The sequence below is a fragment of the Candidatus Binataceae bacterium genome, from assembly GCA_035650475.1.
In the GTDB taxonomy this organism is placed as follows: domain Bacteria; phylum Desulfobacterota; class Binatia; order Binatales; family Binataceae; genus JAKAVN01.
Genome location: DASRHP010000004.1, coordinates 170764 through 226966 on the forward strand (window position 1 = coordinate 170764; position 56203 = coordinate 226966).

The following is a 56203-nucleotide window of genomic DNA, read 5'->3' on the forward strand; positions in this document are numbered from 1 at the left end:
ACGATTGTGCCGACGATCAGCCGCGCGCCATGCGGGCTGGTTTGCCGTTGCGCCGGCACCGAGAGAAAGGTCGCATCGGCTCCCGCCATCGTCACCACCACTATGCGCTAGCTACCGGGACGGGGGGTGGCGCAGACGCCTCTCCACGCTTCCGTCACCGCTGCGCCAAGCCAATGCCGTTCAGCAACCGTTGTGCCACAGCGCCCGAACCAAAGCTGCAATACTGATGCGGGTGCGTCGAGAGCGACGCTGGGAAACCCGTGGAACGGCTGGTAAATCGTACCGAGCAACGCGGTAATTGTTGCTTTGGGCGATCGGCGAGCCCGCCGCAAATACACGCATAAAATGGGCTAAAGCACAGTCTGTTGAACACCACGGCTGGCGCTGCGATTGCATAATCCGGACTGCCGCCGAAAAGGCTTTCACCCACGACGGTCGGGGGGGGCGGTGGCGAGGTCGTGGTGCAAGAGCGTGCGAGCAAAATCCTACTGCGGCGCAAACGTGGAGCCTGTCCGTGAGCGGCTCCGGAGGTGTTCAGGCGCCGCGCGAAGACGCGGCAGCGCGTCTGCGTTTGACGCCCCTGAGCGAGGGGATGGCGACATGGCGCAGCCTGCTCGCAGGCTGCCCCGAAGTGACGCTTTATCATCGCGAGCGTTGGATCGAGCTGCTCGGCCGTGCCCATCGTCTCGGCATGTGGTTGGCGACGCTCGAACGTGACGGTCGGGTGGCGGCAGGTGGCGTATTCGCACGCTCTCCGAACCCCTTCGTCAAGCGCTTCGTGGCCCTTCCGTTTTCGGACAGCGCCCCGCCTTTGGCGCGCAGCGCCGACGATGCGCGCGAGCTTGCAGCGGCGCTGATCGAACAGGGCGATGGCGCCGCCTATGAAATTCGCGGCCTCGATTGCGGTGAGAAGTGGGAGCGGGTGGGCTGTTTCGTTAGCTGGCGGCTCCAGCTTTGGCGCCCCTTGCAGGCGCTGGAGCGCGGACTAGGAATTAATTTTCGGCGCAACCTGCGCCGGGCCGGCGCGGTCAGAGTAGAACACGGCGCCGGCGCCGACTACCTCAGACGGTTCTATGCGCTTCAGCTCGACAGCCGCCGCCACTTCGGCGTTCCGCCGCAGCCATGGCGATTCTTCGAGCTTGTCCACGGGCTGTTTGCGCCCGCCAATCTCGACATCTGGCTCGCCAAAGAAGCGGGCAAGGATGTTGCGGCGGCGGTCTTCGTGCGTGACGGCGACGCTATTTATTTCAAGTGGGGCGCACGGCGGGCGAACTGCCGCTCCAACGCCAACCATCGCCTGCTCTGGAGCGCGGTCGAAGAGTTTGCGCCACACGCGCGGGTGCTCGAACTGGGGCGCTCTGACGTCCGCAACCAGGGTCTGATGCAATTCAAGCGCGGGCTGGGCGCAACCGCGACCGCGCTGCCCTACTCGTTTTTTCCGATGGCGCCGCGCCAGGTGAGTCCCGAAGTGCTCGGCGGTGCGCACCGGCTGCTTGCGATGGTGTGGAGACGGTTACCGATCTTTGCGACCCGGATGCTCGGCCGTGTTGCGTACCGCTTCCTGGCATGAGTTCAGATGTATGACGCTGAAGGCTGGAGCGCATGTGAGATTTCGCGGACCGAAGGGCCACCGCCGTTTCGCGGCTCAGGGGGAGATCAATAGAGGATGGTCGAGGCTAAGGCACAGGTGCTCATCTTAGACAAGCGCGCGGTAATGGCTACGGAGGTCTGCCGGGCGCTGGCGGCTCAGGGCTGCGAGGCCGACATCTTTGCTTGCGCAGGCTCGCCCGCCTTTCGCTCACGTTCTTGTCACGAGCAGTTATTGGCCCCGCCATTCGACAACGCACGTCTGTATCGCGAAGCGCTCGGGGCGGCAGTGCGAGGCAAGCCCTACGATGCGATATTCGTCTGCCATGAAGAGGTGCTTGCGCGCCTGTTGCCTTTGCGCAGGAACAGGAGTTGGCGCGGCCTGCTGCTCCCTCCTCCGGCCTCCCTGAAGATCGCGCTCAGCAAGAACGCGGCCCTGTCGCTGGCGCTATGGGCGGGCGTCGCGACTCCGCGAACGGCGATTCCGGCCGACGATGACGACCTGTCGCCGGTCGCGCGCGAGCTGGGATGGCCGGTGGTCGCAAAGAGCGACGTCGGCGAGTCCGGCGAAGGCGTCCGAATCATCCGGCGCGAAGAAGACTTGGCGGCGCAGTACCGCGAGCTCATGCGCGGCCAGGCTCGCGCGCGCAGCCGTCCGGCGCTGCAGGAATTCATCCGTGGCTCTGCCTTTTCGGTCGGCGGCCTCTTCCTCAACGGCAGGCCATTGCGCGTCGTCGCCCATCGCAAGCTCCTCCGCTATCCCCATCCGTGGGGCGGGCTGACGGTCAAGGGCGTAACCGAGGATTGTCCCGAGCTTCTGCGCGAGGCGTTCAAGGTGTTCGAGGCTATCGAGTACACCGGGCTCGGCCACGTCGAGTTCATTCGCGATGAGCGCGACGGGCGGTTCAAATTTCTCGAAATCAACCCGCGCCTGTGGGGCACGATCGGCGTCGCGCGGCTGGCCGGCGTCGATCTGTTCACCCCCTATCGCCAGCTCGTCAAGGGCATCGAGGTCGAGCCCGATTTGCGCTATCGCGTCGGGGTCCGCTTCCATCGAATCCTGCGCGAGGTGCGCCTGATGCGCCAGCGGCCGTGGCGCGTGGCCGGATTCGTCAAGGACGTGCTCGATCCGCGCGTGCGCTCCGACTTTGCGTGGAGCGATCCGGGGCCCCACCTGCCTTCCTTGTATCGACTGCGCAGGCTGCTCTGGCCGGGCAATCAGCGGCCCGCACCGATGCTGTCGCTCGGCGGCCAGCCGGATTGATACGCTGAGCGCCGGCGGCCGATAACGGCCCGTTCAGCTCGGGCGCGGCGTCGGGTAGCGCGTGCCACAGCGGGGCAGCGCCGGCCCGGCGACCACGGCCATCAGGGCGCCTTCAAGATCCTCCGTCCACCCGATCCGCCGCAGGCTGACGAAGATTTCGTCGGCATCACTTTGCGTTTTTGTGTGTCGATCGGCGACAGATTAGCACCCCGATACTGGAACCTTCGGACACAACGGAAGCGCTTCAGGTAGCGACCAGGCGCCCGCGGCGGCCCGAAATTCCGTCTTGGTCGGCTGTGGCGATGCCGGCTGGCTCCGGCATGAGACCTGCTCATAGCGTTGAACATGCAACATAAACATATCTTCAAACGGCCAGTCGTTCGTGCCTGGACCCGCGCGATTGCGGCGAGCGTCTTGGTGATGGTCGTCGGGCTCGCGGGCCTTTCGGCTTCGGGCGCGGGCGCAGACGCGAAGGTCGTCGTCAAAATGACCGACGCGCCTGCCGCCTTTGTCCCCGCCAAGGTCACCGTGAAGGCCGGCGAGGAAGTCGAATGGATCAACACCGGACAGGCGATCCATTCGATAACCCTTGCGCCGCCGGTGCCGGCCGGCGCGGAGAGCTTCGACTCGGGCTTCCTGATGCCGGGAGGGAAGTTCGAGCACAAGTTCACGGTGCCGGGAACCTACCATTATATGTGCATCCCGCATGCAAATTCGGGGATGACCGGCGAAGTGGTGGTTACGAAGTAGGCGCAGCCGCAGGGCGGCGCGTCCGGTGGTGGCGCGCGGCCTTGTCTGCGTGTGCGCGCAAAGGAAGGTCTTTCTCCGATGGATGAGTCAAACAACGGACGGCGTCGCCTGGTCGTTGCAGCCCTGATCGGGGCTGCGGCCGCCACACTCGCGTTTCTCCTGCTGCCCCGCCTGACAATCGGAGCGCATGACACGCCGCGTGCGCTGTCAAGCGACGCGGCCTCGCGCGTCTATATACCGTCGGGCAGCTACGACGAGTTCTACGGCTTCTTCTCGGGCGGCTTCAGCGGCCAGGTCGAGATCTATGGAATTCCCTCGGGCCGCCTGATGCAGATCATACCGGTCTTCGCGCAGAGCCCAGAGGATGGCTACGGCTTCTCGGAAGAAACCAGGGCGATGCTGATGACCTCGCACGGCTTCATTCCGTGGGACGACGCCCATCATCCGGAGCTCTCGCAGACCAACGGGACCACCGACGGGCGCTGGCTCTTCATCAATGCCAACAATACGCCGCGCATCGCGCGCATCGACCTGCGCCGCTTTCGGACCGACGAGATCCTGGAAATCCCGAACGTCGCCGGCCTACATTCGGCGCCCTTCACGACGCAGAACAGCGAATACCTCGTGGCCGGAACCCGCTTCAGCATTCCGATTCCCCAGAGGGATATGTCGATTGCCGATTACAAGGGCAACTTCAAGGGCACGCTGAACTTCATCAGGGTCGAGCCCAGGTCAGGAAGCATGAGTATCGCGTTCCAGATCCTGATGCCGGGCTACGACTACGACCTGGCGCATTGCGGCAAGGGTCCGTCTCACGGCTGGTGCTTCTTCAGCACCTACAACACCGAGGAGGCGCATACACTGCTCGAAGTCAACGCATCACAGGCCGACAAGGACTTCGTCACCGCCGTGAACTGGAAACGCGCCGAACAATGCGTGGCGCAGGGCAAGGCCAAACAGCTGCCCACCGATTACTTTCACAACTACATGGATTCCGCGACACATGCTGCGCGGTCCGAAGAGCTCAGGAGCGTGGCCACGCTTACGCCGCAGGCCTGCCCCGACATGGTTTACTATCTCCCGACCCCGAAGTCGCCGCACGGCGTGGACGTCGATCCCACCGGTGAATATATCGTAGCGGGCGGCAAGCTCTCTTCCACGATTCCGGTTCACTCCTTTCACAGAATGATGAGCGCAATCCAGGAGAAGCAGTTCGAAGGCGAGCGCTACGGTATCCCGGTGCTGAAGTATCAGGCAGTGGTGGCCGGCGAGGTTCCGGGCGCCTGCCTCGGCCCTCTGCACAACGAATTCGACGGCAAGGGCAACGTTTATACCTCGTGTTTCATCAGCTCCGAGATCATCAAATGGAAGCTCGGCACCTGGCAGGTCGTTGATCGGGTGCCGGTGTACTACGCGATCGGCCATTTGCTGGTCCCGGGCGGCGACTCGGCGCATCCATGGGGCAAATACGCCATCGCGCTAAACAAGATGACCAAGGACCGCTTCCTGCCCACCGGCCCCGAACTGGGTCAGTCGGCCGACCTGATCGATATCTCAGGTGACAAAATGCGGATGCTGCTCGAATTCCCGACCGTGGGCGAGCCGCATTACGCGCAGGCAATTCCGGCCAGCGTTCTGATGCCGCACAACGTCAAGTATTATTCGCTCAAGGACAACCGCAATCCCTACGTAACTCCGAGCGAGGATCACGCGAAAGTAGTGCGCCAGGGCAAAGTCGTCCATGTGTACATGACCGCTATCCGCAGCCACTTCAATCCCGACAACATCGAGGGCATCCACGTCGGCGACACGGTTTACTTCCACGTCACCAATCTGGAGCAAGACTGGGACGTCCCGCACGGCTTCGCGGTGTTCGGCGCGGGCAACTCGGATCTCCTGATCATGCCGGGCGAGACGCGGACGCTTAAATGGACGCCGGCCAAGGCGGGTGTCTATCCCTTCTACTGCACCGACTTCTGCTCAGCGCTTCACCAGGAGATGCAGGGCTACGTGCGGGTGTCGCCGGCCGGCGAACAGGTCGCGCTGTCGTGGCACGGGGGCGGCAAATGAACCTCGACTTCGGGCCCGTGTGCGCCGCCCACCGACCGCGGGCTAACGCGGCGTCCTGCGGCGGGGCGCGCGGACGCAACCTCTCGCGCGGCTTGCTCTATGCGGCGGCGCTGACCCTGGTGGGCACGTTCTTCGCGCCGCTATGGCATTACAACTTCACGGTGCCGCTCTATCCTGAATATCCGCAGGGCCTCCCGATGACAATCTATATCAACCATCTGGAAGGCAGGATCGATCTGATAAACGAGCTCAACCACTACATCGGGATGCGCAAGATACAGGACAGCGACTTCGTGGCCCTGAGGGTGATGCCCTGGCTGGTCGCGCTGCTTGTCGCCGGCGCGCTCGCGACTGCTACTTGGGGACGCGATCGCTTGTGGCCGCTGGCCACCTGGCTCGGAGTGTTTGCGGTGAGCGGCCTCGTGCTGCTCGGTGATTTCTACTGGTGGCTTTACACTTACAGCCATGACCTCAACCCGCATGCCGCCATCCGGATGCCGCCGTTCACGCCGCAGCTGTTCGGCTCGTACACGATCCTGAACACGTTCCACGTCATGACCTGGCCCGGGCTCGGCGGGATTGCGATGGCGGCGTCGTTTGCGCTCGGGTTCGCGGCTTTCGCGGCGCAGTGGCTGGGCCGGCGTGCCGTCGCGCGCGGCGGCCGGGAGCATGCCCGGGTGCTGGCGCATGGGCCTGCGAAGCCCGCTCTGCTGAGCTGGCGATGAACCTGCGGGAGCGCACCGGGCGCCGCCGGCTGCAATTGGTGCGGCCGTTGCGCTCACTTGGACTTACGCTGGGCGCGATCCTGCTCGCGGCGACGGCGGCTCGCGCGGCTGCGGCGTCAATGGAAATACTGGTGTGTCCGACCTGCCACACGTCGAGTCTGAAGGAGGCGGTGCGCGAGGCTCGGGCCGGCTCGAAGATCGTGGTGCGCGGCGGCTACTATCGCGAGGGCAACATAGTAGTGGACAAGTCGCTGCGGATAGTCGGCGAGCAATGGCCGGTGCTCGACGGCGGCGGCGAGGCCGAGGTTTTGACCGTGATCGCCAGCGACGTCGAGGTAAGCGGCCTCGTGATCGAGAATTCAGCGATCCGCTTCAGCGAGGACCCGGCGGGCATCAAGGTCAGGAACGCGCAGCGCTGCACGATTCGGGATAACCGGTTGCTCAACGATTTCTTCGCCATTTATCTCGCCGGCGCCTCGGATTGCGTGGTGAGCGGCAACCAGGTTCGCGGCCGTGCCGGGTCGGAGACGATTTCCGGCAACGCGATCCATCTGTGGAACTGCCGGCGCATTCTGGTCAAGGACAATCGCGTCAGCGGCCATCGCGACGGTCTGTACTTCGAGTTTCTGCGCGACAGCACCATCGTCGGCAACCTGAGCGAGCGCAATGTCCGCTACGGGATGCATACGATGTACTCGTCGGACAACAACTACAGCGCCAACACGCTGCGCGACAACAAGGCGGGCGAAGTGCTGATGTACTCGAAGCGGCTGGTGGTGCGCGCCAACCGCATCGAGCACAACTGGGGGCCCGCCTGCGACGGCGCGCTGCTCAAGGACCTCGACCAGAGCCGGATCGAAGGCAATCTGTTTGTGCGCAACTCGGTCGGCCTGTACGCGGAAAACTCCAATCACAACACGATCGCCAATAATCAATTCCTCAATAACGGGGTCGCCGTGCGCGTGCTCGCTGATTCGGACGACAACCTGTTTACGGCAAACGCCTTCGAGGCCAACACCTTCGACGTCGCGAGCAACAGCGTCGCGGCTTCGAACAGCACCTTTCGCCGCAACTACTGGAGCGCCTACCGCGGCTACGACTTCAATGGCGATGGTCTGGGCGACGCGCCCTACCATCCGGTCGCCCTGTTCACAGTGCTCGCGCAGAATTACCCGGCAGCCATGGTGCTTCTGCGCAGTCCGTTTGCCGAACTGCTCGACCTGGCCGAGCGCGCGATACCGGCGCTCACGCCGAAGGCCCTGGTTGACGCCCAGCCGCTGATGGAGAAGCCCGCGTGGTCGAAATCCGCGACCTTCGAAAGCGCTTCGGCGCGCTGACCGCGCTCGACGGCGTCAGCCTTACCATTCGGCCGGGCGAGATCACCTACGTGGTCGGTCCCAACGCCGCCGGCAAGAGCACGCTGCTCAAGTGCATGGTGGGTCTCGTCCATCCCGACGCGGGCCGGATCGCAATCGACGGCACGGTGGTCAACGGCGGCTGGCGCTACCGCAACAGGATCGGTTACGTCGCGCAGAGCCCGCGCTTCCCCGAAGCGGCGTCTCCCCGCGAGCTGATCACGTTCCTTGCCGATCTGCGCGGGACCTCGGCCCGCAACGGCAGTCATCTGGCCGAGCTTTTCGGGTTGGGGCCGGCGATGAACCGGCCGCTGCGCTATCTCTCGGGCGGCACGCGCCAGAAGATAAGCCTCGTCCTTGCGGCGATGTTCGATCCGGAAATCCTGGTGATGGACGAGCCAACGGTCGGACTCGATCCGCTCGCCAGCCGCCGGCACAAGCAGTGGCTGTGCGAGGAGCGCGCGCGCGGCAAGACGGTGATCGTGGCCTCGCATCTGATGGCCGAGTTGGAGGAGCTTGCGGACCGTCTCGTCTTCATGCTCGACGGGCGGATCTATTTCGACGGCCCGCCGTCACAGGCGCTGGAGGCCGGCGGCGAGCGGACGCTGGAGGCCGCGATCGCGAAAATGATGGAGGAGGGCGCTGCCGCGTGCGCCGCATGCTGACAGTCCTGCGCTTCAACCTGCGCGAACTCGCGCGTAGTCGCTGGGTTGCCGCCTACGCGGCTTTCTTTGCCGCTGTCGGCTGGGCCCTGCTTTCTTTCGGTGAGAGCTCCGACCAGGCCGCGGCCAGCCTCTTGAACCTGGTCGTGCTGGTAGTCCCGCTGGCGAGTCTGGCGACCAGCGTGCTCCAGTTCTACAACTCGCGCGAATACGTGGAACTCCTGCTGGTCCAGCCGATCTCGCGGCGCACCGCGTTCGCTGGACAGTACCTGGCGCTTTCCATTTCGCTTGCAGGCGCTTTCGCGCTGGGCCTGCTGGCTCCATTTCTCTGGTGCGGGGGCAAGGGCGAGGCGCTAACGCTGCTGTTGTTGCTGGTCGCGGGGCTGTTGCTCACCTTGATTTTCGTCGCACTCGGCTTTCTGGTCTCGGTTCGCACTGACAACCGGCTGAAAGCCTTGGGAGGCGCGCTCGCGCTGTGGCTCTTCTTCGCCGTGCTCTACGACGGGCTGTTGCTGATCGTGATCATGGCTTTTCCCACGCAGCAGCTTCCGGCGCTGCTGCTCGGGCTTTCGGTGTTAAACCCGCTCGATCTGGCGCGCCTGCTCGTTCTGTTGCGGCTGGATATAGCCGCTCTGCTCGGATTTACCGGAGCGCTGTTCAAGGAATTCCTCGGCTCCGCGCGCGGCCTGGCGGCGGCCCTGGCCGTGCTGTCGGCGTGGGCGACCGCGCTCATCTTGCTCGGGGCCAGAGCCTATACGCGTCGCGACTTCTGAGAATCCCGGCTCGCGCGCGGTTCGCGAATGGCCCGCGCCGCGCAAAGCAAGTAAACGTCTCTATGGGCGTCTATCGTCTGCCGATAGCGTAAAGCCCGAGAATGCCGAGCCCGGCGACCACGGTCCCCACGCTCGGATTCGCCGGCAGATGCGCAAGGCCCCAAATTGTCACCACGATCAGTGACAAGCGCGCAGCACCAAGCAGTGGCGACTCGCGCCACCATTGCAGCGAGATGTCGAACATGCCGCGCAGCATCTGCAGCGGCGATACCGAACCGAGCATCGAGGGTTTGCCGAAGATGGTTCGCATCATGACTTTCGCCGAAGCGTAAAGCTTTCTTCACAATACATGTTTTAGGCGGCGGGTCAAGAAAATGCTCTGCGCGCAAACGGCAGGACTCCGGATCTTCGGCGCCGCCGCGCATGCCGCGTTACCGGCGCGGCAGCGGTTGGGATTGGGTAATAAGTGAACGGCATGTAGTGGCGGTTGTAGTTCGGGGTGCGAACGAGCGCGACAAGACCAAGCGGAAATCGCCGTAGAGCCATTTCCAGCTCACGCTCGCCGCGGTCAGCAGGTCGCCGCCATGCGACTCTGACGTCTCGACATTTGTGCTCCAGTCTAGCCACGATTACTAGAGTGAGCGAACCGCGCAAAGTCTTCCCCGTTCAATTGAGTATCGCGGCTTTCGGCACTCCCGCGCGCCGATTGTATGAAACGACCTGGGACTGTCCATCGTCGATCACCGCGCATGCAAGCTATTCCGCAGGATAGCGCGAGATTGATCTGAGCTTTCGCGGCCTCGAATCGGCCGAAAGAGATGCATCAATTCGAGAAGGGAACGGGGCGCTCGAGTAGCGCCCGGTCCGACAATGCGGGCCGGTGAGAACTAAGTTCGCTTGTCTATTCGGGCAAAGGTGCGGGCTAACTGGGAAAGATCAGGACATGTCAATAATCTGACCGGGTTGCGGTCCCGGAACGATTCCTTCGAGGTCTGCGTCTTTGCCGCCCTCGCGCGCGCGCTTCTGGCGTTCAGCCGCGCGCTCCGCGCGACGCTGCTCCTTCTGCTGCTGCTTCTGTCTGCGGGAGCGTTCTCTCTGGCGTTTATCCATGCAACCTGCCTCCAGCACGATCGACGTTGTGGGCGCTGTTCAGGACCGCCGACGCGATCCCGATTGATTACGGGTCCGGATCGGTGACCAGGTCCGGCGCTCCCTCGAGCGGTGCGCCGGACCTGGCCATCAGCGTATCAAACCAAGGTGCGCTCGCGCGCCGGCGCGGCGGTTACCAGCGGTTTCGGCCTCGGCCCGCGCCGCCGCCGCTGTTGCGGTCGCGGTTGCCTCCGCCGAAGCTCGATTCGCGCGGTTTGGCCTCGTTCACCTTGATGTTCCGGCCCTTTAGTTCGGAATCGTTGAACTGGCGGATCGCATTGGCGGCTTCTTCCGAAGTCGCCATCTCGACAAAGCCGAAGCCCTTCGATTGCCCCGAGAACTTGTCGGTAATCACCGTGGCGCTTTGAACCTGGCCGGCTTGAGAGAAGAGTTCGTGGAGGTCGTCATTGGATACCGAGTAGGCCAGATTGCCTACGTATAATTTGCTGGGCATTTTGCCCCTCCGAGAGTTTATGCCGGGGTGGTTCCGAACAGAGAACCCGGGCTCATTCCCGGGTAGGTGTGAAAGGAACGTCCGAACGTTTAACACCAAGCATATACCTTCGACCGCGCTAAAGATACCCCCTGCCTCGAGGGCTGATTTTCGAGCGTGTCAGGTTCCGGTTCACCCAGGATGTACTTCCTCCGCGGCAGAGAATAAAGTGGTCTCACTTGCCTTCGGATACGGTCCGCCCCCAGACCATCAGGGTCGCCTGTTGGGACAATCCGAACCGCTTGAGATGCTCAAGGAGATCGGTGATGCCCAAGGTGTACGTCGGCAATCTGGCCAGTTCAGTTACCAGTAGAGACCTTCTGGAGCATTTCGCGCGCGCGGGAGAGGTCCTGGGAGCGCTGGCAGTTACGGATAAGGCGTCCGGACTCTGTCGCGGGTTTGGCTTCGTGGAGATGGCGGAGCTTGCAGACGCTGCGCTCGCTTTCAGCTTGTTGAACAACACCCGGCTCAACGGCCAACAGATAAAGATCGAAGCCGCGCCGTCGCTAAAAAATGGCAAGGCCCGCAATCGGGCGGTGCAATCCTAGCCCGCGGCTGTACCCGGTGCGGTTTCCAGCGAGGTCTGAATTCAAATGGTAGCAGTCAATAATTGGGAAACCCACGATTTTGCGGTCAAGATGCTCGACTGGTCGGCGGCGCGCGGCTCAAGGCTCGTATACAGATGCCGCAGATGCGGCCGCAGCTTCCATCACTTTACCGCCGCAAGCCGCGACATGTGGGCCGTCGATGGAAGCGGTCGGGCGTTGGAAAACAGCGTGAGCGATCGGTGGCTATCCGAAGGATGTCCCCGCCTCTTCCGCGAAAAGGACGACGAAGATCGCAAGCGGCTGTACAAGGCTGTCGGCGCCTGAACGCGCCGTTCGGCATGCATAATTCCGCCGGGAATAAGCCGGCAACAATTCAGACAAGCGCTAAAGACGCGCACCGCAGTAAATTTGATTTCCAGTCCTCGATCAGGCGCTCAGGCATTACGTGGGATAACCGCGACGAAAGGCTTGCGGCCCTGCGCAATGCCGTAGCCGGCAAAATTTCCGCGGCCGCCGAACTCGCAGGCGCGTGCAGCCTTGTGGTGCCCCGGCCGGGAGTCGAACCCGGACTTGAGGTTCCGGAGACCTCCGTGATGTCCTTTTCACTACCGGGGCGGCGCTGAGGCAGAGGGCAAAAATTATATCAGGCGCGCGAGCGCCACAAGCGCCCGCCGGCGGGCGCTTGCGGCGCTCGCCGCGGCGTTCGCGACTGCGAACGCCGCGGCGGTGGACGGGTGAGCCGTCCGCCGCCGCTCGATTAGACCGCGCAGGCCTGGCGCCCCGGCGCGCTAGACGCGCACCGACTCGTCGCGCTTGGGCGCGCGCTTGAGCGCTTCGAGATCGACCAGCGGATCGCGCCTGGTGCCTGCCGTGTAGGGCCGCGAGCCGGGCTTGCGCTCGAATGGATCCACGATGCCGAGCTCCTTGGCGATCTCGCGCATCGCGGGCAGCACCTCCTGGCCCATCAGCCGGATACTGGTCATGCGCTGCTCCAGCGTGAGCGGCCCCTGCGCCTGGAACAGCCCGAAGACGCCCGGATGGAGCACCTCCATGATCAGGCGCAGCCTGGGGATAACCGTCTTGGGCGTGCCGATGATGATTTGCAGGCCGTCCTGCGCCTTCTGGTAATTCGCGTAGATCTTGCGCTTGGCCTCTTCCACGCTGACCTCGCCGCGGCGCAGCCGCTCGCGCGTGTCGGCCTTGTGCGGGTCGCGGTGCTGGTCATGGTCGCTGCCGGCCTCCCTGAGCTTCTCGCTGGTGATGCCGAGGAAGCCGTAGTCGGTGGCCTGACGGGCGAGCCGGCGGGTCGCCTCCTTAGAGTTGTAGCCTGGGGGCAACGTCCATTCAGGCCGCGAGAAGTTTGCCGCGCCGCCGCCGAAGAGCGCAGCCCTGCCGAGCTCCTGCGCTTTCTCCTCGGTTTCGGCGACGAAGATCTGCTGGAGGTAGCCGAAGTTCTCGGTGCCCGCGAGGTAGCCCTCTTGCGCGGCGGTGTCGCCGTAAAGGTTCCACAGCTCGACCGTCGATTGCAGCGCGGTGCCCAGGCCGATGTACGGGTAGCGATGCTGCGCGCACCAGACCACGGTCTCGGGGCTAATCACGCCGGGAATCCAAATCGGTGGATGCGGCTTCTGGTAGGGCAGCGCCCACGGATTGATGAAGCGGTAGGTGAAATGTTTGCCCTCCCACCGGAACGGTCCCGGCCGCGTCCATGCGGCGATCACGACGTCGTGCGCCTCGTTGAAATACTCGCGGTTGTAGGCCGGGTTGGCGTTGTTGAAGATCTGCTCGCTGCCCGCGCCGCGCACCCATCCGGGCACCAGCCGCCCGCGCGAGATCAGATCGATCTCGGCCAGCTCCTCGGCCATCCGGAGCGGGTTCTTCAGCGTCGGCAGCGGGTTGCCGAGCAGCACGATGCGCACCTTCCTGGTGATGCGCGCGAGGATTGCCGCCTCCACGTTCATCACCGCGCCCATACAGAACGGCGTGCCGTGGTGCTCGTTGAGCATGATGCCGTCGAAGCCCATCTCCTCGGCATAGACGGCTTCGTCGAGATATTCGTTGTACAGGCGCGCGCCGACTTCGTGATCGAAGAAGCGGTTGGGGACGCCGAAGAAGCTGCGGTTTTTGATTACTTCTTCTTCGGGAAGTTCGCGGTAGGGGCGCTCGGTGAAATACATAATATGCATGGCTTGTCTCCTTCAGCTCACGCTATCGGCTGGGCCTCAGGCCAGGAATTCCTTGAGCAGCTTGATGAACTCAGCGGACTTTTCGATCTCGGGCCGATGGCTGCAATGGTCGAAGATCGTCACGCGGGTCTCAGTGTTGCTGAGCGCCTTGCGATAGGCCTCCGCCGCGCTCACCGGCACGAGCGCGTCCTCGCGTCCCCATACGATGTGGGTGGGCAGGCCGCTTACGCCGCCGAGGAAGTAGGGCAGGCTGGGGTTGTGCAGGATCGGTTCCCAGGCGATGCGCGCGGTCTCGGTGCGCGCGTCTTCGAAGGCCTCGAACTGCTCGGGCGTGCGCTCGCCGCCGTAGAGCTTGTTGAACTCGGGCGTCATCTCATGATCGTACACGCTGAGGTTAAGCGGCGTGCGTTGGGTGACGGCGAAAATGTCGAAGATTTCGCCCTCGGGCGGCTTGATCCCCATCGGCGCGACCAGCACCATCCGGCGGAACTGACGCGGGTTGGCGCTCGCCATCTCAGCCGCGATCCATCCGCCGAGCGAGAAACCGACGACGTCAATCGGCGCGAGTTCCATCTCGCGCAGCATCCAGGAGTAGAACAGGCCGACTTCGTGGACATTGCGGATCGCCTCGATCCGCGGCGATTTGCCGAAGCCGGGCTGGATCGGGATCAGCAGGGTGCGCTCCTTGGCCAGCGTCGAGTGCCAGTTGAGCCATCCCGGATGCCCCAGCTCCTCGTGCAGGACGAGCAGCGGCTTGCCGCGTCCGCCCCTGATCATTGCGAGGTCAGTCCCCGCGACGTGGGTGATTTCCTCGGCCCACTCTTCTGCCATCTGATGAACCCTCCGTGGTCCGCGGCGGCGGTCAGCGCCCGGCGGTCGCCTCCACGCGCGCGTTTTGAGGAACGCGAATGCGCAGCCGTGATGCCGCGCCCTGCATCGGCTGGAGCGCGAGCGGCGGCCATGCGGCGTTCCTCGCCTAACCTAGCCCATCCGCCGGTTTGAGTACCAGCGCCGGCAAAGGCGACCCTGCGCGCGAAACGTCGGTCGCCGCACAAGCGCGACCTCCCGCGGCAAGGTTGCCTATTTTCCCTAACCGCCGCATGCTGGCTGTCGGAAGGCCAGCGCGAAAGGACAAATGACGATGGACATCGCCGAACTCGCCAGGCGCATCACGATTCTCGAGGATACCGAGGCGATCAAGCAGCTCAAGGCGCGCTACTGCGCCGTGTGCGACGACGATCACAATCCGGACAAGATCACGACGCTGTTCGCCGAGGACGGGATCTGGGAGGGCGTTGATGGAATCGGGCGCCATCAGGGGCATGCCGCGATCCGCAGGTTGTTCGAAGGTTTCCGCGAGCGGATCAGCTTCTCGCAGCACAACGTGATGAATCCGATAATTGAAGTGAACGGCGATCGTGCGCACGGCTCGTGGTACTTCATGGGGCCCTTCACTTTCCGCAAGGGCAACCGGGCGCTGTGGCTGGCCGCACGCTACGAGGACGACTACGTCAAGCTCAACGGTGAATGGAAGTTCAAGCATCTGCGCGCGATCGGACGGATGGCGGCGCCGTACGAAAAGGGCTGGGCGCAGCCGTAGCCTTGCAACGCGAGCGTGTGACCTCTCCCCCGCCATGCTCTCGGACAAGGGGCGCGCAATAAGCGCTTACGCGCTGGCGCTGGTGTTGGCTGCGGGCGCCGCCGGATGCGCCGTCCGGCAGCTGGTCTCCACGCCGCCGCCGGCGCAGGCGGCGGCGCCGGCGCGACCGCTACCGTTCAGGGGCCGCCTTGCCCAGGGCGATCCCGACCAGCTTCCGCCCGACGTCGCGCTCTCGCTCTCTGCTACGTCGCCGGTCACGTTCATGTATCGCGAGGAGCTGACACACGACGAGCGCCACGACTCGATGCTCGCGACCGCACTCGCGCCGAGCACTTACGCCGGGGCACCGCTCGGCGAGTATGGAGTCACCGCGTTCGCGTCGCTTTCGATCACCGACGGCGAGAAAATTATCGGGGACTACACCGCCAAGGCACGCGTATGGCGGTCGTACAGCCTTTACGCGGCGCCGACGCACAGGGAGCTGGAGGAGGCGGCGCGCGTCGCCGTGCGGCACAAGATTGACGCGCAGCTCGAAGCCGACGCCGGCCGCCTCGCGCAGGCGATCGCCGCTCGGTCCGCGCACCCGGCTGCGCCCTCCGACCATTCGATTCAATGAGCGCCGCCCGAAGATGAATCAGGTTCCTGCGCGGCGCGATCAAAATGGCGAGCCGATGCGCGGGCGCTTCGCTGCGGCGGCCCTGACGCTGGCCTTGATCTTCGCTGGATGCGCCGCGCAAGGGCCGCCTTTCCAGCGCGCCACCGCGCCCCCCGACAACGCGACCATCTATGTGTATCGGCCCTACAGCTACGCGGGTTCGCTGCTCCGCCCGCCGGTGACGTGCGGCGGCCAGAGCGCGCGGATCGGCCCGGGCGGCTACCACGCCTTCATCCTGCCCGCCGGCCATGTCGTCTGTCACGTCCAGGGCGCGGAGAGTGCCGACGACGTCGACCTCGACGCCCAACCGCGCGTCTATTACATCCGCGAGCGGATCTCATGGGGCGTCCTGCGCGGCCATCCGCAGCTCGACCCGCAGGACACCGACAAGGCGCAGGGCGAAATTCAACAGTGCTGCGTCGAGGAACGCTGAGGCGCCGATCCGTTTGACGCGCGCGGCCTTTGCGCGACAATCATGCGCGGGCGGCGCGCGCGGCGTCCGGCGTCTTGTGGGCCACAACTCCGGGGAGGTCGTCGTCATGGATGTCACTTACGATCGAGCCGCCGAGGATCTGGGCAACGTGGTCGCGCTCGAGCACGTCAACGTCACCGTGCCCGATCAGCGCCTGGCAACGATCTTCTATGTCACCGCGCTCGGCCTGACGCGCGATCCATTTCTGATGACCGGCGCCAACAACATGTGGATCAACGTCGGGCGCTGCCAGTTTCATCTGCCGACCGCAGCCAGGGCGCAGATCCAGCGCGGCCGGGTCGGCCTTGTGATTCCCGACCGGCGCGCGCTGCTCAGACGCCTGGAGCGCGCGGCCAAGCATCTCGACGGCACGTGCTTTCAGTTCCACGAGGAGGCGGGCGTGCTCGAGGCGGTCTGTCCGTGGGGCAACCGTATCCGCTGCCACGAGCCTGACGAGCGTTTCGGGCCGATCACGCTCGGCATTCCGTACGTCGAGTTCGACGTGCCCGCCGGCAGCGCCGACGGGATCGTGCGCTTCTACCGCGAGATAATCGCAACCCCGGCGCACATCGCCGAGGACGAACCCGGCCGATGCGCGCGGGTCGGGGTCGGTCCAGGGCAGGAGCTGATATTCCGCGAAACCGACTGTCCGCTTGCGCCCTACGACGGCCATCATATCCAGGTTTACGTCGCCGACTTCTCGGGCCCGTACCGCCGCCTGCGCGAGCGCGGGCTCATCTCGGAGGAGAGCGACCAGCATCAGTACCGCTTCAAGAACATCGTCGAGCCCGGCTCGAACGAGGTGCTGTTCACCATCGAGCACGAGGTGCGCAGCATGCGCCACCCGCTCTTCATGCGCCCGCTGATCAATCGCGACGCGGCCCAGAGCAATTTGAACTACGCGCCCGGGCGCGACGCCTTTATCTGGAGCGCGCCGCGCGCGGATTAAGTCGTCGGGCCTCCGGACCACCGTTTGCGCGCGCTACCTGAGTCACTGCCTGCCTCTGCGCGCCGCTTGGTACGGTTGATGCGTCACTTCGACTGCCTCGGACCCGCGCAGCGGAGAGCGCATAATGAGCGAAAATAATTATGTAATCTGGTTCTCTGACGAAGGATCTTCCGACGTCCGGCGCTTGGGCGGGAAAAATGCCTCGCTCGGCGAGATGACCCGCAACTTGCGAAGCCAGGGTATTCCGGTGCCGCCGGGCTTCGCGGTCACGGCGCAGGCTTACTGGGCCTTTCTCGACGCCAACAATCTGCGGCCCGAAATCACCAGCGCACTCGCCGATCTAAAGGTGCGGAAGCTGGCGTTGCCCGCCGCGGCCGGGCGGATTCGTGATGCAATCGCGCGCGGCAAGTTCCCACCCGCGATGGCCGACGCCATCAGCGCCGCCTACCGCAAGCTCTGCGCGGATGCGGGAATCGAAGGGCTCGATGTCGCCGTGCGCAGCAGCGCGACCGCCGAGGATCTGCCCGAGGCGAGTTTTGCCGGCCAGCAGGAAAGCTTCCTCAATATCCGTGGCAACAGGAGCCTGCTCGACGCCGTGCGCCGATGCTTCGCCTCGCTATTCACCGACCGCGCCATCGTCTATCGCGACAACCACGGCTTCGACCATATGAAGGTCGCGCTTTCGGTCGGCGTCCAAAGAATGGTTCATTCCGACCGCGGCAGCGCGGGCGTGATGTTCTCGATCGACACCGAGACCGGGTTTCCCGCCACCGTGCTGATCAACGCCTCGTGGGGGCTGGGCGAGGCGGTTGTGCAGGGGATGGTCGAGCCGGACGAATACGTCGTGTTCAAGCCGTTGCTCGACGACCAGCGCCTTGTACCGATCATCGAGAAGAAGCTGGGGGCCAAGGCGAAAAAAATCGTTTACGGCAGCGGACGGCGCACAACCACCAAAAAGATCGCCACACCTAAGGACGAACGGTCGCGCTTTGTGCTCAGCGACAGCGACATCCTGACGCTCGCGCGATGGGCGGTGGCGATCGAAGCGCACTATGGCCGTCCGATGGATATCGAGTGGGCCAAGGACGGCGACAGCGGCGAGCTCTTCGTCGTGCAGGCGCGTCCGGAAACCGTGCAGTCGCGCAAGGAAGCCGGCTCGCTCAAGACCTTCGTCCTCAAGCGCAAGGGCGACCGCCTGCTGAGCGGACTCGCGATTGGCGACGCGATCGCGGTCGGCGCGGTGTGCAAACTCCAAAGCCCCTCCGAGATTGCTCGCTTCAAGGACGGCGCGATCCTGGTCACCCGGATGACCGATCCGGACTGGATGCCGATCATGCGGCGTGCCGCCGCGATTGTCACCGACCACGGCGGACGAACCTCGCACGCCGCGATCGTCAGCCGCGAGCTCGGCCTGCCGGCGATCGTCGGCGCCGGCAACGCGACCGCCGTACTCGAAAGCGGGCGCGAGATCACCGTGTCGTGCGCGGAGGGCGACACCGGCTACGTTTACGACGGTGCGGCCGATTTCGAGGTACGCGACCTTGCCCTTGAGGAGGTTGCTCGCACGCGCACGCGCGTGATGCTGAATATGGCCAATCCGGCGGCGGCGACGCGCTGGTGGCGGCTGCCCGCGGACGGAATCGGGCTTGCCCGCATGGAGTTTATCATCGGCAATATCATCAAGATTCATCCGATGGCCCTGGTCCGGTTCGACCAGCTCGCCGAGGCCGCCGCGCGCCGACAGATCGAACGGCTGACCCGCGGCCATGCCGACAGAACGGGCTATTTCATCGACACCCTCGCCAGCGGAATCGCGCGTATCGCGGCCTCGCGCTACCCGGCGCCGGTGATCGTCCGGATGAGCGACTTCAAGACCAACGAATACGCGCGCCTCATCGGCGGCCGCCAGTTCGAGCCGGCGGAGGAGAATCCGATGCTCGGATGGCGCGGCGCAAGCCGCTACTACAGCGAAGGCTACCGCGAAGGCTTTGCACTCGAATGCCGCGCGATTCGCCAGGTGCGCGAACGGATCGGACTGCGCAATGTGGTCGTGATGATCCCCTTCTGCCGCACGCTTGAGGAGGCCGACCGCACGCTGCAGGTGATGGCCGACAACGGGCTGCGACGCGCAGAGGACGGGCTTCAGGTTTACGTGATGTGCGAGATACCGTCGAACGTGATCCTGGCGGAGCAGTTCGCGCAGCGCTTCGACGGCTTTTCGATTGGCAGCAACGACCTGACCCAGCTCACGCTCGGCGTGGACCGTGATTCGGCGGCGCTCGCCGCGCTCTTCGACGAACGTAACGACGCCGTGACCCGGCTTATCGCCGAGGTCATCCGGGGAGCGCACAAGCTCAATCGCAAGGTCGGGCTCTGCGGGCAGGCGCCCAGCGACCATCCGGAATTCGCGCGCTTCCTCGTGCAGGCGGGGATCGACTCGATCTCGGTCAGCCCCGACAGCTTCGTGCGGGTCAAGCAGCACGTGGCCGCCGCCGAAGCAGAGCCTGCGCTGCGACTGGCCGCGAGCTGAATTGTTCGAGCCCGCGCTGATGATCGCTGGCGATAAGAAGGGGAGCGTGATCGACACGTGGGCCAAGGTTTCGCTCGTGTATCGAGCTGCTCTCGGCTGAGGCGCGGCGATCGTGTCGGTTGAGGCGGGCCGGAAGCTAAAAATGCCGGGGAGGGTCTCGCCGATGGGGCCCGAGCAAAGCTCTGGCTCCTTGTAAATCTTTCACCGCATCGTGAGCCGCCGCGCTTACGAAATTCCTTCGCGCGTTACTTGGCGGCGGCGCGTCGGCTAGCATGGGATCGGCGGCGCGATCGCGCTTGCTCGACAAGCCAGAGTTTGCGAGGACCATCATGGCGCCGAAGCTTTCGACGAAGCAGCTCGAATTGATCGACGCGTACTGGCGCGCCTGCAACTACCTGTGCGTCGGGATGCTTTACCTGCGGGACAATCCGCTGCTGAGGGAGCCGCTGCGGCCCGAGCACATCAAGCGCCGCCTGCTCGGCCATTGGGGATCCGATCCCGGCCAGAGCTTCATCTGGGTTCATCTGAATCGTTTGATCAAGGAGCACGATCTCAACGTGCTCTACGTCTCCGGACCCGGCCACGGCGCGCCGGCGGTGCTCGCCAACGCGTGGCTAGAGGGAACCTATTCGGAGGTTTACCCCGATTGCAGCCGGGACGAGGTCGGGATGCGCGAGCTCTTCCGGCGCTTCTCGTTCCCGGGCGGCGTCGGCAGCCACTGCACGCCCGAGACGCCCGGCTCAATTCACGAGGGGGGCGAGCTTGGCTACAGCCTTTCGCACGCCTTTGGCGCGGCCTTTGACAATCCCGATCTAATCGTGGCCGCGGTGGTCGGCGACGGCGAGGCGGAAACCGGGCCGCTCGCGACCTCCTGGCACTCCAACAAGTTTCTCAACCCGATCCGCGACGGCGCCGTGCTGCCGATCCTGCATCTCAACGGCTACAAGATCGCCAATCCGACGATTCTCGCGCGCATCCCGGCCGACGAGCTTGAAAGCCTGTTTGTCGGCTACGGCTACCGCCCCTGCCTGGTCGAGGGCGACGATCCGCCGACAATGCATCAGGCGATGGCCGCGGCGCTGGAGAGCTGCGTCGCCGAGATCCGTTCGATCCAGCAGGAGGCGCGGCGCAGCGGGAGCGCGCGCCGTCCGCGGTGGCCGATGGTAATCCTGCGCTCGCCCAAGGGATGGACCGCGCCGGCGGAAGTCGACGGCCACCGCGTCGAAGGTTTCTGGCGCGCACATCAGGTGCCGATCACCGAAGTGGCCGAGAATCCCGCGCATCTCAAGCTGCTCGAGCAATGGATGCTGAGCTACCGGCCGCGCGAGCTGTTCGACTCCAGGGGCGCGCCGATTGACGAGCTCAAGGCGCTCGCGCCGGCGGGCGAGCGCAGGATGAGCGCAAATCCGCACGCCAACGGCGGCCGCCTGCGCGAACCGCTGCGGATGCCTGACTTTCGCGACTACGCGGTCGCGGTGGCCCGGCCCGCGCAGGTCGAGGCGCAGAATACCTACGTGCTGGGCCAGTTCCTGCGCGACGTGATGCGCGACAACATGTCGAACTTCCGCGTCTTCGGACCCGACGAAACCGCCTCCAACCGGCTGCATGCGATCTACGAAGTCAGCGGCAAGACCTGGCTCGCCGGGCTCAGGCCCGAGGACGCCGACGGCGGCGCGCTCGCGCCCGACGGCCGCGTGATGGAGATGCTGAGCGAGCACACACTGGAGGGCTGGATGGAAGGCTACGTGCTGACCGGGCGCCACGTGCTGTTCAACACCTACGAGGCGTTCGCGCACGTGGTGGACTCGATGGTAAACCAGCACGCCAAGTGGCTGGAGAAGGCGCGCGCCGAAGTTGCCTGGCGCGCGCCGGTATCCTCGCTCAACATCCTGATCAGCTCCACGGTATGGCGCCAGGATCACAACGGCTTCACCCATCAGGATCCCGGCTTCATCGACGTCATTACCAACAAGAGCCCGCGGGTGACGCGGATCTATCTGCCGCCTGACGCCAACTGCCTGCTCAGCGTCGCCGATCACTGTCTGCGCAGCACCAATTACATCAACGTGATCGTCGCCGACAAGCAGTCTCACCTCCAGTTCCTCGACATTGAAACGGCGGCTACTCACTGCGCCAAGGGAATCGGGCTGTGGCCGTGGGCCAGCAACGACCAGGGGCACGAGCCCGACGCCGTCATCGCCAGCGCGGGCGAGGTCGCGACGATCGAGGCGCTGGCCGCGACGGCGATCCTGCGCGAGAAATTTCCCGATCTCAGGATTCGCTTCGTCAACGTGGTTGATCTGTTCACCTTGCAGCCGCACACGGAGCATCCGCACGGCCTTACCGACCGCGACTTCGACAGCCTCTTCACCGTGGACAAGCCGGTCATCTTCAACTTTCACGGCTACCCGTGGCTGATTCACAAGCTCGCCTATCGGCGGACCAACCACGCCAACATGCACGTGCGCGGCTACAAGGAATTCGGCAGCATCAACACGCCGCTGGAACTCGCGATCAACAACCAGATCGATCGCTTCAACCTCGCGATCGACGTCATCGATCGCGTTCCCCGACTCCAGGCCACCGGCGCTCACGTCAAGGATTGGCTCAAGAATCAGATCCACGAGAACCTCGAATATGCATTGAAAAACGGCGTCGACCGGGACGAGATCGCGAAATGGAAATGGCCGTACTGAGCATGCGCAAGTGGCCATTGACCAAGGGACGTCGGATGTGTCGCCCGGGTCGCGGAAGTGCAGCCGCGCAGAGCGGGAGCGGCGGCCGTGGCTGACGCGCGCGTGATTCTGTGTCACAACAGCGGCTCGTCCTCGCGCAAGCTTGCGCTGTTCAGGCTCGCCGAGGGTAGGGAGGAACTGATTGCGAAGGGCGCGGCGGAGGAGGTCGGCTCGCGCGGCGGTCGCCTATGGGTAAGCGACGGGCGCGGAAAGATGCTGTGCGACGAAGAGCGCGATCTTTCGGGCTCGCTCGATCCGCTGCTTGCGCTGTACGACGAGATCGACCGGCTGCGCCTGCCGCGTCCCGAGGCGGCCGGTCATCGGATGGTGCACGGCGGTGTCAGCCACGTCGAACCTGAACTGATCACGCAGGCACTGATGGAGGATCTACGCCGGCTCGTCCCTTTCGCGCCGCTCCATCTACCGGGCGAGATAGCCGGCGTCGAATCGACGGCCGCTCGCTACCGCGGTATGCCGCAGGTGGCGTGCTTCGATACGGCGTTCCATCGCCGGATGCCCGAGATAGCCGAGCGCTTCGCCCTGCCGCGCGCGCTATGGGACGACGGAATCCGCCGCTTCGGCTTTCACGGCATCTCGTACGAGTACGTCATGCAGGCGCTCGGCCACGCCGCCCCGCCGCGCATCATCATCGCTCATCTGGGCAACGGCGCGAGTATGGCCGCGGTGCGCGACGGGCGTCCGCTCGATACCACGATGGGATTCACGCCCACCGGCGGTTTCATGATGGGCACCCGCAGCGGCGATCTCGACCCAGGCATCCTGCTCTATCTGCTCAGGGAAAAGCGCCTTGACGCGGACGCGCTCGAGGGCCTGGTGAACCATCAGTCAGGGCTGCTCGGGGTGTCGGGGGTCGGCTCGGACATGAAGCTGCTGCTTGAGAAGCGACAGACGGACTCACATGCGGCGCAGGCGGTCGAGATGTTCTGCTACCAGGTGCGCAAAACGATCGGCGCGCTGGCGGCGGCGCTGGGCGGCCTTGATCTGCTGGTGTTCACCGCCGGCATCGGCGAGCGGGCAGCGCCGGTCAGGTTGGAGATCTGCCGAGGCCTCGAACATTTGGACATCAGCATCGACCGCGGACGTAACGATCGGCACGCCGACGTTATCAGCACGCCTGACAGCCGATGCGTGGTCCGGGTGATCCCGACCGATGAAGACTTGATGATCGCGCGGCATACCCATCGCACCGTTTTCGGCGGCGGATGACGCGGGCAGCCGGCGGCGCGGCGGATGTTTCAGGCGGCTGGGCCGGGTTGCGGCACCCGATGTGCGATACGCTCATGGTCTTCGGCAGCCAGCAGGCTGCGGAACTGCACGAAGCGCGCGATTCCCGAGCGCGTGATCATTCCGACCAGGCGACCGTTATCAGTCACCAGCAGACGGCCGACGTCGCGCTCGGCCATCCGGCGCAGCGCGTCGGCGGCGCTCGCTGAGGCGGCAATGCTCAGGCTTTCGTCCAGCGGCTGCATCAGGTCGGCAACGCGGCGCTGCGTGCGTTCGGGCGCCGGACATGCGCTTACCTCGGACAATGAGAGCAGGCCAAGCGGACGGCCGTCGCTCACCACCGGGAATCCGGCGTAGCCGTAGCGCAGGAAGCTTTGCTCGACGGCCTCGGCGATCGTGAGCTCGGGGCTGAGCGTCGCCGGTTCGCGGATCATGATGTCGCTGACGCGCGTGTGGCCGAGCGTCTGCTGGACCACGACGTGCTGATAGCTGCCGACCGCCGCCGCTTTCAGGAACAGGCCGATGAAGATGAGCCAGAGTCCGCCGGCGAGCGAACCGCCGAAGATCTCCAGCGCGCCTAACAGGATCAGGCCGTAGCCGATTCCCTGTCCCCAGTTCGCCGCCCTCTCGCTCGCCCGCCGCAGGTCGCCGCTCCACCACCATGCGATCGCCCGGAACAGCCGCCCGCCGTCGAGCGGAAATCCGGGCAGCAGGTTGAAGACCGCAAGCGCAACGTTGACGAATGACAAATAGTCGAAGACCGCCCTCCACAATGGCGCATCGATGCCCAGGACGTGTGGGATAAGCCAAAAGACGCCGGCGAGGAGGGCGCTCGTCAGGGGGCCGACCGCAGCGATCCGCATTTCGTCGAAGGGGTTGCGCGGCTCACCGCTCAGATGCGCCAACCCGCCGAAGACGAACAGGGTGATGCGGTCCACCTGTTCGCCCAGCCGGTTCGCCACCGCCGCGTGGGCAAGCTCGTGGATCAGTACCGAGGCAAAGAACAGAATAGTGGCCGCGAGGCCGACTATCCAGTAGCTGGCTCGTCCGTAGCCCGGGTAGGCGTAAGGGAAATAGCCCGCCGCCAGGCTCCAGAGAACCACCGCGAACAGGATCGCCCACGAATAATCGAGGGCCACCTGCACACCGGCAACCTTGAAAATCTCTATCTCGTGTTGGGCCCGACGCTGCATCGTTGCTCCTGTTCAGTGTTGCGTTGCCTCCGCCAAACCCCTTGCCGCCTCTGTGCTCTCGATGCTGCAAGCAACCTGCCAACGGCGAATGCTTCCGACGGATACATCGGCCCGCCGGGCGTGACTCCTTTCGACGCACGATAGGGTGCGCGCCTGGGCCGTCGGCGGCGACTTTCAGGCACGCGCGTTGCTCTGCTCTGACCCGATGGCTCGCACCGGCTTGACCGAGATCCGCATTCACGGCCGCGGCGGCCAAGGCAACGTGGTTGCGGCCTATCTCCTCGCGACCGCGGCTTTCGAAGCAGGACGCTTTGGCCAGGCTTTCCCCAGCTTTGGTCCCGAGCGGCGCGGCGCGCCCGTGGCCGCCTTCGTCCGCATCGCGGACCGTCCGGTGAGGCTCCGTTCGCAGGTCCACAACCCGCGCTTTCTGATCATTCAGGACGAGAAGCTGCTTCACGTCAGTGGGATCACCGGCGGGTTGCTGCCGGGCGGAGGGGTTCTGGTCAATTCGCGCCGGTCTGCCGAGCAGCTTCGGGTCCCGGGTGCCGCACGTACGGTTACGATTCCCGCGACCGCGCTGGCGATCGAGATTCTCGGCCTGCCGGTGCCGAATACGGCGCTTGTGGCGGCATTCCTCGCGCTTACGGAACTCCTCCCGTTGGCCGCGCTGGAGAAGGCGCTTGCGCGCCGCTTCCAAGGCGAGATGCTCGACCGCAACCGTCGCCTCGTCGGCGCAGCGGCAGCGCGCGTGCAGGCGGCTGTGTGGCAGGAAGAGGCTGAACGTGCAGCAACCGCTTGAAGGTTCCGAGGCGATCGCACGTGCGGTTGCGCTGTGCCGCCCGCAGGTGGTCGCCGCCTATCCGATCACGCCGCAGACGCACATCGTCGAGAACCTCGCCCGACTCATCGCTGATGGCGAATTGGAATGCGAGTTGGTCAGCGTCGAGAGCGAGTTTTCGGCGGCCTCGGTGGCGCTTGGCGCGGCCGCCGCAGGCTCGCGCGCCTACACGGCGAGCAGCGCACAGGGAATCCTGCTGATGACGGAGGTGCTCTACAACATTGCGGGCCTGCGGATTCCGTTGGTGATGACGTGCGCGAACCGCGCCGTGGGCGCGCCGGTTTCGGCGTGGAACGACCATCAGGACTCGATGTCGGTGCGCGACGCCGGCTGGATTCAACTCTACTGCGCTGACAACCAGGAGGCCGTTGACACCACCGTCACCGCCTTTCGCATCGCCGAGCAGACCGAGCTGCCGGTGATGGTCTGCGTTGATGGCTTCGTCCTGACGCACACGTTGGAGCCGTTGGAGCTTCCGACCCACGAGCAGGTCGATCGCTTCCTGCCCCCGTACCGGTTCGCGCGCGCGCTCGATCCGCGCAATCCGATCAGTATCGGCACGCTGGTATCGCCCGACTTTTATCCCGAGGCGCGCCACGCCCATCATCAGGCGGTTCTTCGCGCTCAGGACGCGATCCTCGATGCCGAGCGCGAATGGCGCGCGCTGACCGGGCGCTCCGCGGGCGGCCTGCTTGCGCTCGAGGGTCCTGCCGACGCGCGCGTTGGGATTCTCTGTCTCGGTTCGGTGTTCGGCACGCTGGCGGACGCGGCCGCACAATACCCGTCGGCTGAACCGGTCAAGCTGATAAAGCTGCGCACATTTCGCCCCTTTCCGTTCGACGCCTTGCAGCAAGCCTGCCGCGGCATGTCCGACCTGATCGTGCTCGACCGCGCATTGTCGATCGGCGCCGGTGGAATCCTGGGCAACGAAGTGCGGGCCGCGCTGAGCGAGCTTCCCACTGCGCCGCGCATTTACAACTTTGCGGTTGGTCTCGGCGGGCGCGACGTCGCGCCCAGCCTCTATCCTCAGTTGCTCGAAGCGGTGAAGGCCGCGCGGCCCGCGCGCTTTGCGGTCTTCGACCTCGAGCCGGACAAGCTCGCCCACCAGGATCGCTAGCCGACGCGAGGTAAGAGATGGCCGAAGCAAAGACGCCGCCTGCGGCCGCCGATTTGAGACGCCGCCAACCCTCGTTTCGCGGCCTCGACTCAGGACATTTCGCTTGCCCCGGATGCGGCCAGGCGCTCGCCGCGCGGTTGGTGACCGAGGCAGCGGGCCCCGACATTCTGGTGGCCAACGCGACCGGCTGCCTGGAAGTCTTCACCACCGCCTGGCCGTTTACCGCCTGGCGCGTGCCGTGGATGCACTCGCTGTTCGAGAACGCGCCGGCAATCGCCTCTGGAATGGAGGCTGCGCTCAAGGCGCAAGGGCGTTCGACCAAAGTGATCGCGATGGGCGGCGACGGCGGCACTTTTGACATCGGCTTTCAGGCGCTGTCGGGGATGCTCGAGCGCAACCATAACGTTCTCTACGTCTGCCACGACAACGAGGCTTACATGAACACCGGCGTCCAGCGCTCGAGCTCGACGCCGCACGCCGCGACGACCACCACGTCGCCCGCGGGCATGCATCGGAAGGGCAAGCGCCACCTCAAGAAGGATCTCTTATCGATCATCGCCGCACACCATATCCCCTATGCCGCGACCGCGTCGGTCGCCTATCCCTCCGATATCCGACAGAAGGTGCGGCGCGGGCTCGAGATTGAAGGCGCAGCCTTCATCCAGATTCACTCGCCGTGTCCGCTTGGATGGGGCCACGACGGCGCACTGAGCATCGAGGTTGCGCGACTTGCCGTGCAAAGCGGGCTCTTTCCGCTGATCGAGATGGAGCGCGGCGAAGTGGTCGCGGTAATGCGACTTCGCAACGTACGCCCGGTCGCCGACTATCTCCGGTTGCAGGAGCGCTTTGTGCATCTGTTCGCCGACGATCCGTTGGCGCACGAGGAGCTCGAACATCTCCAGGCGCTCGCCGACCACAATATCGAAACTTACAAACTGCGCGCGGACACGCCCGGACCGCGCGACAGTGAGGGCGCCGACACCGTCCGCCGCGGCGGGCTGCGATGGGCATGAGCAGAGGCAAACGGCGGCGATGACCATCCTGACACGCGGCGCGATTGCTCTGGCGGGAAGCTCGTTAACGCTCAAGACCGGCGAGTGGCGCTTGCAGCGCCCGGCGCATCGCTACCGCAGCGCACCCTGCCACGTCGCCTGTCCGGCCGGCGAGGACGTGCAGGCCTACCTTGCGCGGCTTGCCGAGGGCGATCCGAAGGCGGCCTGGGAGACCCTGGTGCGGGCGAATCCGCTGCCTGCGGTGAGTGGCCGCGTGTGCCCTCATCCGTGCGAGTCAGCCTGCAATCGCAGGCAGTTCGATGAGCCGATTGCGATCCACTGCGTGGAACGCTTCCTGGGCGACGAGGCGATAAGGCAGGGATGGAACTACGCGGTAGCCAAGCCGCGCCCGGCAGCAGCACCGGTCGCGGTCGTCGGCGCGGGACCCGCGGGCCTTTCCACTGCCTACCATCTCGTCCGCCGCGGCCACGAAGTGGCTCTTTTCGAGGGCGAGCCGTTGGCCGGCGGGCTTCTGCGCTCGGCGTTGCCGCCGTATCGGCTTCCGCGCGCGGTGCTGGACGCGGAAGTGGAGCGGTTACTTGCGATCGGGATCAAATTCAATCCCTGCCGACGGCTCGGCCGCGATTTCACAATCGAGGAGTTGCAGGCGTCGCATGCGGCTGTATTTCTCGCGCCGGGAGCCCAGCGCGGCCGCGAATGGAGCACCGACGGGGTGGTTCCGCGCGACGCGCGCGCCGCCCTCGACATTCTCAAGGAATGGGTATCGATCGGCGCGCTCCCCGCATGGCGGCGCATCGCAATTATCGGCGGCGGCAACACCGCGATCGATCTGGCGCGCGTGTTCCGCCTGGCCGGCGCCGCCGAAGTGCATGTGATCACCTTTCAGGCGCTGCCCGGTCGCGATGTCGCGCCGGGCGACGCGATGAGCGCCACCGAGCGCGAAATCCGCCAGGCAATCGAGGAGGGGGTGATCATTCACGAGCGCCGCGGCCTGCGCCGCCTCATAATCCGCGGCGAGCGTGTGGTTGGCGCCGAAATGGTGCACATGAAGGAAATTGAGCGGCCCGACGGCAGCCGCCGGCCGGTCGCTTTCGAGGGCACCGAGACGATTCTCCACGTTGACCAGGTCATCCCGGCGATTGGCCAGGAGGTCGACCCTGCGGGGTTGGAAGAGCTGCTCGCCGGGCGCCCGTTTTTCGCCCCGGACTTCTGGGGGCGGCTCGAAAATGCGCAAGGCGTTTTCGTAGGCGGCGACGCGCGCGCTTCGGGCACGGTAAGCCGCGCGATTGGCGACGGGCGTCGTGCGGCAAAAGCCATCGACGCCTATCTGCGCGGCACAGCGCTCGAGCAGCCGACGGAGATGGCCATCGGGATCGCTGAGTTGAATCTGAACTACTTCGAGCATGCGCCGCGTGCGCAGGCACGAATCCGCGCCGCGTCCGAGCGCACGGCCGAGGCCGAGATCGAAGCCGGGCTGTCGCATGCGCAGGCCACGGATGAGAGCCATCGATGTTTTTCCTGCGGCCAATGCCTGGCCTGCGACAACTGCTGGACGCTGTGCCCCGACAACGCAGTGCTCAAGACCGTTGAGGCGGCCGGCGACGGCAGCCATTACGTATTCGATTACGACTACTGCAAAGGATGCGGCTTGTGCGCGCATGAGTGCCCGCCGGGATATATCGTGATGGAGGAGGAGCCGTAACGGAAAGCTGACTTTGGCTGTCCACGGGTGTGCGGGCGCTACTTTGCGATGGAGTTCCTGTAATGGATCAACGAATTCTTCAAAAATGGACCGATTACACCGACGAGGTCTCCAAACGCATGTCGCCAACCGAGGAGCGTGAGGATGTCGCGCCACTGGTCGCGGCGATTCTGACTCTGGCCGACGAGATCTTCTGCGCCAGGGGCGCGCGATCCGTCGTCATCGGGCGCAGGCAGCGCACGGCCGCGGCGCGTGGCGAAACCGAAAGCGCGCAGGAGCGCGACGAGCCGAGGGGCGTGTGATGGAATTCGACTTCAGCGCCGACGAGAGGTTTGCCCGGCGGATGCTGCGTTGGCTCAAGCAGCTTCCAGGTGACTTTCAGGGGCTGGAAGTCACGGTCTCTGCGCCGGGTGACGGCAACATGATCGGCCATCGCGTCTGGAAGGCCTCGAAGAACGCCGATCTATCGACGGTGGCCCGCGAGATCGTCGAGTACTCGCACGGTTTTCCGCCCGGTACGAAGGGAAGGATGAAGCCGGTGTGCTGAGCGCGCTCAGAAGTAGCGCGTTACGAACTTCTCGCCGCCGTTACAGCCCACACAGAGGCCGCGGAAGCGGTCGAAATGCGGCAGGTCGCCGACCGCCTCGATATCCTCCAACCTGACATGCAGTTCGGCCTGCAGGCAGCGGTCGCAGATCCCTTTGCCCTTGGGCAGGCTGCCCATGTGGTCGCGTAGATGCTCCTCTACGCGTCTTTGGCCATCGGCGGACATTTCATTGCACCCTGAGGTTTGGTTGATCAGGCCCTCCGATAAACTCAGCGCCCGGGAACAGACGACGTGCGATTAACATGCCATTTGGTGAATGCGAGCCGCGACAGCTCTAAACAAAGTAAACCATCGCGCAGTTGATACGCGCGTGCGTCTGGAACGCTCGACCGCCGTCAGAGGTGGCGCCGAATGGAACACTAACGCAGGCGAGCCGGAGGTCGAATCCGCACGCGCAAGTCGACGAAGATCAAGTGTGAGCCGCGACCCCGCCCTCCGGCGTATGGGCGGCACGGCGAGACTGCTCGATTTCTTTGAGCTTCGCTTCCTTCCATCGGCGCAGCCCCGCCCGCAAGTATTCGGGATCGATATCGAGGAATTGGCAGATATTCTCGAACGAGAACGGCCACTTCGGGTCGTGCTGATTAATCCACTCCTCGGCTTCCCGAAACAGGCGTTGTCCGCGGCGTCTTTGCGCATTGACGTACTTCATGAAGGTATTGACCGCGTCTTCCAGCACGGCGAACATAAGAAGCTTCTCGCCTTCCATCAGATGCTTGCGGCGCATCGCCTCGTAATACTGGCTCGGCAGTAGCACCTCGGGCTGAAAGACCGCGGGCATCCGATCCTCCGCTGCGGGGCTCTCCTCAGTGGCCGGCTTGAACACAGCGCTCGCGGCAAGCAACGCGCGTCGGGCGAAAACCCGCGTCGCGACCCGCGCAACTCTTACCATGTCCTTGAATCGTGCCATCGCTCCCTCCGCCTGGTTGCAATTCGATGCAATCGGCGCACCACCCCGCGCCAACCACAGCCTGGCGTAGGATCGCGCGCGATCTAGGCGCGGTTGGTTCTTATCTCGGCGCAGTGGAGCGAACAGGGAACAAACGGCGTATCTGACGCCTTACTTCTCCACTGTGGCGCGTTCGATCGCGAGCAGCTCGTCGAGTCCGATCGTTTGATGAATCGCGTCCATCTCGCGCCCCAGGCCCTCCGGTGCCAGCAGCGCCGCGCTATCCCAGTCGGCGATCGCGCGGTAGCACCGCCTGAGCACCTTGTGAAAGACGGCGACCGGTGTGATCGCGTCAACCAGCAGCCTGAATCCGAGCGACGCTAGGTCGGCCCTGGTCAGTCCCAGCTTGCGAAGCTGGCCGTCGCTGCTGAGCGTCACCAGCGGCGGCGCCAGTCGCGCGCCGAGCATGCGGAAATGCTCGACCGTACTCGCGATCACCAGCAGCATGTCGGCGCCGGCGGCGCGGTAGGCCTCGGCGCGCCGCAACGCCTCGTCCATCGTGCTCGAGCGCAGGGCGTTGGTGCGGCCGATAATCAAAAAATCCGGATTGCGCCGCGCGCGCACGGCCTCGCGAATCTTCGCGCACATCAGATCGGCCGAGATCATGTGCTCCACGCCCACGTGATGGTGCGCGCGCTTGGGCAGCAGCTGGTCTTCGATCTCGATCGCCGCGAAGCCGGCCGCCTCGACCATCGCGATCGTCCGACGCAGATGCATCGGGTCGCCCCAGCCGCACGCGCCGTCGAGGATGAGCGGGAGCGGACACACGGTGCGGATGTCAATCCCGATGCGCACCATCTCGGTGAGCGTGAGGTTTGCCTCGGTGACGCACTGGACGTAGCCGAGGCCGCCGCCGCCGAGGTACAGCGCGGGAAAGCCCGCCGCTTCGGCGAGCTTCGCGCTCAGCGGATTGAAGACGACCGGCGCCTGGACCAGGACGCCGCCGGCGATCATCTCGCGCAGACTGGCCATGGTGTTCTCCCTTGGCGAGTTCCTCCGAATCGCGCCAAAGCCGGTTCGGCTCGGACGGATTTTATGGCCGCCGCGCCAGGGCGAGCACGGAAGTCCGCCTCGCCGGCATCGCCCGCTACTGGCGCTCGCGGCGTTCGAACGACGGGCCCGAGAAGCCCGAACCGAAATTGATCCGCACGTTGCCGGTGTTGAGGCCGCCATCAACCGCCATCGCGGTGCCCGTGATCCATTCCGACTCGTCGCTGGCGAGGAACAGCGCCATCGCGGCGATATCCTCCGGACGCCCGGGCCGCGGTATCGGCTGCATGCGAGCCAAATTACGCGCGGCCGCTTCCTCGCCGCCGGGCATGCCGCGATAGACCAGCGGGGTCAGGATGCCCCCGGGGCAGATGCAATTAACGCGAATGCGGTCGCGCCCCAGCTCGATCGCGGCGCTTTCGGTCAGGTTGACGACCGCCGCCTTGGCCGCGCTGTAGGCGTGGATGCCGGCGACGCCGCGCAGTCCGGCGAGCGAGGAAGTTGAAATGATCGAGCCGCCGCCGCCCCTGCGCATCGGCGGGATCGAATGCTTGATGCCGAAGAACACCGCCCGCGTCAGCACCGCAAACGTTTTGTCCCAGTCCTCGCCCTTGATGTCTTCCAGACGGCCGGTCGCGCCGCCGATGCCGGCGTTGTTGAAAGTGATGTCGAGGCGGCCGAACTCCTTGACCGCGCGTTCGATCATCGCCTGGATCGCGTCCTCACTGACAACGTCGGTGCGCTGAAAGACCGCGCGCCCGCCGCCGGCGGCGATTTCAGAGGTTACGGCCTCGGCGCCCTGCGAGTTGAGGTCGGCGACCACCACCGCTGCGCCCTCGCGCGCAAAGCGCAGCGCGGTCGCTCGCCCCATCCCGCTCGCCGCGCCGGTGATGACCGCGACTTTGCCATCAAGTCTGCCCATCGTGATCGCTCCTTGGCTCAGGGTCGAGCGCAAGCTTGGTACGAGTCGGCCGTCCGATCAAGCCGAAGGCGCGCCTAGGGCAGGATCGCAAAGGCGCGCGCCGGAAACCCAAGGCCGTGGCGCACCTTGGGCCAGCTCACCACGATCAGTGCGCCGGTGGGCGGCACTCGGTCGAGATGCGCCATCGCCTCGATCTGCCAGTGGCCGTGTTTGAGCAGCCAGGCCTCGGATGCGAGCTCCTCGGTGGTGTCGGTGTCGAGCGATTCGTGGCCGTTGGCGACGATCCCACGCTCCTCGTATAGGAACTTGAGCGCGGCCAGCGACCAGGACGGGAACGGATGGCGCTTGAAGCGCCGCGGATCGGTGTTCCAGTCCCTGTACATGTCGGTGCGCAGAGCGGCGAACGATCCTGCCGGCACGCGCCCGTGCTCGCGTTCCCAGGCCTTGATGTCCTCGACGCTCAGTGCGTGGTTGGGATCCTTCTCAAGCATTGGCGTGATGTCGAAGACCACCAGCGGCAGCATCATCTGTTTCAGCGGAATCTCGTCCATGGTTTTGCCATTCGGGTCGAAGTGCGCGGGCGGATCGATGTGCGTGCCGTACTGTCCGACCATTGAGTAGAAAAATGCGCGGAAGCGATCTCTCGCGATTGTGTATGGCCTGCCGGTTTCGGGATCCGCCGCGCGCGAGAAGGTCGCCTGCCCGAACCCCTTCCATACCGGCGTCAACGGACTGAACGAATGCGTGAGATCGACGAACTGCTTCGACGCGATAATCCTGTAGGCCTGCGCAAGCGATCCGCCCTGCGCGAGCGCGATGCGCGGGGCAACGCTCACGAGGGCTATACTCAACAGCATCGTCAAAGTGCATGAGCGCGACATCGACGGCTTCATTTCTGACCGGCACCTCCTGAGGGTTCGATCTTTCACGATCCCGCCGCCGCGTCACGCCTCGGGCACGTTGGCCGCGTATGCCTTTTTGACCCCCGCCGAGGGCGCTAGAATGACGCGGCGATGAAGCTCTCCAGGCTCCGAAATGCGGCGGCGGCTTCGCTGCTTGTCGGATGGTATCTGCTGGCGCCACCCTTCGCGCCCGGCGATCCGCCCGGCCCGCTTCAAGTGCGCGCGCCGCTCAGCCGCTGGATCCATCTGGATTCGACCCGCACTGCCGCCGGCTGCCAAGAGCAGCGCGACAACATGATGCGGATGTATCGAAGCGCGGATATCACTTCCACCGCGATTCAGTTCAAGCTGCTGCTTTATACCGACGCGGTGTGCGTCTCCGCCAACGACCCGCGCCTTCAGCCGAATCGCAAGCGCTGAAGGCGCGTTCGCTGTATCCGTCGGTTGCAGCCGATGACTCCTTTCGAGCCGCCCCACGACGGGCGCGCCGCCCGCATAAGAAGAATCGGTCTCCGGCTGCGGTGGCCCTGATATTGCTCAAATCTCAATTGGACCAAGGGAAGCGCGCGAGGCGCGCCGCTCCGAAAGGAGTGCGAAAGGTGAAAATCGATTTTCAGATGGCCGACGAGCGCGAAGTCGTAATCTTCACGCCGCTCACAGAGCGTGCGCATCGATGGCTCAGCGCCAATGTTGCGGAGGACCGCCTGTGGTTCGGCCCTTCGCTGATGATCGATCCCGAGTTCGCCGACGTGCTGGTCAACGAGATGCTCACCGACGGTCTGACCTTCGTGGCCGGACCGAAAGATTATCCCCAGTAGGCGCCGCCGGGCGAAGGCCACTGGCTAAAAGCGCCGATAGCTCATCGCCGCACTGACGCGTCGACGAGCGAGGTCCAAAGCCGCCTGGCGCGGCGCGACTTTCCGCTCTCGCGCCGCTTCCAGCACCGCGCGCGTATTTTCGCGAATCTTGCGTTCGATGATGTCGAAGGCGAGCGACTCCGTCCCGCCCTTGTATTCGACTGCCGCGCAAATCACGCCGCCGGCGTTGGCGATAAAGTCAGGCACCGACAGGATGGCGCGCTTGTGCATCCGGGCCTCGGCCTCGGCGGAGGCGGGGATGTTGGCTCCCTGGAGCACGAGCTTTGCTCGCAGCGAATCTACGTTGGCCGTCGTGATCGCGTCGGGGCGCGCGGCCGGGATCCAGATGTCGCAATCGATCGCGACAATCGCCTCGCGCTCCTTCCTGGTCCCGTGTGGATAGTCGGTTACGCTGCGCCCCTGCTCCTTGAGCGCGGTTAGCGCGCGCACGTCCAGGCCCTTGTCGTTGGCGATCGTCCCGGCGGTGTCGCAAGCCGCGACCAGCGTCGCCCCACGCTCAGCGAGAAAGCGCGCGGCGTGTTTGCCGACGGCGCCGAAACCCTGGATCGCAACGCGCGCGCCTGCCAACCTGACGTCGCAGAAGTCCTGCGCCACCTCGGCCGCGATCGCTAGTCCGAAGCCGGTAGCGCCGATTTCGTCCAGCGGGATTCCACCGAGTTCGCGCGGCAGCCCCACGGCGCGGCCGATCTCGTCGTGCACCCACGCCATCGCACGCTCGTCCAGCCCCATGTCGGGCCCCATGATGTAGTCGCGGACGTCGCGGATCGCGTGCGCCATCGCGCGGACGATCGTCTCCTTGCGCTCCGCGGGCATCTTCGGATCACCCACGATCACCGACTTGGCGCCGCCGTGCGCGAGGCCCGCTGCCGCGTTCTTCAGCGTCATCGCGCGCGCCAGCCGCGCGCACTCTTCCAGTGTGACGTCGGGCGCCATCCGGCATCCGCCGGCCGCCGGGCCGGCCGCGGTGTTGTCGATCACCAGGATCGCGCGCAGTCCCAGCCGCGGCTCATGGATGCCGATTACCTTTTCCGGCCCGAGATCGTCGGCGAATTGAAACAGCCCATCCATCGTTGCTGCTCCGGTTGCCAGCGGACGGCTCAGTTTATCGCGAACCGTGGCGGGTGCGGAAACGAAACCAGCGCGCTTGGGCGTGGCTGCGGCTTTTCGATATGCTCTGCGGCGCAGCGCACACGTTCAAGAGGAGGGCGCTCAAAATGCCCGCGCCGCACTTTTTCGCGCAACGGCCCGAGGACATCGGCCTTAATCCGGACAAGGTCCGGGTGCTGTTCGATCGCGCGGAACGTGAAATCAAGGAAGGGCTGCTCCCCGCCTGTCAGCTTGCGATCGCGCGCAACGGCAAGATAGGCGCGATGGGCACGTTTGGCCGCGCGCGCCAGGGCGGGGTCGAGCGGCCGGCGACCGCGGCGACCCTATTCGACATCATGTCGTGCACCAAGGCGATCACGTCGGCAGCGGCATGGCTGTTGGTCCAGGAGGGCAAGCTCAGCCCTGCCGATCGCGTGGTGAAGTTCGTCCCCGAGTTCGGCACCAACGGCAAGGACGCGGTAACGCTGGAGCATCTGCTCACTCACACTTCGGCGATTCCCACCGCGCCGGGCGCGCAGAAGGAATGGTCCAACAGGGAGCGGCGGCTCGCGCGCTTCGCGCAGTGGCGGCTCGAGCATCCGCCGGGCGAGCGTTTCACCTATCATATCCAGGCCAACTTCTGGCCGCTCGCCGAGATTATCGAGCGCATAAGCGGACTGGACTTGCGCGCGTTCGTCCGCATCCGGATCGCGGAGCCCCTCGGCCTGCCCGATCTCAGGATAGGCATTCCGCACGCGCTCAACGAGCGCGTCGCGGAGGTGGCGTGGGTCGGCGAGCCGGCGCGCGAGGAGGACTACCGCCAGCTCGGAATTGCACCGCCACGCGTCGCGATGGCCGCGCTCAACGAGGCGATGATCCTCGAATTCAATGAGCCCGAGGTGCGCGAGGCGGGCTCGCCCGCCGGCGGCGGTATCACCACTGCCGGCGATCTCGCGCTCTTCTACCAGGCGCTGTTGCACGACGGGCGCTCGTACGACGGCAAGCAGATTTGGGAGCCGGCGATGCTGCGTGACGCGCTCCGCATCCGCAACCCGCACTTCAAGGATCCGCAGCGGGGAATGCTGGCCAATCGCGCGCTGGGCGTCGTGATCGCGGGCGACGACGGCAAGGCCAACCTGCGCGGATTCGGCCGCACCAATTCGCCGGCGACCTTTGGCCATCCGGGCTTCGGCGGCCAGATCGGATGGGCCGATCCGGCGAGCGGGATTTCGTTCGCCTATTTGACCAACGGCTTCGACCGCAACGACCTGCGCGAGGGCCGGCGCAGCGTCGCGCTGGCGAGCCTTGCCGGGGCGTGCGCGTTGTGAACCGCGGCGCAGTTAGACACAGCGCGTGACGCGGTCGATGATCGTGTGCGACGGAGCAAAGCGTGAGCGGCAGGATGGAGCCACAAGGCGGGCCGACCGCGCAGCCCGGCCTGGTTGACGCCGCGAGGGCGCTCGCCTGCGTCTTGCGCGAGCGCGCGGCCGAGGCCAATCAGTTGCGCCGGCTCCCCGACGCAACGTGGAAGGATCTGGTCGACGCCGGAATCGTGCGCGGGCTTCAGCCGGCGCGCTGGGGCGGGCGCGAGGCCCATCCCAGGGAGTTCTACGCCGCGGTGAGCGAGGTCGCGCGTGCCGAGGGATGCGCGGGGTGGGTCGCCGGAATCATCGGCGTCCATCCGTGGCAGACCGCGCTCTTTCCGAAACAGACGCAGGAGGAGATGTGGGGCGCGGACCCGACGACGATGAACTCGTCCTCGTACGCGCCCACCGGCAAGGCCGAGCGGGTCGCGGGCGGCTACCGTTTGAGCGGCCGCTGGTCATTCTCCAGCGGATGCGACCATTGCAAATGGGTCAACCTCGGCGCCATTGTCGGCACCGTAATCGTGGAAGGGCGCGAGATGCCGGATTTCCGCTCCTTCCTGCTGCCGCGCGCGGATTACCGAATCGATGACAACTGGCACGTATCCGGGCTGTCCGGCACCGGCAGCAAGGACATCGTGGTCGATAACGCATTCGTGCCCGACCATCGCAGCCAGTCGCACTGGGACTACACGCTGGGACGGCCGTTGCCCGGATGGGAACTGAATCCGGGGCCGCTCTACCGGCTGCCGTGGGCCGTGATTTTCATCAGCGCGCTGAGCGCGGGCGCGCTCGGCGCGTCGCTCGGCTTTCTCGACACCTGGGTCGAAATTGCGCGCACGCGCAAAGCCGGTTTCGGCGCGGACTTCAGGGACGATCCTTACGCTCAGAAGCTGCTGGCCGAAGCGAGCTACACGATCAATGCCGGCGTACTAAGACTCTATCAGGATTGCGACGAGATGATGGAAATGGCGCGCGCGGGCGAGCCGTTTTCGCTCAAGCACCGCGCTCGCTTCCGTTATGACGCGGCGCGCTCAGCAGAGCTCGCGGCGGAGGCGGTTGAACGCCTGTACGCAGCGGCCGGCGGACGTGCGATCTTTCTCGACCATCCGCTCCAGCGCCGCTACCAGGACGTCAAGGCGATGATGGGGCATGTCGGGCTCAACGCGAATATCCCTGGCAAGTTCCTGGGCATGATGGAGCTCGGCCTGCCGGTGCTGAACCCGCTGTTGTGAGGCCGGCTACTGGACCTGCCAAGGCAGCGGCAGTTCGGCGCCGTCCCCGGTACGCACGCGGACCGGCGCCATCCCGAGTGCCGCGATCAATTCCATATCGTCCGCACCCGTGTTGATGATCTGATGCACCGCGTCGTGCGGCAGGACGAGCGTGCTGTTCGGCCCGAAGCGAGTTTCGACGCCCTCGATGGTTACCTTGCCGGAGCCCTTCAGGATTACGATCACCTCTTCGCAGGCGTGGCGATGAACGGGTGTCGAGCCGCCGGCCACGATCGTCTGCTTCCAGACTTCCATCGTTTTCAGGCCCTGGCGGGCATCGGCGACGGTCTGATGGTTGATTCCGGGAATCGCGAAGTGGGGAACCTTGTTGTTATCGACGACCGGCATGATCTTCTTCCTCTTGTTGGGAGCGCGGGTTCCGCGAGTAACGTCCTCGCGAGCTTTCAGTTTTTCACGGGTGGAGTCAATCTTAGACAGGGTCAACGCGCCGCGGCCTGAGGCTCGCGACGCTCTGGCGCGAATATTCCGCCCGGCGCGGCTTCCGGATCAAGCAGAAACCGCCCATAGTCGGTCAGCGCGGCGTCGAAGTCCGCGCCCCCATGCTGGCTCATCGCATGGATGTCGCGCAGGTTTCGCTGCACCGGACTCGAGTCGAACAGCGCATGCGCTCCGCTGGCGCGCCATAACCGGTCGACCGCGCGCACGCACAGCTCCAGCGCGTAAACGGCGTCGAACCTGGTCCGGTAGAACCCGGCCGGATCCATCCGGCGCCGCTCCCTTGCGACGCGCTCCATCTCGGCGAAGTCGCGTTTGAAGAGCAGCAGCGCGCTGTCAATCTCGGCTGACGCCTCGGCCAGGCGGGCCATCGAAAGCGTCCGCTCGCGCAGTTTGTCGCCGCTGTAGGCGCCGATCCGCTTCAACGTCGTCTTCCGATAGTCCTCGCGCGCGGAGAGCGCGGGTCCGAATGCATGCACGCATACGACCCAGGTGAACAGCGGAAGAAAGGGTATCCAGTAAAGAGGAACGCTATTGACGGAGCGCCCGGGCGGATCGTCGGCGTTAACTTCGCGGAATGTGACCGAATGATAATCGGGGACGAACTCGTGATCGACGACAATTTCCTTGCTCCCCGTCGCCTTCATCCCCGCCACATACCAGTTGTCGTTGATTACATACTGTTTGTTTGAAACGAGGAAGAACGCTTCCCGCCCCGGCTCGCCGTCGATGCGGCTGGCAACGATCGCCCATCCACAATGATCAACACCCGAGGAGAACGGCCAGTGGCCGGTAAGCTCGAACCCGCCCTTGACGCTGCGCACGGTGCCGACCGGCGCGAATGAGGACGAGATGAGCGTTTCGGGGTCCGGGCCCCATACGTCGTCCTGCGCGCGCGGATCCATCTGCGCAAGCAGATGGTTATGGACGCTCAACAGCAGCGCGACCCACGCGGTGGACGAGCAGACCGCGCCCATCTCGATGGCGACCTCATAAGCCGGCGTCGGCATCCATTCGAAACCGCCGTAGCGTTTCGGCACAAACCAGCGGAAGAATCCCGCCGCGTGCAATTCGTCCATCGTTTCGCCTGGGATGCGGCGCGCTTGTTCGGCGGCTTCGACGCGCGCGGCCAGCTTCGGGAAAAGCCCACGCACCGCTTCGACCACTGAGGATTCGTTCGGTCGTGCATCGCGCATCGCAATTGCTCCTTCGCCGTCGCGCCGCGCGGGCGCCGCCGGCATGAAACGGAAGTCCGTTGGTCAGGACTCCCCTTCCAGCCCGAATCCGCCGGCTTCCGGATGATGGCCGAAGACGTCTTCGACGTAGTATTCCGACTGATGAGTCGCGGGCCGCCCTGCCCAGCCGTACTCGAACATCCATCCCGACGGATTGCGGAAGTAGAATGAGAACATGTGGTCGTTGGAATGCTTGCCCAGATTAATCGTGACGGGGATCTTTTCCTGCCGCACGATTTCGTGAGTAAGGCCGACGTCGTCGAGGTTGTCCACTTCGATCATCAGGTGGTTGATGCGGCGTTTCTCGGGGCCGATGCCGAAGGCAACCGTATGGTCGCGCTCATTGCAATGCATGAAGACCGGGGTGATCACATGCTTGCCGATGCGGATCTTGTATTCGACCCCGCCGCGCATCCCCAATGCCATGAAGAAGCGGCGGGCCGCCGCGACGTCGTTTTCCCGAATTATGCAGTGGCCGAGTCCGCCGCTTCCGGTCTTGAACCGTCCGTGCATCCGCCGGCCCGGGTGGAACGGCTTGGAGGCCTGTATTTCGGGCCCGTGGAAAATTTCGATCGGATTGCCGGCCGGGTCGCTCAGCTTCATCACTTCGAGCACGCGCCGCTCGTTCGCCTCGTCCTCCGAACCTACGCGGTACTTGATTCCGGCCTCCGCGAGCTGGCGCTGCATCTGCTGGAATTCGTCGGGCCCGGCGACTCTGAAGCCGAGGTATTCGAGGTCGTCGCTGCCGTTGGCGTGGACGACCAGGCGATGGTGCCAGTAGTCCATTCGCAGGTAGCATCGGTCAGGTTCGCCGTCGTCGGCGAGTTCCATACCCACGATCCGGGTCGCAAAGGCCTTCCATTCGTCGAGGCTTTTCACCCCGATTCCCACGTAGCTCAATTCGGTTACCTGGACCATTGTTTCCTCCTGAGCGGCGCGCCGCCGCCGTGCGGAATCCGGATTGTATATTCAGTTGCTATTTGGCTTTTTGAAATCAGAGCCCAGGGCTACGCGGCGCACCGAATCCGCAGTGGTCGGCTGGTGGCCGACGCGATGGGCCGGCGCCGGAATTTCCGCCACCGTGTTGCTCAGGCGTCCCACGCCGCTGACCTCGACTTCAACCAGGTCCCCCGGCTTCATCGGGCGCGAATTCGCCGGCGTTCCGGTCAGGATGATGTCGCCCGCAAGCAGCGTGATATGCCGGCACAGGTCGGCAAGCAGGTAATCGATTCCGAACAGCATCTCCTCGCCGACGTTGCCGTGCTGCACCTCCCGGCCATTGAGGTAAGTGCGCAGCGTCGCCTTGCGGACATCGACGCCGCGCACGACGCCCGGGCCGATCGGGCAGAAACCATCCATCCCTTTGACCCGCAGCATCGAGTTCATGTCAGTCTCGCGAAAATCGTGGCATCCGACGTCGTTGGCCGGCGCGAAGCCGGCCAGGTAGTCCCATACTTCCTCGGGTCTGAGATTGCGCATCGGCTTGGCCACGACCGCCGCGATTTCTCCTTCGTAGTTGAGATACTGGCAACCGGCCGGGCGATTCAGGATTCCCCGATGCGAGTTGAGCGCGGTGGTCGGCTTTTGAAAGTAGGTCGGCGTGACCTGCTGCGGGGCGTTGAATTCGACCCGCCGTGATTCGTAGTTCAGGTGCACACAGATGATTTTTGAGGGCTTGCATGGGGGCAGATATACGGCCTGCGCCTCGGGGATGCGGCGCCCGTCGCCCAGAAGCAGGGTGTCGCCCGACGGACGTACCCACTTGGCCTGGCCTTCGTGCAGGATGCGCCGCCATTCCTCCCGCTCACCTGTCAGCACGCTCATGGCCGCTCCTTTTTTTTCACCCGGGAACTAAGTCAGTCCCGCGTTTGACTTTTGATGTTCGAGGGCGCGATCGCTGCTCCGGCGCCCGCTGCGCGGGGTTTCGCATCTTGCGCGGCATCGCGCATCGCAGATGAAGGCCGATCGATTCGCGCAGCCACTTTTCGGATTCCGCGCGCGAATGCGCCCCGCCCAGCCACGTTTTCAGCGTGAAGATGTAGAGCGCGAAACAATTGCGGGCGAGCGCAAGCGCGGGAACGTCCTTCGCGAATTCGTGGCGCGCCTGGGCTTGCTCGATGACGGCCGCCATCCGCGCGTACCAGCCGCGCAGAAACGCGTCGGTACGCTCCTTCAGCCGCCGCTCGACGAAGGTCAGCTCCTTGACGAAGACGCGCGCCAGTTCGGGATCGGGCTCGTGATAACGAATCGCGGCGTTGAAGACGTGCAGGAGCTGGTCCAGCAGCGGAGCGTCACCCGGCATGCTCGCGAAAGCCGCGTCGAGCGTGCTGCCGAGCTCTTCGAGGAAAATTTCAACCAGCAGCTCCTCTTTGCTGCTGGTGTAGAGAAAGAGCGTGCCCGCGCCGATATCGGCGCGCTCGGCGATGTCGCGGGTGCGGGTGGCCTTGAAGCCGCGGCGGGCGAATAGCTCGCGCGCGGCGCGCTTGATGGCGCCGAGCTTTTCGCGCTTCTTGCGTTCGGTTCGGCTGAGCGGCGCATCCGCCTCGGACGGCTCGTGCGGCGTGCGCTCGGCGATGAGGGGTGCCATCAGAAATGAGCCTGCTCAGTTCTGGCCGGGCTCACAATGGGCCGCCACTCCGCTTATGTCAAGCCGCAAAGATCGGGCGGGCGCGCCGGCTGCGAGATTCTCGACGCTGATCGGACTTCGTGCAAGTATGGGCGCGCAATTTTTGGGGGGCGGGCAAGCGAAAAATCTTGGGAGGACGAGAAACATGCTGAAAGCCGGCTATTTCCCATGCACGCAGGATCCACCGCGCGGCGAGAATATCGGCAAGGTGCTGCGCGAGGCGATCGTTGAGGCGCAGGTCGCCGAGCAGAGCGGGTTCGACAGCTGCCTGTTCAGCGAACATCACCAGCAGGAAGACGCTTACATTCCCAACGTGATCCTGATGGCCGGGATGGTGGGCGTGAACACCACCAAAATCCGGGTCGGCACGTGCGTGACCCTGATTCCGCTCTGGCATCCGGTGCACGCCGCCGAGGACGCGGCGATCGTCGATCAGATAACCGGCGGGCGGATGATCCTGAGCGTCGGCGTCGGCTATCAGGAGCGCGACTTCAGCGCCTTCGGGCTCTCGATCAGCGAGCGCGCGGGCCGCAGCGAAGAGGGGGTCGAAGTCGTCAAGAAGTGCTGGACCGAAGAGCGCTTCTCCTATCGCGGCAAGTTCTACCAGCTCGACAACGTGATGATCACGCCCAAGCCGTTTCAGAAGCCGCGTCCGCCGATCTGGATGGCGGCGTGGACCAATGTCGGGCTCAAGCGCGCGGCGCGGATCGCCGACGCCTGGATCACCTCGCCGCTCGAACACGTGCAGGTGATCAAGCAATTCGCCAATCTCTACCGCGAGGAGACGCGCAAGCAGGGCAAGACTCCCTACCTTGTCCTGATGCGTGACGTGCTGGTTTCGGACTCGTGGGAGGCGGCGCGGCGCGAGAGCGAGCCGCTGATGTACACGCACAGGTTCTACTTCCGCAACAACGGCTACGCGATGGACGACGTGATAAAGAACGTCAAGTCGGAGGAACAGTGGACCTTCGACGTCGCGGCGCCCAACCGCTTCATCGCGGGGTCGCCCAAGGACTGCCTCCAGCAACTCCAGATGTGGCAGAAAGAGGTGCAGCCGGATTACCTGGTCCTGCGTATGCGCCATCCGGGCGGCCCCTCGCACGAACGCGTCAAGCAGGCAATCTCGACCTTCGGGCGCGAGGTGCTGCCCAAACTGTGACGCGGCGCCGAATCGCTGGGATGAAAACGCTGGCGGGCTTATCACCGACGAGTCGGGCGGCGAGGGATCTCGCCGCGGAGGTGCGCGTATGAAGGCAGTCGGCGCTCCGGTTCCGGGGCTGCAAAGCCGCAACCTGGTCGCGGGACGCGGCACGTACGTGGCGGATATTCGGCTCGAAGGGATGCTGCATGCGGCCTTCGTGCGCAGCCCGTACGCGCACGCGCTCATCAGGCGCGTTGACACGCGCGCGGCCGAGGCCGTCGCGGGTGTGGCCGCCGTGGTGGCGGGAGAGGAGATTCGGCGCAACACCAGGCCGATTCCTCATCCCTACGACCGCGCGAGTATCGGCGCGCGCAGCTTCGATTGTTACGCGCTGTGCACCGAGCGCGTGCGCTTCGTCGGCGAAGCGGTCGCGGTGGTCGTTGCCGAGGACAAGTACACGGCGCGCAAGGCTGCCGACCTGGTCGAGGTCGATTACGAGGAACTGCCGGTCGTCGCCGACCCGGAGGAGGGGATGAAGCCGGACGCGCCGCGGCTGGAGCCGTCGTGGGACGACAACCTGATGCTCCGGCACACGACGAACGCAGGCGACGTCGAGGGCGCCTTCGCGCGCGCTGACGGGCGGATCGAGGGATGCCTGCGGACCCAGCGCTACTGCGCGTCGCCGATGGAGCCGCGCGGCTACCTTGCCCGCTACGACGGGTTTCGCGATCAGCTGACGTTCTGGGCCTCAACCCAGAGCCCGCATCCGCTGCGCACGTTCCTTTCGGTCATCCTTGGCATGCCCGAGTCGAATATTCGCGTGATTCAGCCCAACGTCGGCGGCGGCTTCGGCTCCAAGATTCCGACCTACCAGGAGGAGCCGGTAGTCGCCTACTTGGCGCGCAAGCTCAGGCGGCCGGTGCGATGGATCGAGGAGCGCGGCGAGAACCTGATGGTCGGCGGCCACGCCCGCGAGCAGCGCGTCTATTACGAAGCCGCATACCGCAAGGACGGCACGGTCACCGGGCTCAAGGTGCGAATTGTCGCCGACGTCGGCGCGCCGGCGGCGCTCGCCGGATGGGAGATGTCGCTGGTCACGACGTTTTGCATCCCGACCGTGTACAGGATTCCCAACTGCCACATCGAGCTGTTCCCGGTCGCGACCAACAAATGCCCGTGGAATGCCTATCGCGGCTACGGCAAGGAAACGGCTTCGTTCCTGATGGACCGCGTGATGGACGGCGTCGCGCGCGCCACCGGACTGGATCGCTCCGAGGTGCGGTTTCGCAATTTCATCCAGCCGCACGAATTTCCTTACCGCCAGGTCAGCGGGGTGATTCTCGACAGCGGCAATTATCCGCAGGCGCTCAGGCGCGTGCTCGAGATGATCGGCTACGAGCAGTTTCCCGCGCTCCAGGAGCGGGCCCGCCGCGAGGGCCGTTACATCGGGCTGGGAATCGGGCAGGAACTGATCGCCGAGGGCTGCGCGCTGCCGACCTCGATGATGGTCTCCGGCTACGACGGCGCGACGGTACGTATCAATCCGTCCGGCCAGGTCACCGTGCTTACCGGCGTGACCTCGCCCGGCAGCGGCAACGAAACCGGAATTGCGCAGGTGGCGGCCGACGCGCTTGGCATCGACGTAAGCAACGTGCGTGTGGTCCAGGGCGACACCGAAACCTGCCCCTGGGGACTTGGCAATTACAGCTCGCGCAGCCTCATCATGGGCGGTTCGGCGGCGCACGTCGCGGCGCTCGAATTGCGCGAGAAGATCCTGCGGGTGGCGGGTCGGATGCTCGAGGTTCTACCGGGCGATCTGGAAATCGGCGGCGGCCGAATCTATCCGCACGGAGCGCCTGAGCGGTTCATCACCTTCAACGAAGTCGTGCGCACTATCTACTACGAGCCCTTCGGCCCTCACGCCAAGGAGGTCGAGCCCGGCCTCGAAAGCACGCGCTACTTCCGCCATCCCAACATCTACCATCCGGGCGACCCCGAGGGCCGCTTCAGCGCTTACCCGTCATGGCCGAACGCGGCGGTGGCGTGCATCGTGGAGGTCGATCCGGAGACCGGCGTGCTCAAGGTGCTCCGCTGCTGCATGGTGCATGACAGCGGCACCGTGATAAATCCGCTGCTCGCTGAAGGCAACGTTCACGGCGGCGTGGCCCAGGGCCTCGGCGGCGCCCTCTACGAGCATCTGGTTTACGACGAAAACGGCCAGTTCAAGACCGCCACCTTCATGGACTACACGCTGCCCACCGCGGTCGAGGTGCCGCCGTTCGAGTTCGAACACCAGGAGACGCGCTCGCCGTTTACGCCGCTCGGCCACAAGGGGGTGGGCGAGTCGGGCGTGGCGGGGATCCTCGGCGCCGTATGCGGCGCAGTGGAGAACGCGCTGCCCCATCTCAACTTGCGTTTGCAGGAGATGCCGCTCAAGCCGCTGCAACTGTGGCAGGCGATTCGCGACGCCGAGGCGGCGGCCCGGTGAGACGATGATTACCCAAGAGTTCGACTTCCACGCGCCGCGCCGGCTCGACGAGGTGCTGCGCCTGCTTGCCGACAACGGCGAGGGTGCAAAGCTGCTCGCTGGCGGGATGAGCCTGGTACCGATGATGACGCTGGGGCTGGTGCAGCCGCGGATGGTTGTCAGTCTCAACCACGTCGCCGGCCTAGCCTACGTCAGGGAGGATGCCGGAGCGCTGGTTATCGGCGCCGGGACGACGCACGCCGAGGTCGCGCGCGATCCGTTGATCGCGCGCCATTGTCCGCTCTTGGCCGACGCCGCGCGCCATATCGGCGACGTCCAGGTGCGCAATCGCGGGACGATCGGTGGCAGCCTCGCGCACGCCGATCCCGCCGCCGACTATCTGCCGGTGATGGCGGTTGTCGGAGCTCGGATGATCGTTCGCGGCGTGAAGGACCGCCGCGAAATTCCCGCCGACGCATTCTTTACCGGCCTGATGCAGACCGCGGTCGGGCCGCAGGAAATGTTGGTGGAAATCGCGGTTCCCAAGACGCAGGCGCGCGGCGCGTATCGGCGGCTGCATCGGATCGAGGGCAACTTCGCGATCGTGAATGCTGCGGCGATGGTCGAGGGCGCGGGCGGCGCGGCGCGCGTCGCGATCGGCGGCGTCGGACACGCGCCGGTTGTGCTCGACGTGAGCGCCCAGATGCGCGGCGGCGCGAGCAACGACGCGCTCAACGCGATCGCCGGCCGGGTTTACGAAGCCACGGCCGGCGCGCCGGAGGATCTCAACGCGACCGCTGAGTACCGGCGCCGGATGGCGTCGGTTTACGCGCGGCGCGCTCTCGCGGCGGCAGCGGTCTGACAGTGAACCAAACTGGAACGAGGAAGCGGCGGTGAAGACAGCGCTTGAAGTTTCGGTCAACGGCGAACGGCGCCGGCTCGAAGTGGACAACCGCATGGTGCTGGCGGACATGTTGCGCGACGTGCTCGGGCTGACCGGTACTCACGTCGGCTGCGGCACCGGCAGCTGCGGCGCGTGCACGGTGATGCTCAACGGGCGCACGGTCAAGTCGTGCTCGGTACTGGCGGCCGACGTTGACGGCGACGCGATAACCACCATCGAAGGGCTCGCCCGCGACGCCGAACATCTCCATCCGGTGCAGGAATCCTTCGTCCGCAATCACGGCTTGCAGTGCGGTTACTGTACGCCGGGGATGGTGATGTCGGCGCTGCAACTGCTCAAAGACAACCCGGACCCGGACGAGGCCGCGATCCGCCACGGGATCGCCGGCAATCTCTGCCGCTGCACCGGCTATCACTTTATCGTGCGCGCGATCCGCGAGGCCGCGGTATCGCAGCGAGCGCAGCCTGCCAAAGCCGACGGCTGAAAAGTAGCACACCACCCTGACTGCCAGAAGCGGAGGACATATGCCGAGGACTACGAAGCGGGCTGGTCGCGGGCGCATTAGAATGCGCAGGCCTGGGGCACGTCGCGGCGCGATGGCGGCGCAAACGAGGCGAACGATCGACCCCGGATGGGGATGGGACGACCGCCTGCCGCTTGCCCAGGCCAAGCAGGTCGGTGATACGATTTACGTCTCGGGACAAATCGCCTACGACGCCGGCGGCAAACTGGTCGGCGAAGGCGACATGAAAGCGCAGACCCGTCAGGCCTTCGAAAACATCAGGGCCATCCTCGATAGCGCGGGCAGCGGCCTGAAAGATATCGTCAAGATCAACACCTACATCACCGACCGCTCGAAATTCATGGACATGATCGCGGCCCGTTCCGAGGTATTCGGCAACGATCCGCCCGCCAGCACGGCCGTGGTTGTTCAGGCGCTGGCGTTTCCGGAGCTGCTGGTTGAAATCGAAGCGATCGCAGTCAAGCGCGCATAGCGCCGCAAGGACATCACATGCTGCTCGAGCTGAACCCGGAACAGCAGCGCGTCGTTTCAGTGGCAAGCGAGCTGGCGAGCGAGTTTGCCTCGCGCGCGGAACAGCATGATCGCGAGGGCAGCTTTCCCTTCGAGAACGTCGCGCGGCTCAAGGAAGCCGGTTATACGGCGCTGACCACGCCGAGAGAGTACGGTGGATGGGGCGCGTCGCCGCTGACCTTCGTCCTCGCGCAGGAGCGGCTCGTGCAGGGATGCTGCGCCACCGCGTTCGCGATCAATATGCATTGCAACACGGTGCGGTTCTATACGCCGTTCATGACTTCCGCGCAGAAGGATCTCTACCTGGGCAATGTCGGCCGCAAGCGTATGCTGATGAACGGATTCTACACCGAGGGCGGCGGCGCACGGTCGATCCTGTCGCCCAGCACCAGGGCACGGAAGGTGGCCGGCGGATATATACTTAACGGACAGAAAGTATTCTGCACTCTTGCGCCCGTGGTTGACTATTTCGGGATCAGCACCTCACTCGAGGGCTATTCGGGCGCGGCTTCCGGCGGATGCGTGTTCCTCCTGCCGCGCGACACACCTGGCCTCGAAGTGATCGAGAACTGGGACGCGATGGGAATGCGGGCGACCGGGAGCCATACGATCATGATTCGCGATGTCTTCGCGACATCGGATCAATTGATCGGCGAGGAGGGACACTTCTTCGAAGAATTCGTCCGGGTGGCGCACTGGTATTGCCTGTCGTTCTCGGCGATCTACCTCGGCATCGGGCAGGCCGCCTACAACTACGTCCTGGAGTACGCGCGCACACGCAAGTTGCAGAAAAGCGGCGCGCTGGTCGGCATTCTGCCGGCCACCCGTTTCGCGCTGGGCGAGATGTACAATCGGCTCGACGCCTGCCGCACGCTCATCTACACGCTGGCGCGCGAGATGGCTGACGGACCGGTCTACGGTGAGCGCCAGGTGATGATGATCGAGATGCTGCGCACCTTCGTCGCCGAAAACATGCTCGAGGTTGCCAACCTGGCGACGCGGATCGCTGGCGGTCAGGGCTATCTCAAGGGAAATCCGCTCGAACGCTACTTCCGCGACATCCGCTCGGCCCCGCTGCACACGCTCAAGCGCGACGAGGTGCTCGAAATGATCGCCGCCGCCGAACTAGGCTTCTGAGGCTAAGCCGCGCGCGGCGCGGCGGCCGACTAGGACGCCTGCTTTTGCTCGTGCGCGCGCGCCAGCGGGCGCCGTTCGCCGTCCGGCGCGGCGCCGTTGCGCTCCTTGTGTGCGCCGTCGGACTGCATCGCGCAGTAGCCTTCGAAGGCCGCTCCCTCATGCACGATAAGCTTGGGGGTGGTCAGATTGCCGGAGACCTTGGCCGAGGCATGAATTTCGAGGCGCTGGCTCGCCACGATCTCGCCGCTCACGGTGCCAGCCACGACGATGGAGGATGCCTTTATCTTGGCCGTCACCACCGCGCTCTCGCCGATAAGCAGGCCGTCGCGGGCGATTATCTCGCCGTCGATCTGGCCGTCGATGCGCGCGGCTTCTTCGAATTCGAGCCTGCCGCTGATCTTGCATCCCTGATCGAGATAGGCGCGGGCTTCGGAGGACGGTCTGCGCGGTGCCGAGAACGGTTCCGAGGCGGGCGTGGCGGCCAGCTTGGCAGGCGCGGCGCCGCTTTCGATCAGCGCCTGGACCGGCGCTATCGGCGGGGGCGGCTGATTTTCTGGCATCCGTTCACGACGGACCGCCTCCGGCTCCCGGGCCATCTGTTCCTTGTTGAAAAGCGCCATCATCCCCTCCCTGGCGGGCCGCGAGAGGCCCCCGCTCAAGCCGTTTAATTCTCGCTGTCCGAATCCGCAGCGCGCCGCGGATTTGCGTCTGCATGGTTTATGCGGATGGCATCGAGCGCGTGGGATAGCGCGCGCATCTGCGCTTGTAGCGCGTCGGCCGCCCGAAGCATCCGCACCAGCTCGACCAGCCGCGCATGAATCAACTTCGCCCGGCCGAGATATCTCGAAACTTCAAAGAGGTATCCGCCGAAAGCCACCGCTCCCGGGTCGTCGCCCGAGCGGGTCGGCTTCTCGGTGGGCGACAGCCAGACAAGCGTATTCAGGCGTTGACGGCGCGCTCCGGTCGGGTTCGCGTAGAAGCTTAGCAGCTCTTGCGCCTGGTCGCGAAAGGCCTTGAGCGGTTCGAGCGCCTTGTCGGCAACCCGGCTGAGCCGCAACACGGACCTGGAGGCGACGGCGAGTTGCCGCAGGTGCTCCCGGTACTCGCCTGCCGAGCCGAAAAAGGCGGCGGCCGCTTCAACAAGTTGGTCGTGGGATTGAAACTCTGCGATTTCGACCGCTTCCTCGGGTCCGGCAATCGATGCCGCTTCAGCTTCGATATCGCTGTGCCGTCCGGCGCCAGCGTCGCCGAGATAAATCGTCTCCTCGCCGCACAGGGGCTCGTTGTCAACCTCGGTTTCGGATGTCCTGATCGGAGCGATGCGTTGATGCTCGATCGGGGTGCCGAGTGGCTGCGGCCGTCGCGAGGCTTTGTAGACCGGAGGCGTTCCCCCGCGACCAGTGGAGCCGAACGTCGGCCGCTTGAGAGCTTGCGGGTCGGCCGGCAACGGCTCGGGCGTCGCGAGCAGCTTTTTGCGCAGCTCTTCGAGACTCGGGATCATAGTCACCTAAGCCCGTGCGACGGCGTTGACCGGCGCGGTGGCGCACGCAATGCGGCCTGACTTCCCCCCTGACGGCTGCGGGGGCCAGAGGCATAGCGCGTGCCAGTCGTGCCCTTAGCCGTGGCGGACTAATCTGCTCCCACACTCGCGCGCGATGGCGCCCGCGCAACCGTGACGTTGCCGGCGCGCAACGGGAGTGGTCCCCGCCGGCGCTTTTCAAATCGGGTCTAAAATGAAAATCTTTCGCGCGCCAGGAGTGCGACGCCTATGGCCACCGTGAAACTTATCGAGTATGCCGAAGCCGGCCCGGACGTGCGGGCGGTCTATGATGACATCATGGCCACCCGCAAGACCGACCGGGTCAACAACTTCTGGAAGGCCCTCGCCAACCATCCGCCGACGCTCAGACGCACCTGGGAGAGCGTCAAGGAGGTGATGGCGCCGGGCGCGCTCACGCCGCTGGTCAAGGAGATGATCTATCTCGCGGTCAGCGCGACCAACGGATGCGAGTACTGCATCCGCTCGCATACCGCGGGCGCGCGCAAGGCCGGGATGACCGACGCGATGCTCGGCGAGTTGATGGCAGTGGTCGGGATGGCGAACGAGACCAACGCGCTCGCCGCCGGCTACCAGGTCGAGGTCGATGCGCAATTCATGACGGACCAGGGACAACCCACTAAAACCGGGTAGAGGAGTAACTCCAGTGGACTTCACTATTCCTGCGGAAATCAGCGCCTATCTCGCCGAGCTGGACGAATTCATCGAGCGCGAGATCAAACCGCTCGAACGCCAGGACGACAACATCCGCTTCTTCGACCACCGCCGCGAATGGGCGCGCACCGATTTCGAAAGAGGGGGCCTGCCACGCCGCGAATGGGAGGAACTGCTGGCCGAGATGCGTCGCCGTGCCGACCGCGCGGGCCACTATCGCTATGCCCTGCCCAAGGAATACGGCGGCAAGGACGGCACCAATCTCGGGATGGCGATCATCCGCGAGCATCTCGCTGCCAAGGGTCTCGGCCTGCACAACGATTTGCAGAACGAAAGCTCGATCGTCGGCAACCTGCCGACCGTCTTGATGTTCCGCGACTTCGGCACCAAAGAGCAGAAGGACGCATTCATCCCGGGAATCCTCGACGGCACCCTCAGCGTTGCCTTCGGGCTGACAGAGCCCAATCACGGCTCGGACGCGACCTGGATGGAGACGCGCGCGGTGCGCGACGGCGACGGATGGCGCATCAACGGCGCGAAGATCTGGAACACGGGGCTGCACGTCGCGACTCACGACTTCATCTTCGCGCGTACCAGCGGGCGCGACGGCGCCGCCAAGGGCATCACCTGCTTCATCGTCCCGACCAACAGCGAAGGGTTCAAAATCGAGGAGTTCCTGTGGACGTTCAACATGCCGACCGACCATCCTCGGATCTCGCTCACTGACGTTTACGTTGCGGGCGACGCGATCCTGGGCGATCCGGAGGACGGCCTGCAGGTCGCACAGCACTTCGTGCATGAGAACCGTATCCGGCAGGCGGCGTCCTCGCTGGGCGCGGCGCAGTTTTGCATCAACGAAGCCGTGAAGTACGCGCTCGAGCGCAAGCCCTTCGGCCGGCCGCTTGCAACCAACCAGGCGATTCAGTGGCCGCTGGTCGAGTTGCAGACCGAGGCCGAGATGGTGCGCACGCTCATTTACAAGACCGCATGGCAGATGGACCAGATGTCGAAGCCGGAAGTAGCGCGGCGGCTATCCGACAAGGTGGCGATGTGCAACTATCGGGCGAACCGGTTGGTGTGCGAGGCGGCCGACCGCGCGATGCAGGTCCACGGCGGTATCGGCTATTCGCGCCACAAGCCGTTCGAACACATTTACCGGCATCACCGCCGCTACCGCATCACCGAGGGCGCCGAAGAGATCCAGATGCGCCGCGTCGCGCAGATCATGTTCGGTTTCGGAAGCAACAGGAAAGCGAGTGAGTAATCGCGGCTGGATGGCCTGCCGTGGCAAATGATATCGATTTTTCGGCTGCGCTCCAGACCGCCCTGGAGCGGCATCTCGGGCGGCCAGTCGCCGTGCGCAATTTGCAGCGCCTCACCGGCGGCGCCAACCGCACCACGATGTCATTCGAGGCCGATATCGACGGCGCGCGCCGTGGACTGATCGTTCAGCTCGGCACGCTGACGACCGACCCGTGCGCCGGCATCGTGCCCGAAATAACCACCGAGCAGCAGGCGCACGTGATGATCGCGGCGGCGCGCGCGGGCGTTCCGGCGCCGCGCGTTGTGGCAATCCTGGAGCCCGTTGACGGCCTCGGCGAAGGCTACATCACCGAGTACGTTGCGGGTGAAACGCTGGGGCCGCGGATCGTGCGTGACGCGCGGTTTGCGGCGGCGCGTCCGCGGATGGCGCCGCAGTGCGGCGAGATTCTCGCCGCGATCCATCGCATCGACCCCAAGGAACTCCCATTTCTGATCCGCCAGGACGCGGGCGAACACGTCGCCGCCCATCGCCGGATTGTTGATTTTTACGGCTTCAGGCTGCCCGCGCTCGAAATGGCGCTGCGATGGGCGGCCGAAAACGTCCCCCGCAACCGGCGCCTTGGCGTCGTGCACGGCGACTTCCGCACTGGAAACCTGATCGTCGGCGAAGACGGCATCCGCTGCGTTCTCGACTGGGAACTGGCGCAAATTGGCGATCCGATGCAGGACCTCGGGTGGCTCTGCATCAGGACCTGGCGCTTCGGCGGCTCGGGCCCGGTCGGCGGCTTCGGCACGCGCGCAGATCTCTATGACGCCTACGAGCGGGCGAGTGGGTACGCTATCGATCCTGCGCACGTCAGGTTCTGGGAGGCTTTCGCCAACGTGAAATGGGCAATCGATTGCCTGCGGCTGGGCATGCGCGGGGTCGAGGAGCGGGGGATCGAACGCTCGGCGATCGGCAGGCGCATCGAGGAGCCGCTGTGGGACTTCTTCGAGCTGATCGAGAACAACGAATAGCCAGGAGCGCTTACGATGCCGCAGAGCTTTCCCGATACTTCGACATTACTCAGTGCAGTGCTGAAGTACCTCGAAGACGATCTTTCCCCGACCCTGAGCGGATACCATCGCTTCCAGACCCGTGTGACAATCAATGTATTGAATATAATCCGGCGTGAGCTGGAGCTGCGCGCGGGACAGTCGGCGGCAGAACGCGCACGGCTGGTTGCAATGCTCGGCCACGAGGGCGACGTCCAGGCGTTGAGCGACGAACTGTGCGGACGGATTCAGCGCGGCGAGATCGACCTCACCGATACGAATCTACGGGCGCATTTGCGCCAGTCACTCGCTGATGCACTTGCGATCAACAACCCGAAATGGACCGGCCGCTAGACATTGGGCGGCGGCGGAGGAGATCAGAAATGACGAGACGCACGAATATCGTCCCCAAAGAGATGGAGGTCATCCATCAGCGCTTTCACTACAATCCGGGCGTCAGGGCCGGCAACCTGCTCTTCGTCGCCGGCCAGGTCGGACGCGACCAAAACCTCAATGTGATCGAGGGCAAGGAAGCGCAGTTCGTGCAGGCGTTCGAGAATCTGAAAAAGGTGCTCACTGCAGCGGGCGCGGGGTTTGACGACGTGGTCGAGATGGTCACTTACCACACCGACATGCGCGACCTTCAACTCTTCATGAAGGTCAAGGATCGCTATTTCACCCGGGAATATCCGGCGTGGACGGGGGTCGGGGTAACCGCCCTCGCGATGCCGGGCTTGATGGTGGAAATCAAGTGCGTCGCGATCCTCAAGGATTGAGCGGACGAGCCGGCGGCGCCTCGTTTGACGGCGGGCGCCCGCGTGTTTGAGGATTGGCGGCGCCGCACTGCGGGACGGCGGGAGGAGCGATCGGGCTATGACCAAAACGGGCGAAGCGAGGATGCTTTCAGGATGCCGGGTGCTGGATTTCACGCAGTACCTGGCCGGTCCCACGGTGACGCGTCTGATGGCCGAAATGGGCGCGGACATCATCAAGGTCGAGATCGCACCGATGGGAGATCCGTCACGTCTGCTCCCCACGGTCAAGAACGGACGCAGCGGCTACTTCGTCCAGCAGAACCGCGGCAAGAAGAGTCTGTGCCTCGACTTCAGCAAGCCGCAGGCGCTCGAGGTTGTCCGCGCGCTGGTGCCCAAGGTCGACATCGTGGTGGAGAACTTCGGCCCGGGTGTGATGCAGAAGCGCGGGCTCGACTACGACTCACTGCGCAAGCTCAACCCGCGAATCATCATGGCGTCGCTCTCCGCATTTGGACGCCAGAGTCCGCTCTCGCACAAGACCGGATACGACATGATTGCACAGTCGTTCTCGGGTCTGATGCACATGACCGGCGAGCCTGACGGCCCGCCAACCTTCGTTGGAATAGGCATCGCCGACGTCGGCAGCGGCGTGCACACCTTCGCTGCGATCGGCTACGCGCTCTATCATCGCGAGCGCACCGGCGTCGGCCAGTACATCGACATCGCGATGGTCGATACCCTCTACCACATGCACGACTTTGGCCTGCAAAGTTATTCCATAACCAGCGGTGAATTCGTACCGAAACGGATGGGGCGCTATCACAACCAGATTTGTCCGGCCGGAGTGTACAAAGGGCCACGCGGATGGATTTTCATCCTGGTATTGGATCGCCAGTGGGGCAACATGGTCAAGGCGATGGGCCGCCCGGAACTGCTTAAGGACTCGCGCTTCGCGACCGGCGCCGACCGCGTAAAGCACGCGGACCAGCTCAATGCGATCGTCGAAGAATGGCTGCGCTCGTTCGCCAGCGACGAAGCGGCGCTCGCCGCGCTCGAGGAAAACCGCATTGCCTGCGCGCCGGTTCTGTCCGTGGTGGACACGATGAGGCAGCCGCACTACCTTGCACGCAACATGGTGCGCAAGGTGCGCGATCCGGTCCTCGGCGAGGTGACGATTCCCGGCTTCCCGTTAAAGTTCTCGGCCTTTCCCGATCTGCCAGAAGGGCTGGAGGCGCCGCTGCTCGGCCAGCACGGCGAGCAGGTGCTGCGTGAAGTCCTGGGCTACTCGGCCGCCGAGGTTGCGAAGCTCCGCGAGAACGGAGTGCTGTTCAGCGACAATCGCTGACCACGCAAGCG

General features: G+C 64.9%; 57 protein-coding genes and 1 tRNA gene (1 of these 58 cut by a window edge). 38 read left to right on the top strand and 20 right to left on the bottom strand.

All coding sequences use genetic code 11. From position 1 onward, the window contains the following. Nucleotides 1-89 carry the 5' portion of an O-antigen ligase family protein gene (locus VFB33_01710; GenBank protein HZO80382.1) on the bottom strand. It extends 1429 nt beyond the left edge of the window, so only the first 89 of its 1518 coding nucleotides appear in the window; the start codon lies at nt 87-89; its stop codon lies off the left edge, out of view. 503 nt (nt 90-592) lie between these two features. Here VFB33_01710 and VFB33_01715 point away from each other — a divergent pair. From VFB33_01715 to VFB33_01750, 8 genes are all read left to right on the top strand, one after another. Beyond that, nucleotides 593-1570, top strand: coding sequence for a GNAT family N-acetyltransferase (locus tag VFB33_01715; protein HZO80383.1), 978 nt, complete (start codon nt 593-595; stop codon nt 1568-1570). A gap of 252 nt (nt 1571-1822) precedes the next feature. Continuing rightward, the gene (locus VFB33_01720; GenBank protein ID HZO80384.1) at nt 1823-2851 is read left to right on the top strand and encodes an ATP-grasp domain-containing protein; all 1029 of its coding nucleotides are present in this window, start codon (nt 1823-1825) and stop codon (nt 2849-2851) included. Nucleotides 2852-3196: 345 nt separating this feature from the next. Beyond that, nucleotides 3197-3601 carry a plastocyanin/azurin family copper-binding protein gene (locus VFB33_01725; GenBank protein HZO80385.1) on the top strand — a complete coding sequence of 135 codons (405 nt, stop codon included), beginning with the start codon at nt 3197-3199 and terminating at the stop codon, nt 3599-3601. 78 nt (nt 3602-3679) lie between these two features. Beyond that, nucleotides 3680-5671, top strand: a complete 1992-nt coding sequence (gene nosZ / locus VFB33_01730) for a Sec-dependent nitrous-oxide reductase (protein HZO80386.1) — start codon at nt 3680-3682, stop codon at nt 5669-5671. Then, nucleotides 5668-6396 (top strand): hypothetical protein, encoded by a 729-nt coding sequence (locus VFB33_01735; GenBank protein ID HZO80387.1) that lies wholly within the window; start codon nt 5668-5670, stop codon nt 6394-6396. The genes nosZ and VFB33_01735 overlap by 4 nt, the downstream gene beginning before the upstream one ends. Beyond that, nucleotides 6393-7733 carry a nitrous oxide reductase family maturation protein NosD gene (locus VFB33_01740; protein HZO80388.1) on the top strand — a complete coding sequence of 447 codons (1341 nt, stop codon included), beginning with the start codon at nt 6393-6395 and terminating at the stop codon, nt 7731-7733. The genes VFB33_01735 and VFB33_01740 overlap by 4 nt, the downstream gene beginning before the upstream one ends. After that, on the top strand, nt 7691-8416 hold the full coding sequence (locus tag VFB33_01745) for an ABC transporter ATP-binding protein (GenBank protein ID HZO80389.1): 726 nt from the start codon (nt 7691-7693) through the stop codon (nt 8414-8416). The genes VFB33_01740 and VFB33_01745 overlap by 43 nt, the downstream gene beginning before the upstream one ends. After that, nucleotides 8410-9186: an ABC transporter permease subunit gene (locus VFB33_01750; GenBank protein HZO80390.1), complete on the top strand. Its 777-nt coding sequence runs from the start codon at nt 8410-8412 to the stop codon at nt 9184-9186. Before VFB33_01745 ends, VFB33_01750 begins: the two co-directional genes overlap by 7 nt. 70 nt (nt 9187-9256) lie before the next feature. Here VFB33_01750 and VFB33_01755 read toward each other — a convergent pair whose 3' ends face one another. Continuing rightward, nucleotides 9257-9496, bottom strand: coding sequence for a hypothetical protein (locus tag VFB33_01755; protein ID HZO80391.1), 240 nt, complete (start codon nt 9494-9496; stop codon nt 9257-9259). A 972-nt stretch (nt 9497-10468) separates the two neighbouring features. Then, on the bottom strand, nt 10469-10789 hold the full coding sequence (locus tag VFB33_01760; GenBank protein ID HZO80392.1) for an RNA-binding protein: 321 nt from the start codon (nt 10787-10789) through the stop codon (nt 10469-10471). A 305-nt stretch (nt 10790-11094) separates the two neighbouring features. On the opposite strand from VFB33_01760, the gene VFB33_01765 reads away from it, so the two are divergent. After that, the gene (locus VFB33_01765) at nt 11095-11376 is read left to right on the top strand and encodes an RNA-binding protein (GenBank protein ID HZO80393.1); all 282 of its coding nucleotides are present in this window, start codon (nt 11095-11097) and stop codon (nt 11374-11376) included. A 540-nt stretch (nt 11377-11916) separates the two neighbouring features. Here VFB33_01765 and VFB33_01770 read toward each other — a convergent pair. From VFB33_01770 to VFB33_01780, 3 genes are all read right to left on the bottom strand, one after another. Beyond that, nucleotides 11917-11991 (bottom strand) — tRNA-Arg (locus tag VFB33_01770). A gap of 173 nt (nt 11992-12164) precedes the next feature. Then, nucleotides 12165-13562, bottom strand: coding sequence for an LLM class flavin-dependent oxidoreductase (locus tag VFB33_01775; protein HZO80394.1), 1398 nt, complete (start codon nt 13560-13562; stop codon nt 12165-12167). Nucleotides 13563-13598: 36 nt separating this feature from the next. Further along, nucleotides 13599-14393: an alpha/beta hydrolase gene (locus VFB33_01780; GenBank protein HZO80395.1), complete on the bottom strand. Its 795-nt coding sequence runs from the start codon at nt 14391-14393 to the stop codon at nt 13599-13601. Between the two features lie 310 nt (nt 14394-14703). Here VFB33_01780 and VFB33_01785 point away from each other — a divergent pair, with 310 nt between their 5' ends. The 7 genes from VFB33_01785 (at nt 14704) to VFB33_01815 (ending at nt 23730) form a co-directional block, all read left to right on the top strand. Then, the gene (locus VFB33_01785; protein HZO80396.1) at nt 14704-15162 is read left to right on the top strand and encodes a nuclear transport factor 2 family protein; all 459 of its coding nucleotides are present in this window, start codon (nt 14704-14706) and stop codon (nt 15160-15162) included. 34 nt (nt 15163-15196) lie between these two features. After that, a complete protein-coding gene (locus tag VFB33_01790) occupies nt 15197-15778 on the top strand; it encodes a hypothetical protein (GenBank protein HZO80397.1) in 582 nt (193 codons plus the stop codon). Nucleotides 15779-15791: 13 nt separating this feature from the next. Continuing rightward, complete coding sequence (locus tag VFB33_01795; GenBank protein ID HZO80398.1) at nt 15792-16250, top strand: hypothetical protein; 459 nt, start codon at nt 15792-15794, stop codon at nt 16248-16250. A 106-nt stretch (nt 16251-16356) separates the two neighbouring features. Then, nucleotides 16357-17238, top strand: coding sequence for a hypothetical protein (locus VFB33_01800; GenBank protein HZO80399.1), 882 nt, complete (start codon nt 16357-16359; stop codon nt 17236-17238). Nucleotides 17239-17362: 124 nt separating this feature from the next. Then, complete coding sequence (gene ppsA, locus VFB33_01805) at nt 17363-19768, top strand: phosphoenolpyruvate synthase (protein ID HZO80400.1); 2406 nt, start codon at nt 17363-17365, stop codon at nt 19766-19768. A gap of 329 nt (nt 19769-20097) precedes the next feature. Beyond that, entirely contained in the window at nt 20098-22464 is a 2367-nt protein-coding gene (locus VFB33_01810) for a phosphoketolase family protein (protein HZO80401.1), read from the top strand. An 87-nt stretch (nt 22465-22551) separates the two neighbouring features. Next, on the top strand, nt 22552-23730 hold the full coding sequence (locus tag VFB33_01815; GenBank protein ID HZO80402.1) for an acetate/propionate family kinase: 1179 nt from the start codon (nt 22552-22554) through the stop codon (nt 23728-23730). 29 nt (nt 23731-23759) lie between these two features. Here the strand turns inward: VFB33_01815 and VFB33_01820 are convergent, their stop codons facing one another. Then, the gene (locus tag VFB33_01820) at nt 23760-24941 is read right to left on the bottom strand and encodes a site-2 protease family protein (protein HZO80403.1); all 1182 of its coding nucleotides are present in this window, start codon (nt 24939-24941) and stop codon (nt 23760-23762) included. 205 nt (nt 24942-25146) lie between these two features. Here VFB33_01820 and VFB33_01825 point away from each other — a divergent pair, with 205 nt between their 5' ends. The 6 genes from VFB33_01825 to VFB33_01850 all read left to right on the top strand — a co-directional run bounded on the left by VFB33_01825 (nt 25147) and on the right by VFB33_01850 (nt 30158). Continuing rightward, nucleotides 25147-25740: a 2-oxoacid:acceptor oxidoreductase family protein gene (locus tag VFB33_01825; GenBank protein HZO80404.1), complete on the top strand. Its 594-nt coding sequence runs from the start codon at nt 25147-25149 to the stop codon at nt 25738-25740. Beyond that, a complete protein-coding gene (locus tag VFB33_01830) occupies nt 25724-26896 on the top strand; it encodes a hypothetical protein (GenBank protein ID HZO80405.1) in 1173 nt (390 codons plus the stop codon). Before VFB33_01825 ends, VFB33_01830 begins: the two co-directional genes overlap by 17 nt. Before the next feature lie 17 nt (nt 26897-26913). Continuing rightward, on the top strand, nt 26914-27909 hold the full coding sequence (locus tag VFB33_01835) for a thiamine pyrophosphate-dependent enzyme (GenBank protein HZO80406.1): 996 nt from the start codon (nt 26914-26916) through the stop codon (nt 27907-27909). Between the two features lie 19 nt (nt 27910-27928). Further along, nucleotides 27929-29611: an NAD(P)-binding protein gene (locus VFB33_01840; GenBank protein HZO80407.1), complete on the top strand. Its 1683-nt coding sequence runs from the start codon at nt 27929-27931 to the stop codon at nt 29609-29611. Between the two features lie 62 nt (nt 29612-29673). Then, nucleotides 29674-29913, top strand: a complete 240-nt coding sequence (locus VFB33_01845; protein HZO80408.1) for a hypothetical protein — start codon at nt 29674-29676, stop codon at nt 29911-29913. After that, on the top strand, nt 29913-30158 hold the full coding sequence (locus VFB33_01850) for a hypothetical protein (GenBank protein HZO80409.1): 246 nt from the start codon (nt 29913-29915) through the stop codon (nt 30156-30158). Before VFB33_01845 ends, VFB33_01850 begins: the two co-directional genes overlap by 1 nt. Before the next feature lie 6 nt (nt 30159-30164). On the opposite strand, the gene VFB33_01855 is transcribed toward VFB33_01850, so the two are convergent. The 5 genes from VFB33_01855 to VFB33_01875 all read right to left on the bottom strand — a co-directional run bounded on the left by VFB33_01855 (nt 30165) and on the right by VFB33_01875 (nt 33915). After that, complete coding sequence (locus tag VFB33_01855) at nt 30165-30383, bottom strand: hypothetical protein (GenBank protein HZO80410.1); 219 nt, start codon at nt 30381-30383, stop codon at nt 30165-30167. Nucleotides 30384-30627: 244 nt separating this feature from the next. Beyond that, on the bottom strand, nt 30628-31128 hold the full coding sequence (locus VFB33_01860; GenBank protein ID HZO80411.1) for a hypothetical protein: 501 nt from the start codon (nt 31126-31128) through the stop codon (nt 30628-30630). A 150-nt stretch (nt 31129-31278) separates the two neighbouring features. Next, a complete protein-coding gene (locus VFB33_01865) occupies nt 31279-32139 on the bottom strand; it encodes an isocitrate lyase/phosphoenolpyruvate mutase family protein (protein ID HZO80412.1) in 861 nt (286 codons plus the stop codon). A 115-nt stretch (nt 32140-32254) separates the two neighbouring features. Next, nucleotides 32255-33079, bottom strand: coding sequence for an SDR family oxidoreductase (locus VFB33_01870; GenBank protein HZO80413.1), 825 nt, complete (start codon nt 33077-33079; stop codon nt 32255-32257). Nucleotides 33080-33153: 74 nt separating this feature from the next. Next, nucleotides 33154-33915: a cyclase family protein gene (locus VFB33_01875; GenBank protein ID HZO80414.1), complete on the bottom strand. Its 762-nt coding sequence runs from the start codon at nt 33913-33915 to the stop codon at nt 33154-33156. 177 nt (nt 33916-34092) lie between these two features. Here VFB33_01875 and VFB33_01880 point away from each other — a divergent pair, with 177 nt between their 5' ends. Beyond that, a complete protein-coding gene (locus VFB33_01880) occupies nt 34093-34401 on the top strand; it encodes a hypothetical protein (protein HZO80415.1) in 309 nt (102 codons plus the stop codon). Between the two features lie 179 nt (nt 34402-34580). Continuing rightward, complete coding sequence (locus VFB33_01885; GenBank protein HZO80416.1) at nt 34581-34799, top strand: hypothetical protein; 219 nt, start codon at nt 34581-34583, stop codon at nt 34797-34799. Between the two features lie 24 nt (nt 34800-34823). Here the strand turns inward: VFB33_01885 and VFB33_01890 are convergent, their stop codons facing one another. Beyond that, complete coding sequence (locus VFB33_01890) at nt 34824-35927, bottom strand: Glu/Leu/Phe/Val dehydrogenase (protein HZO80417.1); 1104 nt, start codon at nt 35925-35927, stop codon at nt 34824-34826. 146 nt (nt 35928-36073) lie between these two features. Between VFB33_01890 and VFB33_01895 the strand changes: the two genes are divergently transcribed. Both VFB33_01895 and VFB33_01900 read left to right on the top strand, forming a co-directional pair. Further along, entirely contained in the window at nt 36074-37273 is a 1200-nt protein-coding gene (locus VFB33_01895) for a serine hydrolase domain-containing protein (GenBank protein ID HZO80418.1), read from the top strand. A gap of 62 nt (nt 37274-37335) precedes the next feature. After that, complete coding sequence (locus VFB33_01900) at nt 37336-38544, top strand: acyl-CoA dehydrogenase family protein (protein HZO80419.1); 1209 nt, start codon at nt 37336-37338, stop codon at nt 38542-38544. A 6-nt stretch (nt 38545-38550) separates the two neighbouring features. Here VFB33_01900 and VFB33_01905 read toward each other — a convergent pair whose 3' ends face one another. From VFB33_01905 to VFB33_01925, 5 genes are all read right to left on the bottom strand, one after another. Beyond that, complete coding sequence (locus tag VFB33_01905; protein HZO80420.1) at nt 38551-38931, bottom strand: cupin domain-containing protein; 381 nt, start codon at nt 38929-38931, stop codon at nt 38551-38553. A 92-nt stretch (nt 38932-39023) separates the two neighbouring features. Beyond that, a complete protein-coding gene (locus VFB33_01910; protein ID HZO80421.1) occupies nt 39024-40235 on the bottom strand; it encodes an acyl-CoA dehydrogenase family protein in 1212 nt (403 codons plus the stop codon). Between the two features lie 63 nt (nt 40236-40298). Continuing rightward, the gene (locus VFB33_01915; protein ID HZO80422.1) at nt 40299-41192 is read right to left on the bottom strand and encodes a VOC family protein; all 894 of its coding nucleotides are present in this window, start codon (nt 41190-41192) and stop codon (nt 40299-40301) included. A gap of 51 nt (nt 41193-41243) precedes the next feature. Next, the gene (locus VFB33_01920) at nt 41244-42098 is read right to left on the bottom strand and encodes a fumarylacetoacetate hydrolase family protein (protein ID HZO80423.1); all 855 of its coding nucleotides are present in this window, start codon (nt 42096-42098) and stop codon (nt 41244-41246) included. Between the two features lie 16 nt (nt 42099-42114). After that, nucleotides 42115-42861 carry a helix-turn-helix domain-containing protein gene (locus tag VFB33_01925; GenBank protein HZO80424.1) on the bottom strand — a complete coding sequence of 249 codons (747 nt, stop codon included), beginning with the start codon at nt 42859-42861 and terminating at the stop codon, nt 42115-42117. Nucleotides 42862-43045: 184 nt separating this feature from the next. On the opposite strand from VFB33_01925, the gene VFB33_01930 reads away from it, so the two are divergent. The 6 genes from VFB33_01930 (at nt 43046) to VFB33_01955 (ending at nt 49582) form a co-directional block, all read left to right on the top strand. After that, a complete protein-coding gene (locus VFB33_01930; GenBank protein HZO80425.1) occupies nt 43046-44059 on the top strand; it encodes an LLM class flavin-dependent oxidoreductase in 1014 nt (337 codons plus the stop codon). Between the two features lie 88 nt (nt 44060-44147). Next, nucleotides 44148-46529 (top strand): xanthine dehydrogenase family protein molybdopterin-binding subunit, encoded by a 2382-nt coding sequence (locus VFB33_01935; protein ID HZO80426.1) that lies wholly within the window; start codon nt 44148-44150, stop codon nt 46527-46529. Between the two features lie 4 nt (nt 46530-46533). Continuing rightward, complete coding sequence (locus VFB33_01940; GenBank protein ID HZO80427.1) at nt 46534-47370, top strand: xanthine dehydrogenase family protein subunit M; 837 nt, start codon at nt 46534-46536, stop codon at nt 47368-47370. 31 nt (nt 47371-47401) lie between these two features. Further along, the gene (locus VFB33_01945) at nt 47402-47896 is read left to right on the top strand and encodes a (2Fe-2S)-binding protein (protein ID HZO80428.1); all 495 of its coding nucleotides are present in this window, start codon (nt 47402-47404) and stop codon (nt 47894-47896) included. Nucleotides 47897-48008: 112 nt separating this feature from the next. Further along, a complete protein-coding gene (locus VFB33_01950; GenBank protein HZO80429.1) occupies nt 48009-48407 on the top strand; it encodes a RidA family protein in 399 nt (132 codons plus the stop codon). A gap of 17 nt (nt 48408-48424) precedes the next feature. Continuing rightward, on the top strand, nt 48425-49582 hold the full coding sequence (locus VFB33_01955) for an acyl-CoA dehydrogenase family protein (GenBank protein HZO80430.1): 1158 nt from the start codon (nt 48425-48427) through the stop codon (nt 49580-49582). Nucleotides 49583-49611: 29 nt separating this feature from the next. On the opposite strand, the gene VFB33_01960 is transcribed toward VFB33_01955, so the two are convergent. Further along, a complete protein-coding gene (locus VFB33_01960) occupies nt 49612-50202 on the bottom strand; it encodes a polymer-forming cytoskeletal protein (protein ID HZO80431.1) in 591 nt (196 codons plus the stop codon). Nucleotides 50203-50246: 44 nt separating this feature from the next. Beyond that, a complete protein-coding gene (locus VFB33_01965) occupies nt 50247-51029 on the bottom strand; it encodes a hypothetical protein (GenBank protein HZO80432.1) in 783 nt (260 codons plus the stop codon). 321 nt (nt 51030-51350) lie between these two features. Between VFB33_01965 and VFB33_01970 the strand changes: the two genes are divergently transcribed. The 6 genes from VFB33_01970 (at nt 51351) to VFB33_01995 (ending at nt 56192) form a co-directional block, all read left to right on the top strand. After that, nucleotides 51351-51773 carry a carboxymuconolactone decarboxylase family protein gene (locus tag VFB33_01970; GenBank protein ID HZO80433.1) on the top strand — a complete coding sequence of 141 codons (423 nt, stop codon included), beginning with the start codon at nt 51351-51353 and terminating at the stop codon, nt 51771-51773. A gap of 13 nt (nt 51774-51786) precedes the next feature. After that, the gene (locus VFB33_01975) at nt 51787-53058 is read left to right on the top strand and encodes an acyl-CoA dehydrogenase family protein (protein HZO80434.1); all 1272 of its coding nucleotides are present in this window, start codon (nt 51787-51789) and stop codon (nt 53056-53058) included. 20 nt (nt 53059-53078) lie between these two features. Next, nucleotides 53079-54074 (top strand): phosphotransferase family protein, encoded by a 996-nt coding sequence (locus tag VFB33_01980; protein HZO80435.1) that lies wholly within the window; start codon nt 53079-53081, stop codon nt 54072-54074. Nucleotides 54075-54089: 15 nt separating this feature from the next. After that, nucleotides 54090-54446: a DUF6285 domain-containing protein gene (locus tag VFB33_01985; protein HZO80436.1), complete on the top strand. Its 357-nt coding sequence runs from the start codon at nt 54090-54092 to the stop codon at nt 54444-54446. 29 nt (nt 54447-54475) lie between these two features. Continuing rightward, nucleotides 54476-54868, top strand: a complete 393-nt coding sequence (locus VFB33_01990; GenBank protein ID HZO80437.1) for a RidA family protein — start codon at nt 54476-54478, stop codon at nt 54866-54868. Nucleotides 54869-54965: 97 nt separating this feature from the next. Next, the gene (locus tag VFB33_01995; protein HZO80438.1) at nt 54966-56192 is read left to right on the top strand and encodes a CoA transferase; all 1227 of its coding nucleotides are present in this window, start codon (nt 54966-54968) and stop codon (nt 56190-56192) included. Nucleotides 56193-56203 lie beyond the last annotated feature (11 nt).

Excerpts from the sequence above, each read along its gene's own strand:
- VFB33_01715 (HZO80383.1), top strand. The coding sequence starts at position 593 with ATGGCGACATGGCGCAGCCTGCTCGCAGGCTGCCCCGAAGTGACGCTT.
- VFB33_01725 (HZO80385.1), top strand. The coding sequence starts at position 3,197 with ATGCAACATAAACATATCTTCAAACGGCCAGTCGTTCGTGCCTGGACC.
- nosZ (HZO80386.1), top strand. The coding sequence starts at position 3,680 with ATGGATGAGTCAAACAACGGACGGCGTCGCCTGGTCGTTGCAGCCCTG.
- VFB33_01735 (HZO80387.1), top strand. The coding sequence starts at position 5,668 with ATGAACCTCGACTTCGGGCCCGTGTGCGCCGCCCACCGACCGCGGGCT.
- VFB33_01740 (HZO80388.1), top strand. The coding sequence starts at position 6,393 with ATGAACCTGCGGGAGCGCACCGGGCGCCGCCGGCTGCAATTGGTGCGG.
- VFB33_01750 (HZO80390.1), top strand. The coding sequence starts at position 8,410 with ATGCTGACAGTCCTGCGCTTCAACCTGCGCGAACTCGCGCGTAGTCGC.
- VFB33_01755 (HZO80391.1), bottom strand. The coding sequence starts at position 9,496 with ATGCGAACCATCTTCGGCAAACCCTCGATGCTCGGTTCGGTATCGCCG.
- VFB33_01760 (HZO80392.1), bottom strand. The coding sequence starts at position 10,789 with ATGCCCAGCAAATTATACGTAGGCAATCTGGCCTACTCGGTATCCAAT.
- VFB33_01765 (HZO80393.1), top strand. The coding sequence starts at position 11,095 with ATGCCCAAGGTGTACGTCGGCAATCTGGCCAGTTCAGTTACCAGTAGA.
- VFB33_01775 (HZO80394.1), bottom strand. The coding sequence starts at position 13,562 with ATGCATATTATGTATTTCACCGAGCGCCCCTACCGCGAACTTCCCGAA.
- VFB33_01780 (HZO80395.1), bottom strand. The coding sequence starts at position 14,393 with ATGGCAGAAGAGTGGGCCGAGGAAATCACCCACGTCGCGGGGACTGAC.
- VFB33_01785 (HZO80396.1), top strand. The coding sequence starts at position 14,704 with ATGGACATCGCCGAACTCGCCAGGCGCATCACGATTCTCGAGGATACC.
- VFB33_01790 (HZO80397.1), top strand. The coding sequence starts at position 15,197 with ATGCTCTCGGACAAGGGGCGCGCAATAAGCGCTTACGCGCTGGCGCTG.
- VFB33_01795 (HZO80398.1), top strand. The coding sequence starts at position 15,792 with ATGAATCAGGTTCCTGCGCGGCGCGATCAAAATGGCGAGCCGATGCGC.
- VFB33_01800 (HZO80399.1), top strand. The coding sequence starts at position 16,357 with ATGGATGTCACTTACGATCGAGCCGCCGAGGATCTGGGCAACGTGGTC.
- ppsA (HZO80400.1), top strand. The coding sequence starts at position 17,363 with ATGAGCGAAAATAATTATGTAATCTGGTTCTCTGACGAAGGATCTTCC.
- VFB33_01810 (HZO80401.1), top strand. The coding sequence starts at position 20,098 with ATGGCGCCGAAGCTTTCGACGAAGCAGCTCGAATTGATCGACGCGTAC.
- VFB33_01820 (HZO80403.1), bottom strand. The coding sequence starts at position 24,941 with ATGCAGCGTCGGGCCCAACACGAGATAGAGATTTTCAAGGTTGCCGGT.
- VFB33_01825 (HZO80404.1), top strand. The coding sequence starts at position 25,147 with ATGGCTCGCACCGGCTTGACCGAGATCCGCATTCACGGCCGCGGCGGC.
- VFB33_01835 (HZO80406.1), top strand. The coding sequence starts at position 26,914 with ATGGCCGAAGCAAAGACGCCGCCTGCGGCCGCCGATTTGAGACGCCGC.
- VFB33_01840 (HZO80407.1), top strand. The coding sequence starts at position 27,929 with ATGACCATCCTGACACGCGGCGCGATTGCTCTGGCGGGAAGCTCGTTA.
- VFB33_01845 (HZO80408.1), top strand. The coding sequence starts at position 29,674 with ATGGATCAACGAATTCTTCAAAAATGGACCGATTACACCGACGAGGTC.
- VFB33_01850 (HZO80409.1), top strand. The coding sequence starts at position 29,913 with ATGGAATTCGACTTCAGCGCCGACGAGAGGTTTGCCCGGCGGATGCTG.
- VFB33_01855 (HZO80410.1), bottom strand. The coding sequence starts at position 30,383 with ATGTCCGCCGATGGCCAAAGACGCGTAGAGGAGCATCTACGCGACCAC.
- VFB33_01860 (HZO80411.1), bottom strand. The coding sequence starts at position 31,128 with ATGGCACGATTCAAGGACATGGTAAGAGTTGCGCGGGTCGCGACGCGG.
- VFB33_01865 (HZO80412.1), bottom strand. The coding sequence starts at position 32,139 with ATGGCCAGTCTGCGCGAGATGATCGCCGGCGGCGTCCTGGTCCAGGCG.
- VFB33_01870 (HZO80413.1), bottom strand. The coding sequence starts at position 33,079 with ATGGGCAGACTTGATGGCAAAGTCGCGGTCATCACCGGCGCGGCGAGC.
- VFB33_01880 (HZO80415.1), top strand. The coding sequence starts at position 34,093 with ATGAAGCTCTCCAGGCTCCGAAATGCGGCGGCGGCTTCGCTGCTTGTC.
- VFB33_01890 (HZO80417.1), bottom strand. The coding sequence starts at position 35,927 with ATGGATGGGCTGTTTCAATTCGCCGACGATCTCGGGCCGGAAAAGGTA.
- VFB33_01895 (HZO80418.1), top strand. The coding sequence starts at position 36,074 with ATGCCCGCGCCGCACTTTTTCGCGCAACGGCCCGAGGACATCGGCCTT.
- VFB33_01905 (HZO80420.1), bottom strand. The coding sequence starts at position 38,931 with ATGCCGGTCGTCGATAACAACAAGGTTCCCCACTTCGCGATTCCCGGA.
- VFB33_01910 (HZO80421.1), bottom strand. The coding sequence starts at position 40,235 with ATGCGCGATGCACGACCGAACGAATCCTCAGTGGTCGAAGCGGTGCGT.
- VFB33_01915 (HZO80422.1), bottom strand. The coding sequence starts at position 41,192 with ATGGTCCAGGTAACCGAATTGAGCTACGTGGGAATCGGGGTGAAAAGC.
- VFB33_01920 (HZO80423.1), bottom strand. The coding sequence starts at position 42,098 with ATGAGCGTGCTGACAGGTGAGCGGGAGGAATGGCGGCGCATCCTGCAC.
- VFB33_01925 (HZO80424.1), bottom strand. The coding sequence starts at position 42,861 with ATGGCACCCCTCATCGCCGAGCGCACGCCGCACGAGCCGTCCGAGGCG.
- VFB33_01930 (HZO80425.1), top strand. The coding sequence starts at position 43,046 with ATGCTGAAAGCCGGCTATTTCCCATGCACGCAGGATCCACCGCGCGGC.
- VFB33_01935 (HZO80426.1), top strand. The coding sequence starts at position 44,148 with ATGAAGGCAGTCGGCGCTCCGGTTCCGGGGCTGCAAAGCCGCAACCTG.
- VFB33_01940 (HZO80427.1), top strand. The coding sequence starts at position 46,534 with ATGATTACCCAAGAGTTCGACTTCCACGCGCCGCGCCGGCTCGACGAG.
- VFB33_01950 (HZO80429.1), top strand. The coding sequence starts at position 48,009 with ATGGCGGCGCAAACGAGGCGAACGATCGACCCCGGATGGGGATGGGAC.
- VFB33_01955 (HZO80430.1), top strand. The coding sequence starts at position 48,425 with ATGCTGCTCGAGCTGAACCCGGAACAGCAGCGCGTCGTTTCAGTGGCA.
- VFB33_01960 (HZO80431.1), bottom strand. The coding sequence starts at position 50,202 with ATGGCGCTTTTCAACAAGGAACAGATGGCCCGGGAGCCGGAGGCGGTC.
- VFB33_01970 (HZO80433.1), top strand. The coding sequence starts at position 51,351 with ATGGCCACCGTGAAACTTATCGAGTATGCCGAAGCCGGCCCGGACGTG.
- VFB33_01985 (HZO80436.1), top strand. The coding sequence starts at position 54,090 with ATGCCGCAGAGCTTTCCCGATACTTCGACATTACTCAGTGCAGTGCTG.
- VFB33_01990 (HZO80437.1), top strand. The coding sequence starts at position 54,476 with ATGACGAGACGCACGAATATCGTCCCCAAAGAGATGGAGGTCATCCAT.
- VFB33_01995 (HZO80438.1), top strand. The coding sequence starts at position 54,966 with ATGACCAAAACGGGCGAAGCGAGGATGCTTTCAGGATGCCGGGTGCTG.